Source organism: Bartonella sp. AP258QHHD (assembly GCF_042196145.1).
Lineage (GTDB): Bacteria > Pseudomonadota > Alphaproteobacteria > Rhizobiales > Rhizobiaceae > Bartonella.
In genome coordinates this window covers 1-42,050 of the sequence record NZ_JBHIPR010000018.1, presented here as the reverse complement: position 1 = coordinate 42,050, position 42,050 = coordinate 1, and the positions used below count along the sequence as shown (strand labels likewise).

General features: G+C 36.3%; 36 protein-coding genes, 3 tRNA genes and 1 pseudogene. 22 read left to right on the top strand and 18 right to left on the bottom strand.

Annotated features, from left to right (window positions below; genetic code table 11):
• The coding region (locus ACFIMM_RS02425) for an XRE family transcriptional regulator (RefSeq protein WP_375629409.1) at positions 1-298 on the top strand (298 nt) is incomplete at its 5' end.
• Positions 299-387: 89 nt separating this feature from the next.
• Here ACFIMM_RS02425 and ACFIMM_RS02420 read toward each other — a convergent pair.
• The 3 genes from ACFIMM_RS02420 to ACFIMM_RS02410 form a co-directional block, all read right to left on the bottom strand.
• A tRNA-Val gene (locus tag ACFIMM_RS02420) sits at positions 388-462 on the bottom strand.
• Between the two features lie 97 nt (positions 463-559).
• Positions 560-922: a cell cycle two-component system response regulator CpdR gene (cpdR, locus tag ACFIMM_RS02415; RefSeq protein WP_375613077.1), complete on the bottom strand. Its 363-nt coding sequence runs from the start codon at positions 920-922 to the stop codon at positions 560-562.
• 843 nt (positions 923-1,765) lie between these two features.
• Complete coding sequence (locus ACFIMM_RS02410) at positions 1,766-2,683, bottom strand: alpha/beta hydrolase (RefSeq protein WP_375629406.1); 918 nt, start codon at positions 2,681-2,683, stop codon at positions 1,766-1,768.
• A 258-nt stretch (positions 2,684-2,941) separates the two neighbouring features.
• Between ACFIMM_RS02410 and ACFIMM_RS02405 the strand changes: the two genes are divergently transcribed.
• Complete coding sequence (locus ACFIMM_RS02405) at positions 2,942-3,409, top strand: Hsp20 family protein (protein ID WP_375613075.1); 468 nt, start codon at positions 2,942-2,944, stop codon at positions 3,407-3,409.
• Positions 3,410-3,660: 251 nt separating this feature from the next.
• On the opposite strand, the gene ACFIMM_RS02400 is transcribed toward ACFIMM_RS02405, so the two are convergent.
• Positions 3,661-3,737: transfer RNA gene (locus tag ACFIMM_RS02400), tRNA-Pro, on the bottom strand.
• Positions 3,738-4,343: 606 nt separating this feature from the next.
• On the opposite strand from ACFIMM_RS02400, the gene ACFIMM_RS02395 reads away from it, so the two are divergent.
• Complete coding sequence (locus ACFIMM_RS02395) at positions 4,344-4,709, top strand: iron-sulfur cluster assembly accessory protein (protein WP_273791397.1); 366 nt, start codon at positions 4,344-4,346, stop codon at positions 4,707-4,709.
• A gap of 70 nt (positions 4,710-4,779) precedes the next feature.
• Here ACFIMM_RS02395 and mazG read toward each other — a convergent pair whose 3' ends face one another.
• From mazG to ACFIMM_RS02355, 8 genes are all read right to left on the bottom strand, one after another.
• Positions 4,780-5,595 (bottom strand): nucleoside triphosphate pyrophosphohydrolase, encoded by an 816-nt coding sequence (gene mazG, locus ACFIMM_RS02390; protein WP_375611559.1) that lies wholly within the window; start codon positions 5,593-5,595, stop codon positions 4,780-4,782.
• A 33-nt stretch (positions 5,596-5,628) separates the two neighbouring features.
• A complete protein-coding gene (locus ACFIMM_RS02385; RefSeq protein ID WP_375692594.1) occupies positions 5,629-6,450 on the bottom strand; it encodes a lipid A biosynthesis lauroyl acyltransferase in 822 nt (273 codons plus the stop codon).
• 113 nt (positions 6,451-6,563) lie between these two features.
• Positions 6,564-7,592 carry a zinc-binding dehydrogenase gene (locus ACFIMM_RS02380; protein WP_375613072.1) on the bottom strand — a complete coding sequence of 343 codons (1,029 nt, stop codon included), beginning with the start codon at positions 7,590-7,592 and terminating at the stop codon, positions 6,564-6,566.
• Positions 7,593-7,648: 56 nt separating this feature from the next.
• A complete protein-coding gene (locus ACFIMM_RS02375) occupies positions 7,649-8,923 on the bottom strand; it encodes a beta-ketoacyl-ACP synthase (protein WP_375682779.1) in 1,275 nt (424 codons plus the stop codon).
• Positions 8,924-8,938: 15 nt separating this feature from the next.
• Positions 8,939-10,114 carry a beta-ketoacyl-ACP synthase gene (locus tag ACFIMM_RS02370; RefSeq protein ID WP_375638203.1) on the bottom strand — a complete coding sequence of 392 codons (1,176 nt, stop codon included), beginning with the start codon at positions 10,112-10,114 and terminating at the stop codon, positions 8,939-8,941.
• A gap of 10 nt (positions 10,115-10,124) precedes the next feature.
• A complete protein-coding gene (locus tag ACFIMM_RS02365; RefSeq protein WP_005773457.1) occupies positions 10,125-10,409 on the bottom strand; it encodes an acyl carrier protein in 285 nt (94 codons plus the stop codon).
• Positions 10,410-10,598: 189 nt separating this feature from the next.
• Positions 10,599-12,917: an NADP-dependent malic enzyme gene (locus tag ACFIMM_RS02360; RefSeq protein ID WP_375611563.1), complete on the bottom strand. Its 2,319-nt coding sequence runs from the start codon at positions 12,915-12,917 to the stop codon at positions 10,599-10,601.
• Between the two features lie 1,003 nt (positions 12,918-13,920).
• Positions 13,921-18,480 (bottom strand): hypothetical protein, encoded by a 4,560-nt coding sequence (locus ACFIMM_RS02355; RefSeq protein ID WP_375629398.1) that lies wholly within the window; start codon positions 18,478-18,480, stop codon positions 13,921-13,923.
• A gap of 654 nt (positions 18,481-19,134) precedes the next feature.
• Between ACFIMM_RS02355 and hfq the strand changes: the two genes are divergently transcribed.
• From hfq to ACFIMM_RS02335, 4 genes are all read left to right on the top strand, one after another.
• Entirely contained in the window at positions 19,135-19,374 is a 240-nt protein-coding gene (hfq, locus tag ACFIMM_RS02350; RefSeq protein WP_005773461.1) for an RNA chaperone Hfq, read from the top strand.
• Positions 19,375-19,427: 53 nt separating this feature from the next.
• Positions 19,428-20,771 carry a GTPase HflX gene (gene hflX, locus ACFIMM_RS02345; RefSeq protein ID WP_375692593.1) on the top strand — a complete coding sequence of 448 codons (1,344 nt, stop codon included), beginning with the start codon at positions 19,428-19,430 and terminating at the stop codon, positions 20,769-20,771.
• 144 nt (positions 20,772-20,915) lie between these two features.
• Positions 20,916-22,742 (top strand): hypothetical protein, encoded by a 1,827-nt coding sequence (locus tag ACFIMM_RS02340; RefSeq protein WP_375638201.1) that lies wholly within the window; start codon positions 20,916-20,918, stop codon positions 22,740-22,742.
• A 146-nt stretch (positions 22,743-22,888) separates the two neighbouring features.
• On the top strand, positions 22,889-23,965 hold the full coding sequence (locus tag ACFIMM_RS02335) for a COX15/CtaA family protein (protein ID WP_375629412.1): 1,077 nt from the start codon (positions 22,889-22,891) through the stop codon (positions 23,963-23,965).
• Between the two features lie 20 nt (positions 23,966-23,985).
• Here ACFIMM_RS02335 and argC read toward each other — a convergent pair whose 3' ends face one another.
• Positions 23,986-24,918, bottom strand: a complete 933-nt coding sequence (gene argC, locus ACFIMM_RS02330; protein WP_375613064.1) for an N-acetyl-gamma-glutamyl-phosphate reductase — start codon at positions 24,916-24,918, stop codon at positions 23,986-23,988.
• Positions 24,919-25,240: 322 nt separating this feature from the next.
• On the opposite strand from argC, the gene glyA reads away from it, so the two are divergent.
• The 6 genes and pseudogenes from glyA (at position 25,241) to nusB (ending at position 29,781) form a co-directional block, all read left to right on the top strand.
• Complete coding sequence (gene glyA / locus ACFIMM_RS02325; protein WP_375629389.1) at positions 25,241-26,554, top strand: serine hydroxymethyltransferase; 1,314 nt, start codon at positions 25,241-25,243, stop codon at positions 26,552-26,554.
• 11 nt (positions 26,555-26,565) lie between these two features.
• Positions 26,566-27,048, top strand: a complete 483-nt coding sequence (gene nrdR, locus ACFIMM_RS02320; RefSeq protein WP_375611570.1) for a transcriptional regulator NrdR — start codon at positions 26,566-26,568, stop codon at positions 27,046-27,048.
• Positions 27,041-28,172 (top strand): annotated as a pseudogene (gene ribD / locus ACFIMM_RS02315) (bifunctional diaminohydroxyphosphoribosylaminopyrimidine deaminase/5-amino-6-(5-phosphoribosylamino)uracil reductase RibD). Before nrdR ends, ribD begins: the two are co-directional and overlap by 8 nt.
• Positions 28,154-28,771, top strand: coding sequence for a riboflavin synthase (locus tag ACFIMM_RS02310; RefSeq protein ID WP_375611571.1), 618 nt, complete (start codon positions 28,154-28,156; stop codon positions 28,769-28,771). The pseudogene ribD and the gene ACFIMM_RS02310 overlap by 19 nt, the downstream one beginning before the upstream one ends.
• 81 nt (positions 28,772-28,852) lie before the next feature.
• Positions 28,853-29,308, top strand: coding sequence for a 6,7-dimethyl-8-ribityllumazine synthase (locus ACFIMM_RS02305; protein WP_375611572.1), 456 nt, complete (start codon positions 28,853-28,855; stop codon positions 29,306-29,308).
• Between the two features lie 2 nt (positions 29,309-29,310).
• Positions 29,311-29,781 (top strand): transcription antitermination factor NusB, encoded by a 471-nt coding sequence (nusB, locus tag ACFIMM_RS02300; protein WP_015856452.1) that lies wholly within the window; start codon positions 29,311-29,313, stop codon positions 29,779-29,781.
• A gap of 73 nt (positions 29,782-29,854) precedes the next feature.
• Here the strand turns inward: nusB and ACFIMM_RS02295 are convergent, their stop codons facing one another.
• On the bottom strand, positions 29,855-30,334 hold the full coding sequence (locus tag ACFIMM_RS02295; protein ID WP_375611591.1) for an outer membrane protein assembly factor BamE: 480 nt from the start codon (positions 30,332-30,334) through the stop codon (positions 29,855-29,857).
• A gap of 221 nt (positions 30,335-30,555) precedes the next feature.
• Here ACFIMM_RS02295 and ACFIMM_RS02290 point away from each other — a divergent pair, with 221 nt between their 5' ends.
• The 5 genes from ACFIMM_RS02290 (at position 30,556) to ACFIMM_RS02270 (ending at position 34,449) form a co-directional block, all read left to right on the top strand.
• Positions 30,556-31,113, top strand: coding sequence for a DUF177 domain-containing protein (locus ACFIMM_RS02290; protein ID WP_375679305.1), 558 nt, complete (start codon positions 30,556-30,558; stop codon positions 31,111-31,113).
• Positions 31,114-31,262: 149 nt separating this feature from the next.
• Complete coding sequence (gene plsX / locus ACFIMM_RS02285) at positions 31,263-32,333, top strand: phosphate acyltransferase PlsX (RefSeq protein WP_375613059.1); 1,071 nt, start codon at positions 31,263-31,265, stop codon at positions 32,331-32,333.
• Between the two features lie 49 nt (positions 32,334-32,382).
• Positions 32,383-33,357 (top strand): beta-ketoacyl-ACP synthase III, encoded by a 975-nt coding sequence (locus tag ACFIMM_RS02280; protein ID WP_375629381.1) that lies wholly within the window; start codon positions 32,383-32,385, stop codon positions 33,355-33,357.
• Positions 33,358-33,434: 77 nt separating this feature from the next.
• Positions 33,435-33,749: an integration host factor subunit alpha gene (locus tag ACFIMM_RS02275; protein WP_273791377.1), complete on the top strand. Its 315-nt coding sequence runs from the start codon at positions 33,435-33,437 to the stop codon at positions 33,747-33,749.
• Between the two features lie 196 nt (positions 33,750-33,945).
• On the top strand, positions 33,946-34,449 hold the full coding sequence (locus ACFIMM_RS02270; RefSeq protein WP_375607116.1) for a MerR family transcriptional regulator: 504 nt from the start codon (positions 33,946-33,948) through the stop codon (positions 34,447-34,449).
• Between the two features lie 1,049 nt (positions 34,450-35,498).
• Here the strand turns inward: ACFIMM_RS02270 and thrS are convergent.
• The 3 genes from thrS to ACFIMM_RS02255 all read right to left on the bottom strand — a co-directional run bounded on the left by thrS (position 35,499) and on the right by ACFIMM_RS02255 (position 38,366).
• On the bottom strand, positions 35,499-37,475 hold the full coding sequence (thrS, locus tag ACFIMM_RS02265; protein ID WP_375611577.1) for a threonine--tRNA ligase: 1,977 nt from the start codon (positions 37,473-37,475) through the stop codon (positions 35,499-35,501).
• 111 nt (positions 37,476-37,586) lie between these two features.
• Positions 37,587-37,937, bottom strand: coding sequence for a membrane protein insertion efficiency factor YidD (gene yidD, locus ACFIMM_RS02260; protein WP_375607118.1), 351 nt, complete (start codon positions 37,935-37,937; stop codon positions 37,587-37,589).
• Positions 37,938-38,366 (bottom strand): iron-sulfur cluster assembly scaffold protein, encoded by a 429-nt coding sequence (locus tag ACFIMM_RS02255; protein ID WP_375632205.1) that lies wholly within the window; start codon positions 38,364-38,366, stop codon positions 37,938-37,940. It lies immediately after the preceding gene.
• 125 nt (positions 38,367-38,491) lie between these two features.
• Here ACFIMM_RS02255 and folE point away from each other — a divergent pair, with 125 nt between their 5' ends.
• From folE to ACFIMM_RS02235, 4 genes are all read left to right on the top strand, one after another.
• Positions 38,492-39,103, top strand: coding sequence for a GTP cyclohydrolase I FolE (gene folE / locus ACFIMM_RS02250; RefSeq protein ID WP_375613055.1), 612 nt, complete (start codon positions 38,492-38,494; stop codon positions 39,101-39,103).
• A 137-nt stretch (positions 39,104-39,240) separates the two neighbouring features.
• Positions 39,241-39,325 (top strand) — tRNA-Leu (locus tag ACFIMM_RS02245).
• 193 nt (positions 39,326-39,518) lie between these two features.
• On the top strand, positions 39,519-40,691 hold the full coding sequence (locus tag ACFIMM_RS02240) for an alpha/beta hydrolase (protein WP_375611580.1): 1,173 nt from the start codon (positions 39,519-39,521) through the stop codon (positions 40,689-40,691).
• A 137-nt stretch (positions 40,692-40,828) separates the two neighbouring features.
• A complete protein-coding gene (locus ACFIMM_RS02235; protein WP_015856440.1) occupies positions 40,829-41,335 on the top strand; it encodes a hypothetical protein in 507 nt (168 codons plus the stop codon).
• 353 nt (positions 41,336-41,688) lie between these two features.
• Here the strand turns inward: ACFIMM_RS02235 and ACFIMM_RS02230 are convergent.
• Positions 41,689-42,050: tyrosine-type recombinase/integrase (locus tag ACFIMM_RS02230; RefSeq protein WP_375692592.1), on the bottom strand; the 362-nt coding region annotated here is incomplete at its 5' end.

Sequence of the window (42,050 nt, the reverse complement as noted above, 5' to 3'; positions counted from 1 at the left end):
ATTAGACATATCTGTAGCATTTTTATCTTCTGTCGAGATTGGCAAAAAATCTGTTCCTGTAGGACTGGAGGAAAAGATAATAGAGCTTTATGGTTTAGATAAAGAGAAGGCTTCTCTCTTAAAAAAAGAAGCCTATTCTTGTCGAAAAAGCATCATCATAAAGCCTTCTACTCCGTTGCAACGTGAAACTGTTGTTGCGTTTATGAGACTTTTAGATGGCTTACATCAAGAAGCGTTAGCAGACTTCAAAGAAACATTAGAAACATTGTGCGAAGCGTGCTTTATAGAGAAATGTTAGAAAATCCTATTCCCTTAACTTTATTAAGGTATCCCTCACTTAAAAAAACATATGTAAAATCAATAAATTATTGTTGATATAAAATGCAATGGTGGGCGTGACAGGGATTGAACCTGTGACCCCTACGATGTCAACGTAGTGCTCTCCCGCTGAGCTACACGCCCATTCATTGATGTTGCATACACCATATAGAATGCCAAACGTCAATGCCTAATTTCATTTTCTCTTTCAACAGATGCAAATAACTTTAAAAAATACTTTTTAAGCAGCAATAAGGATTTTTTCAACCTCATTGACGAGTTCACGTAAGTGAAATGGCTTAGAGAGAACCTTTGCATCAGGAGGGGTATCACTATTTGAATTGAGTGCTACTGCTGCAAAACCCGTAATGAACATTACTCGTAAATCAGGGTCAATCTCAGTAGCACGTCGTGCGAGTTCGATTCCGTCCATCTCTGGCATCACAATATCAGTCAGGAGAAGGGAAAATGGCTCTTCTTGTAAACGTTCATATGCGCTAATACCATTATCGAAATCGGCGACTTCGTAGCCTGCACGTTCTAGGGCTTTTACGAGAAAGCGACGCATATCGTTATCATCTTCTGCGAGCAGGATTCGTTTCATGATTATGTTCCAATGGCTCCATTTGTCAGAGTTTTGCCGCATCAATTATACAATATAGAGTATTTAGAAAAAAGATGGTAAAATGCTCATAATTGAAATGAATGGCAAAATGGTTAATTCTTACATTCTTATTCAGAATACAGCATATTCGTTGTGAGTTGGTTAAATTCGAAATATATGTGATTTTGAAAAAAGAAGGGGGGCTCTAAAACTTCTAAGATGATTCATTGCTATCTTTTCTTTTAAATTTGCTGATTATTATCAGAATTCCATTAAAAAACTTATGAAAACCATTATTGTAGGGACTTCCTATATCGAGAAATTAAAAGAATATTATGTTAATTTATTGTTTTTAAAAAGTTCTCCTAAGAAATAGAAATTTTATAGTTATTTGTTTTTATAGAGATTTGTAATAAATATTATAAATGCGCTTTATTTCCAGTTTTTTTCCTTAAATAGATGAAAAATATTGTTTTCCTAGATATAATATTAAATTATCACTTAATAACAGATCAAAAATAGTATTTTGATGCTTTATTTATAAATATGTATCATGTTATATTAAGATAGATTTATTATTTTTATTTATATAAATAGTTTTTTATTAAGTTATTTTTTATGATATAAAATAATATTGTTTAATGTAATGATATACTTTGTATATTAGTTTTTTTATTAGAATGCGTGGTGAATATTTAGGTCATGGCTTGTCTGTAGAGGCTAGAAAACGAATCATATGAGTGGTTGGAAAGTAAAATCCATTATATTAAAAAGTGTTTGTAGATCCAATGCTCGTAGAAAATTTCTTTTTTGATAGGGCGGAGCGGAAATTAAGGTTTAGTGTTATTTTACAGATACATTATCGGGAATAAATGCATCAAATGCAGCCCAAAATTGCTTTTTATAATCTTCGTTAACCATAATTGTATCCAGTTCAGCGCCTGTAATAGTAATACTTTCTGTCAGACGTGTGTGTTGGCATAATTGCTGCACTTCAATGTTGTTTGCAATATTATTTTGATTGGCAAGAATAAAGAGTGTTGGGATTCGTAAATCTCCATGAAGTACATTTCTCTTCACAGAATCAATCGCATTAAATACTGATGCTATCCATTGGGATGTTGGGGGCTTAATGGAAGAGAGCGGCACTTTATGTATGTGTCCCAATTGTATATTTTTTTGTTTTGTTTTGTTTAATTTTTTACCATCTTTCGCTGGTATAAAGCCAAGACCTATATCAGAAAGAAATTGTGTTAATTTATGTTGAAAACCATTTGTTTTATTGCCGAATGGAGCAAAAAGGGGAGAAACACAGAGCAATCTATTAAACTGATGATTAATGAGATCTAATCCGCTAAGTGCTATCAATCCACCTATGCCGTAGGCAAGCATAGAGTAAGGTGGCGGACAATTAGGATAAACAATATTTTTAAGAAATTTATATAAGTCATTAATATCGTTATTTATATCAAAATAATGATGTCTGTTTTGTTTTCTTATCTTGAGGGATGTTTTTTCTTGATCAAACCAGTCAAATATTGCTGTATGAAAACCGCGTTTAGAAATTTCATTTATTAATAAAAAATATTTTTCTAAAGCATTTGCGTAGCTTTTGAGAATAACAATTGTTCCCTTAGATTTTTCCACCTCAGGATATGTTATAGCAAAACGAATTTCATGATCTATTGCTATTTTAAGAGTACCATGATGGACATTAAGAGGAGTGGCCCCCCAGTCTATGGGATAAAGAGGTGTTTCCAATTGAAATCCTTTACAGTGTATTTGCTGCTTAGTGCTTTGACATTTATGTAATGAAGAAAAAGGATTTAAAAAGGGGTATATTGCTTTTTAGATAGTTTTTATCAATTTAGGTCCCAAAGAGTTGAAATAAAGAAAAACGATTACTAGATAATATAGTGCGGTTGCCATGATGGGGCCGCAGGTTCACAAGTAAGTTTGCCATGTGGGAACTTTGTGAATTAGTTATAAATTATAGTCGCTCTAGAGGAGGGCAATATTATGCGTCAAGTAGATTTTTCACCATTTTATCGTTCCACAGTAGGTTTTGATCATCTTTTTAACTGGTTTGATTCTAGAACACAACCAGACGAAGTTTCTTCTTATCCCCCTTATAATATCGAGCGTTTAACTGAAGATTCTTATAGAATTTCTATGGCTGTTGCTGGTTTTTCTCAAGATGAAATTGATATTGAAACGCATTGTAACCAGCTGATCGTTAAGGGAGACAGAAAGTCTAAAAATGATGATGAAGAGCGAGAATTCCTTTATCGAGGTATTGCTTCGCGTGCTTTTGAACGGCGTTTTCATTTGGCTGATCATGTTAAGGTTATTGGGGCAGAACTTGGAGATGGGCTTCTTCATATTCAGCTTAAAAGGGAAATGCCAGCTGAATTAAAACCCAAAAAGATAACCGTACAGATGTCACCATCCATTACAAAAAATGATAACAGCGACGTTATCGTGTAAAGAAAATTTAGAAAATATGAGATCGGATAATTATAAATTTTTCTGAAAAATAAAAAACGCGAGGCAAAAGGTCTCGCGTTTCGTATGTGTTTTCCTAAGAACGAAGCGCATTTTAATAAAAAAGCTTATCTCGAATTTATGATAAAATATCATTGCACATTATTCTACGTTGAAGAAAAAGTTCATGTGTGTGCAATTGAAATGCATAATGATTCACTTTTTAAGTAAGCTTATTTATAGCATTTTAAAAATGGTCGGAGCGGCGGGATTTGAACCCACGACCCCTTGACCCCCAGTCAAGTGCGCTACCAAGCTGCGCTACGCTCCGAGTTCGTGTAAAACGATTAAATGACTGTTTCTTTAAAGGCAAGAGAAAAAATAAACAGAATAAAATCTAAAATGCTCTTGCACTTAGAGCTTTTGAAAGTAAAAATTTTGGACATCAATATTTTGTTGTTAATTCAAGATAAATAACGAATTTGTAAAATTCTTTGTGATCATTAAATTTTTAGCTCTATAGTTAATAGATGTATGCATTTAATTACTTTTGAGATTGTGAGGAGGGGGGTAAGATTGGTGTAGAAGGTATGAATTGGAGCAAATGAGTGCTGAAGGTATATTTTTTTCTTACCTAATCGTTACTTTTCTAAAAAGATAAAGATTTTCAAAAGAAGAGGAGTGAATATATGGTTTTGAAAAGTTTTCGTTTTTTAGAGTTTTATAGACGAGGTATTTTCATTTTATATGGATAAAAAATTGTAAGTTCTGGATTGTATAATCACAAATCTCATTTTACGGGTATGTATTTTTATCCAAATAAACAAGATCAGAATGCTTTAATTTATGTTTTGTTGTTTTTTTTCTAAAATATCAGATAAAATATTATAGAGGAAAAACTTTCAAAGTGTCTATTGAACTAAGAAAAGAGTAAACTATGAGCCGTTTTTCGGTAATAAATTTGACGCAAGCAGCAGTGGATCGTGTTAAAGCGATTATGGATGCAAAAGATGCACAGGGTATTCTTGTTGGTATCAAAAAAGGTGGTTGTGCAGGGATGGAGTATACAATTACTCTTGTCAAAGAAAAGGGGATAGATGCGGATGTTGTTGAAGTGAATGGTGCCCGTGTTTTTGTAGCACATGATGCGGTATTATTTTTATTAGGGACGCAGATGGATTATGAAGTGACAACGCTGCGGTCTGGTTTTATCTTTAAAAATCCTAATCAAGTTTCAGCATGCGGGTGTGGAGAATCGGTGGAACTTCGTCCTGCTACGCAGGATCAATATAAAACAAATTGAGCTGAGCTAAATTATAATTTAGTAATTTTAGAGGGGCTTATTCTTTTAGGTAGAAGAAATCTACTATTTTTTATTGTTCATTTTTAGCTTGCTTCCAAAGTGCTTCCATTTCATTCAAGGATGCGTCAGTGAGTGTTTTAGATTGAGTGGATAGCTTTTCTTCAATATAGGCGAAACGATTTCGAAATTTTATATTCGTTTTTTTTAATGCTTTTTGTGAATCAATCGCTAAGTGGCGCGCGAGGTTAAGGAGTATAAAGTAGAGATCTCCAAACTCTGCTTCTATCTCTGAGTTTTGTTTATTTTTGATGGCTTCTTTGAGCTCTTCGAGTTCTTCTTCTATTTTTTCAAAAACTTTATCACTTTTTTGCCAATCAAAACCTACTTTAGCTGCTGCTTCTTGTAAAGCAAGTGCCTCTTGGTTTGCTGGCTGGATTTGTTTTACTTTTGCGAGTATGCTTGTGGAGGAATTGTTGTTTTTTTCTTCGCACATTCTTTTTTGTTCAACCTGTTCTCTTTTTTTTATATATTCCCACTCCTCTTTTATAAATCCTCGTTTTTTTTGCTCGGTATTTCCAAAAACATGAGGATGGCGTCGAATCATTTTTTCTGTGATTGCATAAACAACATCTTCAAAAGTAAAGCTGCCTTCTTCTTGTGCTATGGTAGCATGATAGACAACTTGTAAAAGAAGATCCCCAAGTTCTTCACAGAGATCCTTTCGATTCTTTCGTTCAATGGCATCGATGACTTCGTAAACTTCTTCGAGCATATAGGGTATGAGGGATTCAAAAGTTTGTTTTTTATGCCAGATACAACCATTATCAGAGTTTCGTAATGCAGTGATAATTGCAGTGAGATCTTTGATATCTTTTGAGGCTAACATTTTGCACTTCCTTTGTAAGCAATAGAGCTTATGTTAGATGTCCCAACGTCTATGTAACCACATCCATTGTCCAGGATATTCACGGACCCAAGATTCAACAATATCATTTAATTTTTGCGTAGAAGCAGCTATATCGATATCATTTTTTTCATCACGTGGAAGTTCTACATGTTCATATAACTCTAAACGATGACGTCCACTAGGCAAACGAATACAACGTGCTGGATAAATATCACAGTCATATTGTCGAGCAAGTTTTATAATTAAGGGGTTTGTTTTAAGAGGTCTGTTAAAAAATGTTCCCATGATACCGCGGCGAAATTTTTGATCAACGAGCATACCAACATTTTCACCTTCTTCTAATTTGGCTGCTAATGCCCATGCTGCTCCGGCCTTGGAGGGAACAAGGTGTCCCATAGAAGTTTGTCGTGCTTTAAGGATTCGTTTGGCAACATAGGGATTATTGGGTGGTCTAAATAATACTGTAACATTAAGATCAAAACTTTGTGCACAAATAGGCAGAAGTTCAAAATTTCCAGTATGTGCGGTGAAAAAAATATGTGGTTTTTTTTCATTTTTTAATCGCTCAAATATTTCAGTGCCTTTAACCTCAATGAAACCTGGCTCGTCTGCATGAGGATCAAAATCAAAAATTTTATCAAGAAAAATATATTCGGCTAGGAAACGTCCTATATTTTCCCACATTTCTATTGCAATCGCACGGAGTTCTTGCTCTGTTTTTTCTGGATATGCACTCCTAAGGTTTGCGAGTGTGATTTGATGACGATGTACAAGGGGACCAATTTTTTTGCTAACCAAGCAAAAAAAGAAATTCCCATTTTGGCTGGAAAACATTTTAGAATAAATAAAGAACCAAAGAGTAGATATGCCCATAACAAGTAGGATATTTTTTTAGCTATAATTTTAATACGATATATGAGATTTTTAAGAGAAAGCTTCATCATGATTTAATCGATTTTAAGGATAATTTTACCAAAAACATCACGACTCTCCATTCGTTTTAAAGCTGTATCAATTTCATCCAGCCCAACAATTGTATCAATGACAGGGTGTACGGCTTTTTGTGCCATTTTTTGCATGGCATTTTTCATATTTTCCATACGGCAGCCAAATGAACCGAATATTTTAAGCTGTTGCTGGAATAATTGCATGAGATTTATTGGTGCTGAAACACCAGAGGTAGAACCGCAAGTCACTAAGCGTGCTCCTTTTTTCATACATAACAGAGAACCGTTCCATGTATCGACACCAACATGCTCAAAAACAACGTCAACACCTTTTTTTTGGGTTAATTTACGCACTACACCTTCAAAACGATCTTTACGATAATTAATCACATGATCTGCCCCAAGAGAGTGCGCTTTTGCAATTTTTTCATCTGAACCTACAGTTGTGATAACTGTACAGCCCATGTGTTTTGCAAGTTGAATGGCTGCAGAACCAATACCTGAGCCACCAGCCTGTACCAGGATTGTTTCTCCTGCTTGTAGTTTTGCGTTATCGAAAAGCATATGTTCTACGGTACCAAAAGTAATTGGAGCAACTGCTGCTTGCAATTCATCACATTGGGGAGGTGATGGAACTAATAAACGTGCTGGCAAATTGACAAGCTCACACGCAAATCCATCAAGGTGAAAACCATAGACTCCCTTTACATTACTGCAAAGATTATCCCGTCCTTCATGACAAGCTTGGCATACTCCGCAGGTTTGTGCACCATAAATTGAGACAATCTGTCCAAGTTGGAGATGTTCAACGCCATCTCCTATTTGTATAACCTCACCAGAGGCTTCTGCACCAATGATGAGTGGCATTTTTCTTTTCGCAAAAGCCATGCCACGCCATCCCCATACATCAATATGATTAAGAGCAACGGCTTTTATCCGCACAGTTACTTCACCTATACTAGGTGAAGATGGCGGGGAAATATTGGTGATTTCAAGCCGACGATCATCGAAGAGTTGCAGTGCACGCATTATCATCCCCCTTAAATAATTATTGGTTAGCGTTATAAAATTTTATTATTACAGGATTATCCTTTATATGCAGTGATAACAAGACTCATATTTTGACCACCAAATCCAAATGAGTTTGACAAAACCGCATTGACACAGGACTTACGGCTATGATGAGGAACAACATCTAAGGGGATAGTAGGGTCAGGGTTATCATAATTTATTGTTGGTGGAAGTATTCCCGATTGAATGGTTAAAAGCGAAAAAACCGCTTCTATTGCACCAGCAGCAGTTAATGTATGCCCAATCATTGATTTATTAGAAGAGACAGGAATATGCTCTAAAAGATCACCGAATACTGTTGATAATGCAAGATATTCCATTTTTTCATTTTCAGGTGTTGAAGTTCCGTGGGCATTAATATAGTCAATTTCATTGATGGTTATTTTTGCATCGTCTAAAGCTTTGCGAACGGATTCAATTGCTGGTGATGCATCGGGTTTTGAACGTGTACGGTGAAAGTCATCGGCGGTTTCTCCACAGCCAGCTAAAATTCCTAAAACTGTAGCATTACGGTTTAATGCGCTTTGAAGAGATTCAAGAACAAGAGCGCCTGAGCCTTCTGCCATAACAAAACCATCTCGATCACGGCTAAAGGGTTTTGCTGCTTTTTCTGGAGGCTCATTCTGAGTTGAAAGAGCAGATAGTAGCGAAAAACGAATAAGAGATTCTGCTGAAACTGATCCATCTGTCGCAATTATGAGAGCTCTATTTGTCTCTCTCCGTCTAATAGACTCAACACCTAATTGAATTGCTGTTGCACCAGATGCACAGGCAGTGGAAAGTGTAACAGGAAGTCCTTTTGTGCCAAATGTTTTTTGAAGTTTTTCTGCAATTGCACCAAATTGTGTGGATTCAAAAAGCGTCTCATGGAGTTTATCCTTACAGACTTTAAGAAGATGTGCATAAGAAGGCTCATTATTGAATTCTTCCTCTTGATCAAGACTAAAACGTGCTTTCCATTCAAGTTCAACAGGAGGAGCAGCTAGAAAGAGTGGTCCATTAAAGTTTTTTTTATCAATAGCAGCTTGTTCTAAAGCTTCTTCAGCAGAAAGATGTGCAAGCTTCTCAGAGAGAGCTGAAGCACCAAGTGTACTTTCTTTAAGAAAATCAATTGTTCCAGCAATATGTGTATTTAATCCCTCAACGGGAAAACGTGTTATTTTGTGGATACCACTTACACCGCTTGTTAATTTTTGCCAATTTTCATGTTTCCCTTGTCCCAGTGATGTGACAATGCCTGCACCAGTTATTGCTACAAGTGGACGCCCAAAATGATCATGATATTTCACTATAGAAATTCCCCTTCAAACAGCAGTAAGACGCACAATACCTTCAGCTCTTTTTATACCAATCGTTGTAACAAATATTTCACGTACTTCTTTAGAAAAAGGTTTTTCATGAGGACTTAACGCTGGAAAACCGCGTTTTTTTTCAATTGAAAGTGCTGCAAGAGCTAGAGCTAGAGGAAATTGTGCTTCCCGCATATAACCAAATAATGTTGTAATGCCACGGTAAGATAGATCAGCATTATCAAGAGCATTTTGTTCTGCTTTTGTTGCTTCGTGAGCTCCTGAGGCTGCTGAAATGGCTAAGGCAGATTTAGCGCCCGCAGTTTTTAACATTGTTGCAATTGAATCTCTAAGTGAAGTTTTGGTTCTATCTATTTGGTCTGTAACAATTTGACTAATTTCAGCATAAGCACGTGCGTTACGTTTTTTCGCATGTTCTCCACTTTCAAGAACGAAGAAAATACCACCAGAACCGGTTATAATACCGCCGCCAGGGTAAACTTTACGACCCCACACTGGGCTCCATCCATTATGGGTTAAAAGACCACCAAGCTCATGCGCCAACAACATATCATAACTTTGTGCATTATAGGAACTTCCTACAAGAGCATGGGTACTTTGACCTGATTTAATACGAGCTACAGCAATTTGAAGTGCAGAAAGACCACTGCCTTCTTCTCCCATAAATGTACGAGATGATCCAGTGACTTTATGAACAATTGAAATGTTTCCTGCCAAAAGGTTTGAAAGTTGTGCCAAAAATAATGTTGGACGAAGTTCAGTTGAAAGAGCAACATTTAACATAGAAGCATGATCGGCAACAGCGCGCGCTTTAGAAAGAATCTGTGTATCAACAGTAATATCACGTTCTCCCCCACTTGCCGCTACGATCATATCCATTGTTGAAGTGAGTTGTTCATTATTTTTCATGCCAGCATCATCAAGAGCAAGACCAGCCGCATAGGTACCAAGACGCTGCCATGTTCCCATTTGCCGTTGATCACTTTTTTTAGGAATTTGTAAACTCCAATCAATTTCGGGCAATTTATGAACCGTGTAAGGTGAAAAAGTTGTATAATCTAGGTTTGGTGTACGGATTGGATCATTTAAGAGATTCCAATGTTGATCAGTTCCTTCCCCCAGAGAGCTTATGAGACCTATACCAGTGATGAATACAGATTGATCATGCATGGCGAAAAAACTACTCCGCCTGTTTTAAGGCAACGAGATCATCAATTTTTGCACAAAGGTTTTTAAGAACAAAGTATTCTTCTGTTGCAACGGTACCTTCGTTGACTTCTTGTGTCCATTGTTCTAGAGGGACTTTTATTCCAAAAGCTTTATCAATAGCGAAAACAATATCAAGAAAATCAAGACTGTCGATTCCTAAATCGTCAATTGTATGACTCTCAGGTGTAATTGTATTGCGATCAATTTCACTGATTTCTGCAATGATATCAGCAACTTTATCAAACGTGGAAGGCAATGTACGGATTCCTTATTATAGAGTTAGTAAATTCAAAATACATTTAATATTGTTCTTCTAGCCTTTTTTCTCTTTAAAAAAAAGACTTAATCCAGAATATAGCTGTCTTTATCTATAGAGAAAAGAGGTTTACAGTACATGAAATACTATATCTCAATATTTAAAAAACTTTGAAATTTTATTACGCATTTATTTTACGAGACTATTTTTTCTATTGGCAGCAAGGACAGCAAGGGCTGTTATATTAACAACTCCCCGGGAAGTTACTGAAGGTGTTAAGATATGGGCGGGACGTGCTGCCCCGATTAGAATAGGACCAACATGGAGTGCATTTGTGAGGCTTTTAACAGTGTTGAGCGTGATATTGGCTGAATCAAGTGTTGGAAAGACAAGCAAATTAGCTTCACTTTTAAGACGAGAATTAGGAAAAACACGATCACGAAAAACTTTGGAAAGGGCAGCATCAGCATGCATTTCACCATCTGCTTCTAAATCAGGGTGTAATTTGGCAAGAATTTCTGTTGCACGTCGCATTTTACGCGCACTTTCTGTGTTTTTAGAACCAAAGTTTGAGTGTGATAATAAGGCTGCTTTTGGTGTTATTCCAAATGCTTCAACTTCTTGAGCTGCCAACACAGTCATTTCAGCGATTTCTTCTGCAGAAGGATTTTCATTGACGTAAGTATCTGTAAGGAAAAGAGTACGTTGTTGAGAGATAAGCAAACTCATAGCAGAAAAACGGTGAACATGAGGATCAAGACCGATAATTTGTTCAATCAATTCAAGTTGACGTTCAAAGCGTCCTTCTAAGCCGCAAATCATTGCATCTGCTTCTTCACGCATAACGGCAAGGGCAGCAATAGCCGTTGTTGATGTTCTCACTACTGTTTTTGCCATTTCAGGCGTAACACCACGCCTTCCTGTATAATGAAAAAATAAATTAACATAATCACGAAAACGTGGATCATCTTCAGGGTTTGTTAATTCAAAATCTATACCGGGACGAATTCTTAAACCAAAGCGTTTTAATCTTGCTTCTACGACATGTGGACGGCCGATAAGGAGGGGCGTTGCTGTTTGTTCTTCAATGACAACTTGTGCCGCACGAAGGACGCGTTCATCTTCACCATTGGCATAGATGACGCGTTTACGTTTTGCTGTTTTTGCTGCAGCAAAAACAGGTTTCATTGTTAAACCAGAAAGAAAGACAAATCGATTGAGGATATCATAGTAGGCCTCCATATCTTCAATGGGACGAATGGCAACACCAGTTGTCATTGCTGCTTTAGCAACAGCGGGGGCAATACGCAGTATTAAACGCGGATCAAAAGGAGAGGGGATTAGATAGTCTGGTCCAAAATTGGGTGGTTCTTTTGAGTATGCACGTGCTACAACATCTGAAGTTTCTTCACGTGCAAGGGCAGCAATCGCATGAACAGCGGCCATTTTCATTTCTTCATTAATTGCACTAGCACCTACGTCTAATGCACCACGGAAGATATAGGGAAAACAAAGGACATTATTAACTTGATTGGGATAATCAGAGCGTCCTGTGCAGATCATTGCATCTGGTCGTATAGAGCGTGCTTCTTCAGGCATAATTTCTGGTACTGGATTAGCCAGTGCTAAAATGAGTGGATTTTGAGCCATTCTTTTAAGATATTCAGGCTTTAAAACACCACCTGCAGATAGGCCTAGAAAAATATCCGCATCATCAATAATATCAGATAAAGTTCGTGCGTCCGTTTTTTGTGCGTAATTGATTTTCCAACGATCCATAAGGGTCTTGCGACCTTCATAAACAACTCCCTCTAAGTCACTAAGCCAAATATTTTCAACTTTTGCCCCAAGACGAACCAAAAGATTAAGGCAAGCGAGGGCAGCAGCACCTGCACCTGAGGTAACTATTTTTGCATTTTCAATTTTTTTTCCTGAAAGATTTAAGGCATTTAATACAGCCGCAGAAACAATAATGGCAGTTCCATGTTGGTCATCATGAAAAACTGGAATTTTCATTTTAGCACGAAGCTTTTCTTCGATGTCAAAACATTCAGGAGCCTTAATGTCTTCAAGATTAATACCACCAAATGTAGGTTCTAAAGTCGATACCGTTTGTACCATTTGTTCTATATCGGATGCATCAATTTCAATATCAAAGACATCAATATTCGCAAATTTTTTGAATAAAACGGCTTTACCTTCCATAACTGGCTTTGAAGCAAGAGGGCCAATATTTCCTAAACCAAGAACAGCAGTTCCATTGGATATAACAGCGACTAAATTAGAACGGGAGGTATATTGAGCAGCAAGATTAGGATCTTCATGAATTGCAAGACATGGTGCAGCAACACCTGGAGAATAAGCAAGAGCTAAATCACGTTGGTTATCAAGAGGTTTTGTTGCTTGTATTTCCAATTTTCCAGGTTTAGGGTACTGGTGATAAAAAAGTGCGGCACTGTCAAGTTCAGCTTTTGGTGAACTGAAATCACTATTTCGTTCTCTAGACATTTTTATGATATCCAAGTTAGCGTATGTGTATATGAGATGTTCCATCTACGATAAGGTTTTGTCCACTAATAGATCCTCATTTCTCTGAATATCAAAATGCATGAGTATGAGAAAACTCTTCTGGATCGTAAAACCAGTTTGATGATTCTTTTTGTTTGTGTGCATGAATAATTTCATTGATAGAAGCACGATTAGTTTTTTCTTTCCTTAATAAAACGCGTAAAAATTGATTAGTCTACAAACGAATAAAATATTACTAATAATTACATTACCAAGCCATTATTTTTTTTGCAATGCTTACAACTTAAGGAAAGAAAAGAAGAGTGTTTTCTATTAACTTCATCTTCTTTATTTAAATTTCTATAGGGAGGTAGAAGAAATTTTAAATAACAATTTGCAATTTATAAATTATTTTTGCAGCTATTTAAAAGGAAATTGGAACTTTAAAAATGGGAGTTGTTTTGTTTATTATTCAATTGAACTCTTAATAATGCAAACTTTATAATTTATAATGAATCATCTCGTATGTTGAATGAGAAATTTGAATACAATAAGATTCTTTTAGCTCAAACTCATCTAATATAATAAAAAATATTTACTTACATAATTCAAACGAGAGTAATATGTGGATAAAAAACATTAAAAAAAATAAATAGAAGTGTTTCTATGAGCTATTTTAATACAAAAGCATGAATTTTTTTCACAATTAATAAAAATAATTATTACCGATTTTGTACCTTTATGAAACTATGAAAAATAAAGGAGTTAAGAAAAAGATAAGGAAATAGAAAACATGCTTTATCATTCTTAGAATGATACGTTGTTTGATAAGCCATTACGCTTCTTTAGGGTTATTGCTTAGGATATCAAAGAAAACCGCATGCCAATTATCCCAACCTTTGAAGTACAAAGCTACAGTTGAAAAAAAAGCATTCTATGATGAGCCATTAAAACAACTGGAGAGAGAAAGTGGAAAAAATATCTTTTTCCACTTTCTTATTTGTTATTGGATTCGACCACTTGCATGAGCAAGCATAGTATAAACTTTTCCGGTATCTGATATCAAGTACTTGCGAACTGAGTTGGAAGAGCCAGAACTGCGCGATATATCACGTAAGAGCTTTTCGAAATCTGTAACATATTGATTCACTGAACGTTTAAACCCAAAATCGCTCATATATTTTTTCTTAATCATTTCAAATATTTTTTGTCCATTTAAGGTATAAAGGCGTTCTGTTACGATGTTTTTTTGTCCACGTTGATAATGATCCCATAGCTCAACAATGGCATTGTGATTAATAGCTTGCACTATACCAGAAGCTAATGAATTAAGAGAGCAGTTTGCAGGAGATGGTTTTGTTTGCACTGATGTTAAAACATCATCACTAGGGGGAGCATCATAAAATGTTTCTTCACGTGAAGCTCTTTCTAAGAGATTTGATACCCATTTATTTGGTCTTTTTTTGCTTTGATCTTGTTGCAAAATAGGCTTAGGTGGCACAATCTTTTTAACAGACTCAGTGGAACTGTCACTTTTTTGATTAAACATTGATGATGTAGGAAATGCTGACATTAGCTGTTTTTGTGCGCTCTTTTGATCATTTTGTATAACACTGACTAAATCTTGTAACGCTGTAATCTGTTCATTCAAAGCTGTGCGAATTGTTTGCGTTGTTTCTTTTGTTTTTTCTGGAAGTTTTTTTACATTTTCATTGATATCATTATTAATCTTTGAAAGCTCTAAACGAACTTCATCAGCGGAGCGACGTATATCTTCTGCTGCTTCTGAAAAACGCGTTGATGCTTCACTAACAAGCTTATTAAGTGATTGTTGGAATGAATTTGTGGAGTTACGCGCATTCTTATCAGAGCGTTCAAGTGCTAAGTTGAAGATTTTTTCATAATGCCCAATCATTTGATTAATTTCATGAGACTTTGAAACAAGAGCATCGCTTAATACAGAAAGCGTATTATGTTTTTCTTCAAGTGTTGCACTAAGTGAATTTTCAGACTGTTCAAGAACATGAATAGTTTGGGAAAGTGTCTTTGCATGTTCACCAAAACTGCTCGTTATATGATTAATTTGTTCAAAGGTACTCTTTGAAAGTCCTTGCAGAATTTCAACATTAGTATTGAGCGCTTGATTTGAAGCTGACAAACGCTCTGCTACTTGGTCCGTGTTGCGGAAAAAATTATTCGTACTCTCATTAAACTGCCCATCAATATTTTGAACAGCCGATAATAAAACATTACTATTTTCGTGAAAATTGTAAATTGATTGATTCAACTGTGTTAAGATGGATGAGACATTATTAACAAGCTCTTCCTTCATAATCGTTATTGTTTGAAGTGTTTCAGAGTTAGCTTTGGTTAAGCTATTCACTAAAGATTCATTATGTGCATAAATTCTTTGTTCAGCATCTTGTGTGGAAAGAGAGAGTTGTTCACCGATATGCTGTGTTAAAGAATCAATTGATTCTGTCGTATTTTGCGCTGCTTGATTTAAGTGATTTGTAAGCTCTGTTATTTTTCCAACATGTTGTGAAATTTGTGTTGTTGTTTGATTTCCAGCATCTTCCAGACGGCTCGTTACATCAGAGAGCTGATATCCTAAATTATTTTTAAGATTTTGCATAGAGTGATGAAGAACATCACAGCGTTCATTAAGAACTTGTTCTATTGCTGTTGTTGATGTGTGAATAGTTTCATTCAATAATGCTTGTGCATTATGGCTGGCTGTTGCGAAAGCTTCGACAGTATGCGCTGTTTGTTCAGACAGAACTGACAGAACTTTTTCACTGGTATCATAAACAGTTTTTTTGACATTTGATACAATGCGATTGCCTGATTCTGAGAGAATATTTTCTGCTTGTGCAGTAACATTTGTAACAGATGAAAGAATTTGTTCACTCGTAGAAGAAAGAATATCAGAAGCTTTTATAATCTTATTATGCAGGTTATCTGTCACTGTATTAACAGAGTCTTCTAAGGTTACACGCATATTGTCAACACTGCTTTCCAGCGCTTGTTGAATTATCTGACTTTGCTCATTACTAATCATGAGAGACGTTTTTAATGTGTCAGAACGTTCCTCAATAACAGATGTTTGCATATCAATGGCTTCACAGATTTGGCTAAATTTTTCAGATAATGTTTCCTCTAGCGTTGTTGTCCGTTCAAAAATTTTGTGTGCACGATCTTCTAGATCTGTATCGAATGATTCCATACGTGTTTCAAGGGTTTCAAAGAAAACACCACTCGATTGAGAGAGAGTATTCTTTAAAATTTCGGCATGGCTTTCAAGGTTTTTGATATGATCTTGAACCGTTTCAGTAATGTTTTTATTATTGGCGACAATTGCACTCTCAACTAAATCTATTTGTTGTTTCAATGCAACATCGACACGTATATCACTTTTTGCAATGAGATTATGGATTGTTTCCATGCGTTGTTCAAGTGTGCGTGCTTGATCGGCAAGAACTTCATTGAGAGAAAAACTATTAATCGCTAAAGAATCGCGCAGAGCATCGGCACGGATATCAATATTTCTCGCTTGTGCTTCTAAAGCATCTTGGGTTGTATTACAACTTTGTACAATGACATCTTGTAACTTTTCAGTGCATTGAATGATGTTTGTAATATGATTTTCAGCTTGTTTATCAACGACTTGAACATTATCAGCCAAAACTTTTTCAATATGAGAAGTATTTTGGGACAAAACATCAATTTGATTTCTTAATGTATCCGCAATTTTATTTTTCTCGTTATCGAGCATGTCTGCCATAAGAGCTCGTTGATCAGAAAGTTGTACTTTAAAATCTTGTGAACGTTCTTGTATGATATCAACAATGGCATTGTCGACATATTGAATTTCTTCTCTCAGACTTTCCTTACTTTTATCAATTGCAGAAAGAATAGCTTCACGTCCATTTGTAAATGCATGGGTAATGTCTGCTGTTTTTTCTTGGAGGTTCTCATTTATTTTCAAGACATGAGCTTCCAAGAAGTTACCAAGTTTTTCAGCATTATCCTCTAAAGCCTGACTGCGTTCTATAAAGGAATCAATGATGGAATCACTATGTTCTTTAAGAGAAAGATCAACAGTTGCTAAACGTTGTTCAAAGGCTCCAATTGCTTGCGAGGTTACGTTATCAAATTTAGAAGAGAGTTTATGTGCTTGGTCGTCGAGCTTTAAGATCTTCTCATCAAAATTCTGTAGAGATTGATTATTACGATCAATAAGAGCTTTATCCAAGGCTTTAAACTTTTCATCAACAGCGTGCAAAGTTTGATCTGTTACTGCTTGTATATGTGTTGCAATTTTAGCAACATGTACTTCTGCTTTTTCAGCTGTTTCATTAAAAGTTTTTTCTATTTGTTTTTCATTATAATCAAATCGTTTTGCAAAACCATCAAAGTTTTTTCCTAATTCATGAAAAAATTCCGTGTTTTTCTGCTGAATTTGTGTTGTTGTTTTGTTAAATTTTTCAACAAGTTGATTTGTTACGCCATCACCGGCATAGGAAAGTTTTTCAACAAGGTCTTCACCTTGTTTTTGTAAAGTTTGAGAAAGGGTTTGTGCAAGCTTTTCAACATTGGTCACAATGTTAGAGGTAACCAAACCAAATTCATCACTCAGTTGTTCTTGGGTTCCTTTAATTGTTGATTGTACGCGATCTGCGTGATTCAAAATGGCTATGCGTTCATTACTCAATTCTTTGATTAATGTGTGAATGCGTGATTCATTCTCAGCATAGGCTTGTTCTAGATTGTGAACTTCACCTTGTATGATTGCTTCAAGTTCAACAGCACGTCCGAGGGTACGTTCAATACCTTCGTTCATTGCCGCTACTTCTTCACGAATGGTTTGCCCTATAGCAATAGCTTGTTTTTCAGATAGATGTTGTGGTTCACTAAGGCGCTGTGCAGCATTGGTCATAAGAAGCGCAATATTATGCAAGTCGTTTGAACGTTTTGTTAATTGAGCAACGCCCCAAGATATAAGGATAGGAATTGCTGTTCCGGCTGCTACAGCAAGTCCTGTTGGGGATGTAACAAAAGTGCTGATATTGGATAAGGAGCTGAGTCCGGTAGGTGCGAGTTTATGCGCAATAAAAGCTCCTCCCGTTGCCCATAAAGCACTAAGCGCTGTTGTATACCAGTAGACTCGAGAGGAAGAACGCTGCTTGAATGGTCCAAAATTTACAGGGGTTGTTATATCATCATTTGCAGGAAGAAGTTTTGTAGGCAATAATGTATTATGAACAGTTCCACCTGAAATATCAGGTGAAGGTTTTGGAGCAAAAAGCTGTTCAACAACGGATTTATCAACAACAGCTTCATCATGAATATTAGAAACAAAAGTTGACGTACCGTTTTCAGCAAAAAATTCTTCTTCTGCCATTGCAATTTTTTGAATCAGATCATCGACATTAACAACATTTTCAGAATTATTGGATGATATCGTTTCAAATCCTGTGTCATCGAAATCAAAGTTCATAGCTTTTGTGAGGGCTTCTTCAACTTCAACTTCAAATGTTTGCAATTTTGTTCTGCGTGCCATACTCGCCTCGTACTCTTACAGCCGGAAAAGGGATACGTTCTCTTCCACATAATTTCTACATACTAGCTGTTAATTATTTAGAAAGGAATATGCTTAGGGAAAAATTTTAAAAACTTATCAAGATAAAGTTAACGCGGTTTCTTGTACCCTGTTTAAAAATGTTATAAAATATAGTAAAAACAATTTATTATTTAAATCTAACTAAAACAAAAATACTGTTTACAACTTGTGTTTATAGAAAGCTTTATAAGCCGGCAGTCTTTGAAATAAGGACAATTTAATAGCGGTTATATATACAGTAAGGTGCGAATGTCTCTCTTTAATATCGACAATCGTTAATAAATGTTGTTGTCCGCTTACTTTTATTGATTCTAAACGAAGCAGATTTATCATCACATATAGTCTGTAATAGCTTAGGATGTATAAAAGTATGCCTTTGAATTGTAAGCTCATAAAAAAGTAAACGTGGAAAAATTTTTAATTTAATATAGCTTTTCGTAAGTTGTACTTTATTATTGTCTTAAAGAGCTGTTTTTTCTCTAATTTCAGTTGTTTGTTGCTGAATTTTTAAGCTTCTACGTTGACAATTGGATATTTTTCAGTCGATATGCATGCACGAATATTTTATGCAATCTAGATAAAGGTGTAAGAATAATGGCAGAGCGATCACAACACCTGCAAGATGTGTTTTTAAATACGGTGCGTAAGCAAAAAATTTCCCTTACAATTTTTCTTGTCAATGGCGTTAAACTCACGGGTATTGTAACTTCATTTGATAATTTTTGTGTTCTTTTGCGCCGAGATGGACACGCGCAATTGGTTTATAAGCATGCTATTTCTACGATTATGCCTGGACAGCCTGTACAGATGTTTGAGGGTGAAAGTCCTGAGTAAACATATCATTTTAAGATAGACCTCTTATCCCATTTAAAAGTACTTAGATTGCTATGATAAATGAAAATGAGAGATTAGGAGGGGTATTTTCGCAGAATACAGGACAGGTGCGCGCACTTGTTTTGATACCGATTTTTCAAGAAAATAGAAGTGAAAGCTCTTTGAGAGAGTGTTCTATATCTTCTCGTGTTAAAGAATCATTGGGGTTAGCACGTGCTATAAGGTTAGAAGTTGTTAATTATGAAACGATTAATATTGCAACGCCTCGCTCTGCGACTCTCTTTGGAAAAGGTAAAGTAGATGCGTTAACCTGTTATATAGATGAATATTCTATTGAGCTTGCGATTGTAGATCACTTTTTAACGCCAGTACAGCAGCGTAATTTAGAAAAATTGTGGAATTGCAAAGTTATCGATAGAACGGCTTTGATTCTTGAAATTTTTGGGGACCGTGCACGAACAAAAGAAGGAGTTTTGCAAGTAGAGTTAGCGCACTTGTCCTATCAAAAAGGGAGGCTTGTGCGGAGTTGGACGCACTTGGAAAGGCAACGGGTGGGGCGTGGCTTCCTAGGTGGACCTGGTGAGACGCAAATTGAAGCAGATAGGCGTCTTTTACAAGAAAAAATTATTCGTATTCGCCGCGAATTGCAAACGGTTATTAAAACACGTGCACTTCATAGAGCAAAAAGGAAAAAAACATCTTATCCTGTTGTGGCACTGGTAGGATATACGAATACAGGAAAGTCAACTCTCTTTAACCGTTTAAGCGGTGCAGATGTTTTAGCAAAGAATATGTTATTTGCAACGCTTGACCCGACTTTGCGCAAAGTTGTGCTTCCCCATGGAAAAACTGTTCTTTTGTCTGATACTGTAGGGTTTATTTCTAACTTGCCAACGAATTTGATTGCAGCTTTTAGAGCAACCCTTGAAGAAGTGGTTGAAGCGGATCTCATTCTTCATATAAGAGATATGTCAGATCTTGATCATCGAGCACATGCCCAAGATGTTTTAGAAGTGCTTTCAAGTCTTGATATCGATATTGATGATATGGAGCATATCATAGAAGTTTGGAATAAGATTGATATGTTAGATGAGCAAGCATTGAATGTTTTACAAACAAGCGCAAAGACGCGATTAAATCCTGCTCTCATGGTATCAGCACTTAAGGGGGATGGACTCGATCAATTATTAAGAGCCATTGAAAAGCGAATTTTTGGAGAGGTGCAAAGCATTGAATATCTTTTACAACCTCATGAAATGTCGCTTATTGATTGGTTTTATGAAAACTCTGCGGAAATAGTGCAAGAAGGGCATGATGATGGGTCTATTACCATTAGAGCGGTTGTTACTTCTGAAGCAAAAAAACAACTAGAGAGCCTCAAAAAAAATATGAATTAAGTTCTTTAAAGCTATTTTTGAACATTTGTTCTTAAATTTTATATTTTTATTATCTCAAAATAATATGACAGCAAGTTAAGAGGATAGTTACTACTTTCTCTTAATAAAACAATATGAAGAAGTATTTTGCTGGTTAAAATAAAGATGAGTCTTACATGTAATAAAAGACTATTCGTACGTACCGTATGGCGAAGCATTTTGATTGTTTTGCTATTACAAATGCTATGTGTATCTTTGATTTGGTTGTATTATTTTGTCCAGCCTCGTGGTTACCAAGCAACTTTAACATTTTCATTATCTGATTCTGTAGGAAAGCCATTACCAATTAAAAAGAAAGACAATGTTATCGCCTTTTTGTTTTCACAGCCTATGTTCTTCAATGATTCGAATTTTTCTTTAAGTGCTTCTTATAAGAAAAAAAATCATGAAAATATCCGTTTATCGCGTCATGGTGATTTTATCGATCTTACTTTTGAAGCCGAGACACTTGAAGCAGCTCAACGTGGGTTGGAAACTTGGTTTTCCGCATTTTCACAAGCAATCATAAAACAGAAACAATTCTTGTTAAATGATAAATTAGAAGACAAACAATATGATAATATTGCAATCCTTAATATCGTGCAGGAATTTCGTAAATCTATTGATTCTTTTATTCAGCGTGGTGTAAAACAAACAGAGCTTCATGATCTTTCGATGCAATTAACGCAAGCAACTTTAAAGCGTATTCATTTAACAAGTTTGAATTCAACGATTAACATGATGCGTGAAAATGGGCAGTCTTTACTGTCTTTATCGTTTATTGCAGGCAATTCAGCAATTGCTGCTCTGGAATCTAAACGTGATCTCTTGGAAACACAAAGAGCACATATGGCTGTGCAATTAGGGTGGACACATCCTCAAATTAAAGCGATGACTGCAGAATTAGAGACAGTTTCTCATCAATTAAAAAATAAAATTTTACAAATCGTTTATCAAGTTCATTCAGATGAGGTTATTGCAACGGAATTAGAAAAACAGCTCAAAAAAAGAATGAACTTTTTTGTAAAAGATCAATCCCAATCTTTGAATGAAATATTTAACGAGTTTGAAAATAAAATAAAAGTAGCAGTCGATGCCCAAAATGAAGCGATGAGCAAGTCTGCTCAACGAAGAGAAAAAATTATTGATTCATATCGGAGATTGAGTGATGATCCTCTTCTCTTACAAAATACAAATATCCACGTGGTCACGCCAACAACGTTAGCACCAATTTCTTTTATGGCTCTTTATGGAAAAAATATTCTTGTGAGTGCATTGGTCAGTTTCCTTACTCTTTTGCTAGGAATATTGTTATTCTATCCGTGCTTTAAAAGGAAAAAAGACCAAATCTCAGAAGAGGATTTGAGATCAAAAGAAAATGATCTTAAGAAAAATGAGAGTATTTTAGTCTCTCAAGAAATGAAAAATTTTGAAGCTTTTATTACGATAGAGGGATTATCTGATGTTTTGAAATGGCGTGCTTCAACCATTATTTCAATCATTGGACCAGAAGCTGCACGGACAGCGGCAAAGCTTTCACTTCATCTCACAAAAGAGAACAAAACAATTTTGTTGGTCGATATTTCTGGTCAACAAATAGAGAAAGTCATAGGCCCACATCGCGGACTGAGTGATATTTTAACGGGCAATGCCAAGTTGCATGATGTTATTTACCGTGATTATGATACGGGGGTTGATATTCTTCCTCAGGGGTTAACAAGTGCTATTTCAGCACAAGATTTTTCAAATGATATTTTTCATATATTACAAGAATTTAAAAAAGAATATGATTTTATCATCCTAGAGATGGCAAGCGAACCCAAATATGGGTTTGAGCAATTTGCAGAGCTAACAGACTATTATATTTGTAATACTGTTCTTAATAAACAAGAATGGATGATGCGTATGGTAGACAGCTTTCCAAAGACTGTTTATCGCGTTGTAGCATCATAAGCTTCGTAAAAAAGAAATATGTATCGCATGTTATAGTGGTACGCTTGTTTTTTGCTAAAGTTGTAGTACATACTAAAATAGACAAAGAGTTAATGTTTAAATTTTAAAATGCATTTTAGTTGGAGAGAAGCGTGGGGCAATCAGAGATGGCAGTAAAGAGATTAAACAATAGCATTTTAACGCCTGTGCAAAAGGAAAATAGAAAACATATACAGGTGTGGCTTTACTCTATTTTATTGCTTTGTTTGGCAATTGTCTTAGTAGGTGGCGCTACTCGTTTGACGGGATCAGGATTATCTATAACGGAATGGAAGCCAATACACGGCGTTATTCCACCGATTGGTGAGGATCAATGGCAAGAGGAATTTTTAAAATATCAACAAATAGCACAATATAAGCTGCTTAATCCTGATATGACCTTAAGTGCTTTTAAGGTCATTTTTTGGTGGGAATGGGCGCATCGTGTTCTTGGGCGTCTTGTTGGTCTTGTCGCTTTATTGGGGCTCATTTGGTTTTGGGCGACTAAGCGTGTTGAAAAAAATATCTTACTCCCGCTTATTGTTGTACCTATTCTTATCGCCTTTCAAGGCTTTATTGGTTGGTGGATGGTTGCTTCAGGGATTGGGCAAAGTAATTTAACAAGTGTGAGCCAATATCGTTTGGCATTTCATCTTATAACAGCATGTTTTGTTATTGTTTTTGTTACTTATTTATCTCGAGGGCTTGCAGAATATTCAGAAAAACCAGCAAATAAAAAGGTGCAATATTTTGCGGCATGGCTTGTTATTCTCGTCTTGATAGAGATTTATTTCGGAGCTTTGGTTGCAGGGCTTCATGCTGGAAAAGTCTATAATACATGGCCCCTTATGGATGGGCAGATTATTCCTGATGGATTGTTGCAGCATCGTCCTGTTTGGCTCAATTTATTCGAAAATTCCTTAATGGTTCAATTTATTCATCGGTTTTTTGCTTATTTTTTATTGATTGCCTCGGCTATTCATGCTTTCTATGTACAAAAAAATGCTCCACATTCAACTCATTCTCGTCGTGCATTTCTTATCTGTGTTATGATTATTATCCAAGCAGTCTTGGGTATCTTAACACTGTTACATGAGGTTCCGATAAGTTTGGGGCTCATTCATCAAAGTATGGCATTAGTCGTGTTGTGTTTTGTTGTTGCACATTGGCGAGCAACAAAAGGGGCTTATCGCGTTGTTGAATAAAAGTTTGTGGGTAGGGAGGTTTAGTCGCTTGAAAGCATTAAATCGAGGTTTTGGATAGCTGCAGCTGATGCGCCTTTTCCTAAATTATCGAATATGGCGCTGAGATTAAAAATACCTTCACGATCATTTCCAAATACGAACAGTTTCATACCATCTTTATTGGCTAAACACTCTGGATTAAGTCTTTGAAGTGAAGCAGTTTCTTCTTGTGATGCAACTAAAATGGTATTTTGTCCATCGTAATGGTTTGCGAGAATTTCGCGCAAATCAGAACAGTTTGCTGATTTTGTGAATAAATGGCGATGCAGAGGAAGATTCACAATCATTCCTTGGGGAAAACGACCCACACTTGGTATAAAAACTGGGGGTTGATTGATTTGTCCATAGATTTTAATTTCTGGCACATGTTTGTGTTCAAGATTAAGACCATAGATAAAATAATTGTCCTGAATATTTTGTTGAGATTGATTTTCCATTTGTAAAATCAACTGTTTTCCACCACCGGTATAGCCGGAGATTGCATTAATCGAGATGGGATAATCGGCGTCTAGCAGTCCTGCTTCACGGAGTGGGCGAATCAAACTAATGGCACCGGTAGGATAGCATCCGGGATTGGTTATATAATGTGCTGCTTGGATGCGCTTTCTTTGTCCTGCTGTCATTTCAGGAAAACCGTAAACCCAGTCTGGTGCAACACGGTGGGCTGTCGAGCTATCAATAATCCTAATGTTTTTATTTTTTTGAAGCCAATGAACCGTTTCGCGTGCAGCATCATCTGGAAGACACAAAATAGCAATATCGGCTTGATTAAGATAGTCTTGTCGCAGATGAACATTATGGCGATCTTTATGAGCAAGAGAGAGTAGTTTTAAATCTGTACGCCTTTCTAAGCGTTTTTGTATTTGTAGTCCGGTTGTGCCATGTTCACCATCAATAAAAACTTTGGTTAGCATTTTTATTTGCCTTCGTATTAACTTTGCCTATTATATTCAGCTTTTCACATTATAAATTATTTTTAATCATTAAATTATTGAATTTCTTTAGATTATAGATATTTTTTGTAAAAGGTGTAAACAAATAAGAGTGTAAAAAAAGAAATGTAATCTCATTTTTTACTATTCTCGAGAGGAAAGTTTTTCGCTGTTTTTATAACAAAGAATAAGATAAATATTTGCCTCATTATTTTTGAGTGTAAGTAGTTTAAAATGTTTGGTTTGCATGGTTTGCTGTGTTATCGTTCCTTGACTTTATTTTTTTATGTTAGGAATGTGTTTTATGACTCAGCAAGAAAATGACGCACAAAAGCGCTTTTTTAATGATAATTTACAAACTGTTGATGGTGCAATTTTTGACGCAATTAGAGGGGAGTTTGAGCGTCAACAACATGAAATTGAGCTTATTGCTTCAGAGAATATTGTTTCAAGAGCGGTCCTTGAAGCGCAGGGGTCTGTTTTAACCAATAAGTATGCAGAAGGTTATCCAAGAAAGCGCTACTATGGTGGGTGTCAATTTGTTGATGTCGTTGAAGATTTAGCTATTGAAAGGGCAAAACTGCTTTTCGGTGCTGCGTTTGCGAATGTACAGCCTAATTCTGGTAGCCAAATGAATCAAGCTGTCTTTTTAGCTTTACTTCAGCCTGGTGACACATTTATGGGGTTGGATTTAAATGCTGGAGGTCACCTTACGCATGGTTCACCTGTTAATATGTCAGGAAAATGGTTTGATGTTGTTTCCTATGGTGTGCGTCAAGAAGATCAGATTATTGATATGGATGAGGTTGAGCAGCTTGCAAAAGAACGTAAGCCAAAACTTATTATAGCAGGGGGCTCATCTTATCCACGGCTATGGGATTGGGAAAGATTCCGTGAAATTGCAGATGAAATCGGTGCTCATTTACTCGTTGATATGTCTCATATTGCTGGTCTTGTTGCTGGTGGCGTGCATCCTTCACCTGTTCCACATGCGCATATTGTAACAACAACAACACATAAATCGCTTCGAGGTCCTCGGGGTGGTTTAATATTGACAAATGATGAGGCTTTATCCAGAAAAATTAATTCTGCAATTTTTCCTGGTCTTCAAGGTGGTCCTTTAATGCATGTGATTGCCGCAAAGGCTGTTGCGTTTGAGGAGGCTTTGCGTCCCTCTTTCAAGAGTTACAGTGCCAATGTTGTCGCTAATGCGAAAACTTTAGCAAAAACATTACAGGGTAATGGTTTTAATATTGTTTCTGGTGGTACAGATAATCATTTGTTGTTGGTTGATTTACGTTCTAAAAATCTAACAGGTAAACGTGCTGAATTGGCTTTGGGACGCGCTCATATTACCTGCAATAAAAATGGCATTCCTTTTGATTCTGAAACGCCATCTATAACATCGGGAATTCGTTTGGGATCACCTGCTGCCACGACGCGTGGTTTTTTAGAAAAAGAGTTTATTCAAGTTGGTCATCTGATTTCAGAAGTTCTTGATGGTCTTCGGAGTGCAAAAAGTGATGAAGATAATCATGCCGTTGAAATGGCTGTTGAGAAAAAGGTAAAAGATATAACGAATCAATTTCCTCTTTACTCTTATCTTAGCACTCGTTAAGGATACAAAGGATGCGCTGTCCTTACTGCCAATATGAGGATACACAGGTCAAAGACTCTCGTCCAGCAGAAGAGGGGGCAGTGATTCGCCGCCGCCGTGTGTGTTCCGTTTGTGGTGGTCGTTTTACAACTTTTGAACGTGTTCAGTTGCGTGAGCTCTTGGTTGCTAAAAAAAGTGGACGATGTGAACCCTTCGATCGTGATAAGTTAATGCGATCAGTTGATGTGGCTGTACGTAAGCGCAATATTGATCCTGATCATATTGAACGAGCAATTTCTGGCATTGTACGCCAGCTTGAAAGTTTGGGAGAACCAGAGATTTCTTCAGAAAAAATTGGGCATCTTGTGATGGAAGCATTGAAAAGAATTGATGATATTGCTTATATTCGTTTTGCTTCTGTGTATCGAGATTTTCGTAATGCAAGCGATTTTCACGATGTTATAGATGAATTGTCAAAGGGTATCGCGGATACAGAATCTCGTTTTGATGAATAAAAAAGTGCAAGATGAACGGTTTATGGCTGCAGCTATTCGTTTAGCAGAACGTCATGTCGGTCTTACAGGTGAGAATCCTTCCGTTGGTACGTTAATTGTGCGAAACGATAATGGTGCTGTGGGGGCTTTTATTGTTGGCTATGGCGTAACAGCTATTCATGGGAGTCCTCATGCGGAAGTGCAAGCTTTACACATGGCAGGTTCTTTGGCTCAAGGAGCGACTGCTTATGTTACTTTAGAACCTTGTGCGCATTATGGAAAAACTTCGCCGTGTGTGAATGCGCTTATTGATTCAGGTGTTTCTCGAGTTGTTATTGCGCTGACTGATTGTGACAAGCGTGTTGATGGTCATGGTATTGCTCTTTTGCGAGCGGCGGGTATTGAAGTGGTTGAGGGCATTTTAGCTGAAGAGGCTTTTGAATCCTTATGGACGCATTGGTGCATAAGGAAGATACAACGCTGTGCGGTCACTTTTAAAATGGCAATTTCTGCCGATAATGGTGTTGGAAAAAGAGAGAAGGGCAGCGTAAAAATTAGTGGAACACTTTCTCATGCCCATACGCATATTCTACGTGCTCAAAATAATGCTATCCTCGTTGGTATTGGTACTATATTAGCAGATGATCCACAACTCAATTGCCGCTTGCCAGGGATGGAAATGCGCTCACCAATTCGTATTATTTTGGATGCAGATTTATCTATCCCCCTTGATGCAAAAGTTGTCCAAACAGCCATAAAAATTCCTACATGGGTTATTTGTGATGTGGATATTTCAAAGAAAAGCAAAAAAAAATGCATTGGAGCAATATGGTGTGTCTGTTTATTCGGTCGAGATGAACAATGGTTGTGTAGAACCCTTTGCTCTTTTACAGATGCTTTATAAACATGGGATTAATAGTGTTTTATTGGAAGGGGGTGTCAAGACAGGGGAAAAATTTTTGAATGCTGGTTGTGTTGATCATTTGATATGTTTTCATACCCCCATTGTTTTAGGCAAAAATCGTATTGAAGCCCCTCATTTTGGAAATTATCTCTCGCAGTTTCATGAGATTGAGACAAGAATGTTTGGAAATGACCGTTTTTATAAGTGGAGACGTAAGACATTATGTTCACAGGAATTATAACGGATATTGGTTGTGTTGAAGATGTTCAACCTTTAAAGCAGGGGATGCGTTTAAAGATTTCTACCCGCTATGCTATAGAAAGCTTAGCAATTGGGGCGTCAATTGCTTGTTCAGGAATTTGTCTGACAATTGTAGAGCGAGGATTAAAGCAAGAAGATTCCAATTGGTTTGTTGTCGAGGCGTGGGAAGAAACATTACGTTTAACGAATCTTGCACAATGGATAAAAGGAACTTTTGTTAATTTGGAACGTTCGCTTCGATTGGGTGATGAAATGGGAGGACATTTAGTTTCTGGTCATATTGATGGTTTGGCTGAAATCATTGATCAAAAAAATGAAGGGGATGCAATTCGCTTTTATTTAAAAGTTTCAAGACAATTTATGCCTTTCATTGTTAATAAGGGATCTATTGCACTTAATGGGACATCTTTGACTGTTAATGGTGTTGAGGATTGTGTTTTTGATGTTCTTATTATTCGCCATACACTTGAAATGACAACGTGGGGACAAGCTAAAATTGGAGATCGGGTCAATTTGGAAATTGATCAACTTGCTCGTTATGCTGCAAAACTTTTTACTTTAAAAAGAGAAGATGAATAAGCCAACACTCTATTGATCGTTTTCAGAATTTTATGCTTTATAACTTTGATTTTTTTGATTCGTTTTTTGTGGAATTCCATTATGATGAAAGAGATAGGTAAAAAGCCTCACGTATTGATTGTTGAGGCACGTTTTTATGAGGGGATTTCTGATGCACTTTTGAGAGGTGCAGTGAATACTTTGCAAAAAGCTGAAGCAAGTTATGATGTTGTAACGGTTCCTGGAGCATTAGAAATACCAAGTGCAATAGCTTTTGCTGAACAAAACAAGATATCGTATGATGGTTATGTTGCTCTTGGTTGTGTTATTCGGGGTGAAACATATCACTTTGAAATTGTTGCTAATGATTCTTGTCGTGCATTGATGGATTTAACTGTTCATCAGCACTTGGCTATTGGAAATGGTATTTTGACTGTTGAAAATGAAGAACAAGCATGGGTGCGTGCAAAACTAGATGATAAAAATAAAGGTGGTTTTGCGGCTGAAGCTGCTTTATGTATGATCGCTCTAAAAAAGAGATTTGGAGATAATCGTTAAATATGGCTGATATAAAAAGCAGACATTTTCCGCGTTCAGCCAATAAACGTGGAGCAGCAAGACTCGCTGCAGTTCAAGCACTCTATCAAATGGATATCGTGGGTTCGGGGGTGATGGAAACGGCAGCTGAGTATGAGGCTTATCGTTTGGGAAAAGATATTGATGGAGATCAATATCTTGAAGCTGATTTTCAGTGGTTTTTGGCTATTATAACGGGTGTTGTAAAAGATCAAAAGCAGCTTGATCCGCTGCTTCATCAACAGCTTTCTGCAGAGTGGTCTCTTTCACGTCTTGATTCTATATTGCGAGCAATTTTACGAGCAGGTTTATGGGAGTTGATCAACCGTAAAGATGTTCCCGTTGCAGTTGTCATGAATGAATATGTTGACATAGCAAAGGCGTTTTTTGAAGGTGATGAGCCAAAACTTGTTAATGCAGTTCTCGACAGTATGGCAAAAAAAGTCCGCCTCTAAGAGCTACAAATCCCTATTATAGATCTGATATTATCAGACCTATAATATTGAAACGGTATGCAGACTATATAATTTAGTTATGGGGTGGCAAATTCACAGGGCCTTTTATAATTTGAATTAAGAAAGGATGTTCTTTCGTTACAGTTGGTGTTGTTTGTGTAATAAAATCAAACACTTGACCGTCTTGTAATCCGTAATTTGCAACTTTTGCAACCTGATTATTTTTATTGAAGTAAATGGCTAAAACTTTGCGATCAATAATCTTTGTTTTCATAAACTGCATCCCACGATAACGTGTCTGTGAGATGTAATAAAAAACTTCATTATCATATTTTGTTTTTAATGAAGGGGTCCCTAAAGTTAAAAGAACTTGCTCTTGACTTGAGCCAATAGAGATAGAACTTAGAGCATTTTTATCAAGAACATAGCCCTCTCTATAAATTTGGCTCGAACCTGAAGAATCAAGAAGGCTACACCCAGCAAGCATTCCTATGCTTGCTATTGATAGACCAATCAATAATTTACGTTTGATTAAGGCTATTATGTGAGGCATTTGAAACAATGGTATCTCCTTTTTATACTGAGATGTAGGACAAGAAGGCAACCTCAAGTTTTTTCTAATTTTAACTTAATCTACCGTAGCTTACACTGAGTTTCCCTGTTATAAAGCAAATTATGCCATATAGAATTTCTTTAGAAAAGAAAAAAATGCATAAATACTTGAGATAAATAAAAACATAGTGCTTTACGCGTTTTTATGTTTGGGAGTTGTCAATGAATGTTCAAAATGTTCCTCAAATGACATTTGCTTTGGCTTATCCAATATCTGTACGTTCTCTACCTGCTAAAGGTATAAGGGTTCATTTTTGTGCAAACAAAAAAGAATGTACACATTTAGCCCAGAACCATGATTTAATTGAAGTAAAATCTTGTGAGGGAAAATTCCATATTTTCCCGTGGAAAAAACGCGGAGTGCGTATAAAAGGTCTGTTGCAAGCGCGTATACTACAGTTATGTGTTGTTACATTAGAACCATTAGAAAATATCCTTTGTGAAAATATTGAGGTTGTTTTTGTTCCTGAAGATTCAAATTTGATGAAGCCCCAAATATCAGAGGATACAGGGGAATTGTTTTTAGATGTGGAGGGGCTTGATACTCCTGAAGTGTTTTATGATGATAAAATTGATATTGGCGCAATCATGGAAGAGTTTTTTGAGTTGTCTATTAATCATTATCCACGTAAAGAAGGGATAAAGATGAATATGGGTGAAAATTTAGAAGAAGCAGAGCGAAAATTCTCTCCATTTTCTGTTTTGAAAAATTGGAAGTGATTGTAGAAACATACAAAAAATATCTATTGTATGCTAAACGGTATTTTCTGCGGAGCGATTTTCGCAAGATGTGCTGTGTGAGTATTCAGGAGCCAAAAATCATAATATGTATTTAAAGATGTAAATGAAAAGATGTGGGATATGCAAGCGTGATTAGAATTTCTGTGGATGTCATGGGCGGTGATTACGGTCCAGAAGCAGCTATTGCAGGAGCAGCAATTGTACAAAAATATTTATCAAATATTTATTTTCTATTTTATGGAGTAGAGGAGGCTGTTCGTCCGGTTTTAAAAAAATATCCCTGTTTGGATTCTGTATCGCGCTTTTGCCCTACAGAAAGTTATACACGCATGGATGAAAAGCCAAGCCAAGCACTTCGTAATGGACGTGGTAAATCATCAATGTGGTACGCCATTGAAGCGGTAAAAAATGGTGAAGCTGATGCTTGCATTTCTGCTGGTAATACGGGTGCACTCATGGCCATGTCTTATTTTTGTTTGAAAATGCTTGCAGAGGCTGAACGTCCTGGTATTGCGGGTATCTGGCCAACACTGCGCAGTGAGAGTATTGTTTTAGATATTGGAGCAACAATTGGTGCCTCTGCTAGTCAGTTGGTTGATTTGGCGGTTATGGGAGCAGGTATGTTTCGCGCTTTATATCACACTGAAAGACCAAGTGTTGGGCTTTTAAATGTGGGGGTGGAAGAGGTTAAAGGACTTTATGAAATAAAAAAAGCAGGAATGATATTGCGTGAAGTGCAATTAGAAGGATTGGAATATAAAGGATTTGTTGAGGGCAATGACATTGGAAAAGGAACAGTCGATGTTGTTGTGACAGAGGGGTTTTCTGGTAATATTGCTTTAAAAACCGCAGAAGGAACCGCGCGACAGATAGGAGAGATTTTAAACTCTGCAATGCGCAGTTCTTTTTTAACATCTCTTGGTTATTTTTTATCACGGGGTGCTTTTCGTATACTGAAACATAAAATGGATCCTGATAGGGTGAATGGAGGAGTTCTTTTAGGTTTGAATGGTGTTGTTATAAAAAGTCATGGCAGTGCTAATGCTAATGGCTTTGCTTCTGCTATCCGCGTTGGTTATAAAATGGTTAATAATGGACTTTTACAAAAAATAACGGCTGATTTACGGCGATTTCATGAAAATAAAGCAACACTTTTTGACCAAGAAGATGAAGCGGTGATGAATGGAGAGTCCTTATGATAAGCTCTTATAATAGAAATAAAAAATTTGAAGAAAAGGTAAGAGCTGAATGATTCGGTCAATTATACGTGGTGTAGGAAGTGCTTTGCCGAAAAGAAGTTTATCAAATGATGAGATTGCAAAGTTTGTTGAAACGTCAGATTCATGGATTGTTCAGCGTACAGGAATACGCCAACGTTATATTGCCAGTGAAAATGAAACAACTGTTTCTTTAGGAGTTGAGGCTGCGCAAGCAGCACTTACAAATGCTGGTTTAACAATAAAAGACATCGATTGTATTATTTTAGCAACGTCCACCCCGAATCGTACTTTTCCTGCTTCTGCTGTTGAAATTCAGCATGCTTTGGGAATGAGCCATGGATTTGCTTTTGATATTCAAGCTGTTTGCTCTGGTTTTATTTTTGCTTTAACAACAGGAGATTCTTATTTACGGTGTGGAGGGGCTAAAAGAATTTTAGTTATTGGATCCGATACATTTTCTCGAATTTTAGATTGGGAAGATCGTACGACATGTGTTTTGTTTGGTGATGGTGCTGGTGCTGTTATTTTGGAAGCACTAGAAACTGAGGGTGATATTGCTTTTGAGCGTGGTATATTGTCTGCGAAATTGCGCTCTAATGGTGCTTATATAGATAAGCTATATGTTGATGGTGGACCTTCAACAACACAAACGACAGGCTATTTGCGTATGGAAGGACGAGAAGTTTTTAAATATGCTGTTGGTATGATAACGGATGTGGTTGATGATTGTTTTGCAGCTGCAGGTATGGATTCTTCACAACTAGATTGGTTTGTACCTCATCAGGCTAATAAGCGCATTATTGAAGCATCTGCTAAAAAGCTGGGAATTTCACTAGATAAAGTTGTGATTACCGTTGATCAACATGGTAATACGTCTGCTGCATCAGTTCCGTTGGCTTTAACAACAGCTGTTTGCGATGGAAAAATAAAAGAAGGAGATCTTATCATGTTAGAAGCCATGGGAGGTGGATTTACATGGGGAGCAATTCTTATTCGTTGGTAAATTATGGCTACTTGACCATATTTCAAGAAAACGTATAAGTCATTTTGTAATTTTTAATATTTTAATAGGTGGTTATAATGACAAGTAAGACAGTAACGCGTGCAGATTTAGCGAGCGTAGTTTGTAAAAGAGTGGGCTTGTCACATACTGAATCAGCAGCTTTAGTCGAATTGGTTTTGGATGAGATTTGCAACTCACTTGTAAGAGGTGAAGCGGTTAAATTATCTTCTTTTGCAACTTTTCAGGTTCGCAGTAAAAATGAACGTGTTGGACGCAATCCAAAAACAGGTGTTGAAGCACCGATTCCGCCGCGACGTGTTGTGACGTTTAAGGCTGCCAATGTCCTTAAACAGAGAATTTTAGATTCGCATCGTGCAAAACAGAAAAAATGATATCTCATAAATAAATGCCATGGTATGTTTGGTATTTGTTAAAGAAATGTATAAAATAAGGGTCTTTATTTTTTAGAAAAAGACTGGTGAGTAAGGTATCAATGATGGTCTTATTTTTGACTAATCTTGTTGAGAAATTGAGACAGAATGAGTCATTGTGAAGTAATTTATTTTGTTTTAAATAAGGTGTTACAAAATGGATAAAAGCTCTGATGCTTTTCGCACAATTAGCGAAGTAGCGGAGTTATTGGAGCTTCCGCAGCATGTCTTAAGATTTTGGGAAACACGTTTTAGGCAGATTAAACCAATGAAACGTGGGGGAGGAAGGCGCTATTATCGTCCGGTCGATGTTGATTTGCTCAATGGTATCAAGCAGTTACTATATGATCAGGGTTATACAATAAAAGGTGTGCAACGCCTTTTGAAAGAAAATGGTGTTGCTTTTGTGACTGCATTGGGTAATGGTGATCTTGATGCTATGAATGTGGTCATAGAGAAGAAACATGCAGGACAAACTTCTGAAAATGCTAGCAATAAGCCTAAGAAATCTTCTTTTGGGCTTTTGAGTTTCATGAGGAATGAGGGAGAAACATCTGTCGGTTCTGTGAATCTTTACAAAGATAAAACTGATAAAGCATTGTTACAAGAAATTCTGTTTGAACTCATTGAATGTAAGCGTGTTCTTGATAGAGCACGATAATAATATTTTTTTATTTTATATGTGTTTCGTAGATATTTAGATGTTTTATGGATGTGCACAGAATTTTATACGTTCAACGAGTAGTCATATATCGTATGTGTATATTTAACGAGTTTTTTATAAGAGTTTTTCATTTGGTAAAACATGAAGAAGAGAAAGAATAAACGCTGAGTTTTGCCATTTTTTTTGATTTGGCTTTATAAAAATTAAGGCAATATCTCATCAGTGTAGATTGCGGGATGTAGAATGCCATTAGCTTACCAATTCATGTGCTTGTTTTAAAGAGATGTTTCTTAAGGCTTCTTAATCTTATTTTACCATAATGCCTCGTGAATGATTAATGGTAAACTCGTTGAGTACCGCTATTTTTATACTTATGAAGGTTCAAGTCGGCATCATCATTATAATTATAGCCTGTTCTCAATAACTGCAACAATTCTTAGCACTTTAGGCGGTTCATTGTAGGCATTTTAAAAGTCCTTTCTCAATAATTTTTATCCACACACTCATTCCGCTTGTTTCGTGCAAGCAAATGATTTTGATAGATTCAACATAAACATATTAAAAATAAGAGAAGCCTATGATATTCGAAACCTTATTTAATATGAATAACGATATATTATCATTATAAATCAATATCTTGTCCTTTTTATAAGGGCTTATCTTACGAATAAGAAATATCATTGTTCAGCTAATTTTACATATTTTTTATTAATAAATATAATCTTGTTTTCAGTTTTCTTGCTTGATGTTGCTATAATTATTGTAATGATCTATCCATGATAATAGCAGCATCTTTTCATTATAAAGGTAAAAGATTAATGTTATTATTAATATTCAATTGTCTATGATTTTTGCAATTTAAACAGCTCATAGCTTACATTCAACTTTTTCACCAATCTACCTTGTAGAGGAAGAGCACGTTATTCTTTCTGGTGATAGGTCATTGTGCATGAAACAAAAACACACTACAATATCAAATTATTTTATTTTGTACAAAAACTGAAGATTTATAGTAAAAAATTAACGTATTACCATCTTCTGTGGTATTATGCATTTATTACACGTTGCAAATCTGGAGGTGTTGCTTCATTTGAGAGTTGTTTAATCACATCTTCTACAGATAAAAGGGTTTGATTTGTACTTCCTAAGCGGCGCATATTTACGCTGTTTGTTTCAGCTTCACGTTTGCCACATACCAAAATTACGGGGACTTTTTGTAAAGAATGTTCTCGTATTTTATAGTTAATTTTTTCATTGCGGAGATCTATTGTTGCGGAAAGCCCAACAGCTTTAAGTTTTGCTGTTATTTTTTGGGCATATTCATTTGCTTCGGAGGTAATTGTTGCAACAACAATTTGTTCAGGAGCAAGCCAAAGTGGCATATGTCCAGCAAAATTTTCAATTAATATACCAAGAAAACGCTCCATTGATCCAAAAATAGCACGGTGGATCATAACAGGCTGACGTTTTTCTGAATCTTTATCAATATAGAATGCACCAAAACGTTCAGGGAGATTAAAGTCTATTTGTGTTGTTCCACATTGCCATTCACGACCGATAGCATCCTTTAATGTATATTCAAATTTTGGACCATAAAATGCTCCTTCACCTGGAAGGATGCTTGTTTTGATTTGTCCTGCAAATTTTGTTTCAATCGTTTTAAGGACAGATTCCATGATACTTTCTGCATGATCCCATAATGCATCAGATCCAACTCGTTTTTCTGGACGGGTTGAAAGCTTAAGACTAATTTCTTTAAAACCAAAATCGGCATAAGTTGATAAAATAAGATCATTAATACTGAGACATTCATCGGCTAATTGTTCATCAGTACAAAAAATATGCGCATCATCTTGTGTAAAACCACGCACACGCATAAGACCATGTAAAGAGCCTGAAGGCTCATAACGATGAACAAGTCCAAATTCAGCAAGTCTAATAGGCAAATCACGATAAGATTTTAAACCATGTTTAAAAATTTGCACATGACCAGGGCAGTTCATTGGTTTAAGGGCATAAACATTCCCATGATCTGAATCTTCTTCTGCTGAAATTACTTTGAACATATTCTCCTTATACCAACCCCAATGGCCAGATATTTCCCAGAGTGACCTATCGAGAACTTGTGGTGCATTAACTTCAGCATATTGATGATCATCAAGGCGTCTACGCATATAGCTGATCAAATTTTGGAACATTTTCCAACCTTTTTTGTGCCAAAAAATCATTCCTGGCCCTTCTTCTTGAAAGTGAAATAAGTCCATTTCACGTCCCAAGCGGCGATGATCACGTTTTTCAGCTTCTTCTAGCATATGGAGGTAGGCTTTTAAGTCATTTTCATTTGCAAATGCTGTTCCATAAATTCTCGTGAGCATTGGATTATTGGCATCGCCACGCCAATAAGCTCCTGCAACTTTCATTAATTTGAAAGCATTCCCAATTTGCCCTGTAGATTGCATGTGCGGTCCGCGACAAAGATCAAACCACTCCCCTTGATAATAGATTTTTAAATCTTGATTTTCAGGAATGCTATCAATAAGTTCAACTTTATAAAATTCCTTTTTCTCAGAAAAAACTTTTCTTGCTTTTTCACGAGACCAAATTTCTTTTCTAAAAGGTTTATTGCGTTGGATAATTTCACGCATTTTCTTTTCAATGACGGTGAGATCATCTAATGTGAAAGGTTGTTGGCGTGCAAAATCATAATAGAATCCGTTCTCAATGACAGGACCTATTGTTACTTGCGTTTCAGGAAAGAGCTCTTGCACTGCTTCAGCAAGGACATGGGCGCAATCATGCCTTATGAGCTCAAGAGCGCGTGAATCTTCTCGGGTAATAATTTCTACTTGACCAGATTGTCCCAATGGATCCGATAAGTCTCGCGTGATACCATCAAGACTATAGGCGACTGCTTTTTTTGCAAGTGATTTAGAAATAGATTCTGCTAATTCCAAGCCTGTCATTTCGGCGGGGTAATTACGTTTTGAACCATCGGGAAAAAAAAGAGAAATAGAGCAAGACATAAAAACACCCTTTTAATCCAATTCCGCTAACGATTGCGGATGGTTTCGTGAAAATTGAGTAAAAAGCTTATAGACTAATTTTTTATCAATACATGTGAAAAAAGAAAAGGATTATTTGTTGTGTTTGTCAGAAATTTTCCAGTAACGCCAAGGTTTATAAAAACAGCAAGAATTTCCAAGCGATGGAGGGACTGGATCAAAGCCATCTGTTCCAAAGGGCCCACAACGCATGATACGAAAGAGTCCCATCCATGCACCAGCCCAAAGCCCATGGCGTGCAATCGCTTCATATGTATATTCTGAACAAGTCGGAGCATGGCGGCACTGATTACCTATAAGGCTCGAAAGTGTTATTTGATAGAACCGTATTAAGAAAATACCCAATAATCGTCCGGGTGTTTTTTGCCAAGTACCTGTGTAATTCCGAGTCAACTTTTTTTGTCTAGATTGTGATTTGAACATTTATTTTTCTTCAATTTTTTGAATGCAGTCTATCATTGCATCAAAGGGTAGTAGTGTTGCTGCATGGCGCACTTTATAGTCTTTAATGGGCTGTAAGCAAGAAAAATCCTCAAATGGAGCTTGAGGAGAAGGACCATTTTGCGTTAGCATTTGGTAGATAACTTCACGCAATATTTTAAGATCTTGAGTTGTTTGTCCGATGATATGAGATGCTAAAAGTGAAGCTGAAGCTTGCCCTAGCACACATGCATGTATTTCGTGAGCAAAATCGGTAATAATACTATTTTCCACTTTTAAATCTACAGTGATTGTCGAACCACAAAGGTGTGCATGTTTTCTTGATGTTGCATCAGGATTATTAAGACGCCCAATTTTGCCTATATGTGCAGCATATTTAAGTATTTTATCATTATAGATAGTATCAATCATGCGCTATTGCCTGAAATTTTGAAAGTCGTGATTGTTTAAACTTTTAATTCGCTTATATAGAGATTATACAAAATGAGATAGGTATGGAGCAAATGCTTTGTATAGAGTAAGCTTGGAGTTTTTGAATGCGTAATGTTGTTAAAGAAGACGCAAATTTATCTGAAAAAAAGCGTCCGAGTATTGAAAAGGTGGAAGAAGCGATTCGTACATTACTCTTATGGATAGGGGAAAATCCAAATAGAGAAGGGCTTTTAGATACTCCAAAACGTATAGCCAAGGCATATCGCGAGCTTTTTAATGGTTATAGTCAATCGGTTAAAGAAACCTTAGGTACAGTTTTTGAAGAGGTTTCAGGATACAATGAAGCCGTAATCGTAAAGAATATACCTTTTTATTCACACTGTGAGCATCACATGATCCCAATTATTGGGAAAGCACATATAGCATATCTTCCTAATGCAAAAATTGTTGGTCTTTCAAAAATTGTACGTGTTGTAGATATTTTTTCTCGTCGTTTACAAACTCAAGAAGCTATGACAGCGCAAGTGGCTCACGCGTTAAAAACGTATCTGAAGCCTCATGGTGTAGCAGTATTGATTGAGGCTGAGCACATGTGTATGGCTATGAGAGGAATCCAAAAACAGGGCTCTACAACAATTACAAAAAACTTTCATGGTTATTATGAAAAAGATCAAGCGGCACAAGCACATTTTATGATGATGGTTCAAAGGTCATAGTAAAGCCCATATTTCTCGTAATCTTTATTAAGTTATAAAGCATCCGGATAAAATAAATTATGAGAAAAAGAAAATTGGCTTGTACCTTTCTTTATGATTTGTTAAAGGCTAAAAACCAAGATTTTTTCTTTCCACGTGCGGTCGTGGCGGAATTGGTAGACGCGCAGCGTTGAGGTCGCTGTGGGGCAACCCGTGGAAGTTCGAGTCTTCTCGACCGCACCAGTTAGCAGTGAGTCTCTCCATAATGAGATGAAGTTATGTTAGAGAGAGGGGATTTATAGGCATTATAGAAAAATCTTTTTTGTATGTTATTTGTTGGTGTGTTGCCAATAATGTTTCGTTTTTTATTACTTTATCTATGCATTTGAAATGTTATATTTTTATAAGGTGGGGTGAAGTTGCAGTGAGAAGTATAATGATTCTGAGATATTTAACACTTCTTATTTGTATTTCTTTATTATCAGCGTGTAGTGATTCACGTGCTGTACTTTGGCATGGGGTGCATGCAACACCTTCTATGACTGCCGTAGAAAGGGAAGTTGAAGGGAAACCAGTTTCTCCAAAAGCCGTCGTTCCAGTGTATGTTGCAACAAGTCGTATGATGCAAAATAATTACGCTCAACCTTATGGTGCAGAGCGATCAAATAAAGTTCATTATAATCGCGTTGACGTAGGAATTCCTCAGCAACATGTAAAGGGAGTTGTTGAAATAAATGCCTATAAACCTACGCATGATAAGTATTTTGCAGCAGTAGCATTGCAAAAATACGATAATAAAGAACAGTTTAAACAGCAATTAAATGCTGCTTTAGCAAAAAAGCCAAAAGGAAAAAGAGAAATTTTTCTTTTTATCCATGGGTATAATAATAATTTTGCAGATGGTACATTTCGTACAGCACAATTTACACACGATTATTCTTTAAATGTTGTCGCTGTGCATTATTCTTGGCCTTCGGCCGGATCAGTTCCTCTTTATATTTATGATCGTGACAGTGCTAATTTTGCCCGTGACGGATTGATAGAGCTTTTAACACTTATTAGTGAAACCAATGCTGATCAAATTTCGGTTATTGCACATTCTATGGGCAATTTTGTTATAATGGAAGCATTTAGAACGTTAGCGTTACAGGGAAAATATAAGCCTATTCGTCGTATTACAAGTTTATTAATGGCTGCACCAGATATTGATGTTGATGTATTTGAGCGCCAACTTAATGATATAAAAAAACTTCCGCAGCCAACCGCTATTTTAGTATCCAGAGCGGATAAAGCTCTTGCGGTTTCAGGACGTCTTACGGGTGGACATCATCGTGTGGGCGATGGCTCAGATATTGAAATGTTGCGTAAAAATGGAATAGCTGTTCTTGATTTTTCTCATGTGGATGGGGGAGCACACAATGTCTTTGCATCTTCGCCAACGTTGATGGCTCTTTCTCGAGAAGGTTCTTTGGCTTCCACAATTATGCAAGGTACAGAATTGTCACCTAGTCAAGCCCTTCTTGCTGATGGTAGTAGTGTGTTGGAAAAAACAACACATCTTATCCTTTATACACCTGTACGTTTTCTCTCTCCACGGATTCCACGTTGATCGTGAAAAGAGAGAAGGGGCTCCATCGAATAATGTATTGGAGGTAATATTTTTTAGCACTTTCTTTAGAATGGTCTTGTAAAATGAAAAATAAATAGCGGGATGAATGTAAAAAACAGTCATTAGGTGAGTTTGTGATGATTGCACGGAAACGCTATGTTAATACGCCTACAGTTGTTGATTATTTATCTCATTCCGCAATTAAGTTATTAGACATTCATGCTATGCTTGTGAAGGTGAGAAAAGGTGATATGGGGGAAAAACCAAATTTATTGCGTCAAATTGATTCTACAAAAAAACAGTTAGATGAGATAAGCCATGCTCTTATTTTAGAATATCGTAAACGCCAAGAAAATGAGCGTTTTTTAAAACAAATTCTGCTATCCATTTCTGATCAACTTTTTGCACTTAATAATGGTTTTAAGGAAACAGGACGTCTTTTTTTTCAAGAAGTTAGAATTCTTCAATCTCAGATGCAATGTTTATATGAGGGAAAGGAGAGGCTGCATTTGTTGAATAGCCAAGAATCTTTTTGTTCTCCGTCAAAGATTGATGAAGTCATTAAACAGTTACAAAAAGCACGAGAGAAGCTTATTCTTGAAAGCCCACATCTCTTTGAAAAAAGCACAAAAGCTAAACAATAAAAGTTCTTTAGTTGAGCAGATAGATAATTTGAATTTTACAGCAAAAACGCTGTTAGATAGAAGGCTATAACCTTTTTAAAGCAAATTCTTTTCTTTAATAAATGAAACACATGCCTTATATCTTTGCTAAAGTTAAGGCTGATGAATTAGGTGGCTTTATTGAAAAAAATGTTTGTGGAAAGAATTTTACAAAAAACTTTCTGATTCTTTTAATAATAGCCCGCCGGATAATTTTACCAATGTCATAAAGTTGTTAGTATATTCATTAGGCAAATAAAAAGCAAGTAAAATAAAATAGTTATGTCTAATATAAGGGAATAGGTGAATCTTGATTCTATTGAGTTTTTTTGCCTCTATCCCTCATCTTTTTGAAGCTTTTTTATCGCCTCTATAGCTAACCTTTTACGGTCTGCACTCTTTGTGTAAAGAGATGCCATAGCATCATTTGTCCAGCCAAAAATTGCTTTGAGTTGTGATACTGTTGCACCAGAATTAGCTGCGCGTGTTGCTGCTAATTTTTTTAAGCCATGTGCTGATTTTTTGATTTCTGCTACGTTACAAGCCTCACGAAAAAGGTTGCCAAAACTTTCTTTAACTAGTTTTTTACCTTCTTTACCACAAATGAATGTTTCTTCTCCAATAGGACCAGCTTCAAGCGTTTTGGCTAATTCCGGTAAAATAGGTAGAAAGACATCTGTTTGGAATTTACTTTTCT

Excerpts from the sequence above, each read along its gene's own strand:
- cpdR (WP_375613077.1), bottom strand. The coding sequence starts at position 922 with ATGAAACGAATCCTGCTCGCAGAAGATGATAACGATATGCGTCGCTTT.
- ACFIMM_RS02405 (WP_375613075.1), top strand. The coding sequence starts at position 2,942 with ATGCGTCAAGTAGATTTTTCACCATTTTATCGTTCCACAGTAGGTTTT.
- ACFIMM_RS02395 (WP_273791397.1), top strand. The coding sequence starts at position 4,344 with ATGAGCCGTTTTTCGGTAATAAATTTGACGCAAGCAGCAGTGGATCGT.
- mazG (WP_375611559.1), bottom strand. The coding sequence starts at position 5,595 with ATGTTAGCCTCAAAAGATATCAAAGATCTCACTGCAATTATCACTGCA.
- ACFIMM_RS02385 (WP_375692594.1), bottom strand. The coding sequence starts at position 6,450 with ATGTTTTCCAGCCAAAATGGGAATTTCTTTTTTTGCTTGGTTAGCAAA.
- ACFIMM_RS02380 (WP_375613072.1), bottom strand. The coding sequence starts at position 7,592 with ATGCGTGCACTGCAACTCTTCGATGATCGTCGGCTTGAAATCACCAAT.
- ACFIMM_RS02370 (WP_375638203.1), bottom strand. The coding sequence starts at position 10,114 with ATGCATGATCAATCTGTATTCATCACTGGTATAGGTCTCATAAGCTCT.
- ACFIMM_RS02360 (WP_375611563.1), bottom strand. The coding sequence starts at position 12,917 with ATGTCTAGAGAACGAAATAGTGATTTCAGTTCACCAAAAGCTGAACTT.
- ACFIMM_RS02355 (WP_375629398.1), bottom strand. The coding sequence starts at position 18,480 with ATGGCACGCAGAACAAAATTGCAAACATTTGAAGTTGAAGTTGAAGAA.
- hfq (WP_005773461.1), top strand. The coding sequence starts at position 19,135 with ATGGCAGAGCGATCACAACACCTGCAAGATGTGTTTTTAAATACGGTG.
- hflX (WP_375692593.1), top strand. The coding sequence starts at position 19,428 with ATGATAAATGAAAATGAGAGATTAGGAGGGGTATTTTCGCAGAATACA.
- ACFIMM_RS02340 (WP_375638201.1), top strand. The coding sequence starts at position 20,916 with ATGAGTCTTACATGTAATAAAAGACTATTCGTACGTACCGTATGGCGA.
- ACFIMM_RS02335 (WP_375629412.1), top strand. The coding sequence starts at position 22,889 with ATGGCAGTAAAGAGATTAAACAATAGCATTTTAACGCCTGTGCAAAAG.
- argC (WP_375613064.1), bottom strand. The coding sequence starts at position 24,918 with ATGCTAACCAAAGTTTTTATTGATGGTGAACATGGCACAACCGGACTA.
- glyA (WP_375629389.1), top strand. The coding sequence starts at position 25,241 with ATGACTCAGCAAGAAAATGACGCACAAAAGCGCTTTTTTAATGATAAT.
- nrdR (WP_375611570.1), top strand. The coding sequence starts at position 26,566 with ATGCGCTGTCCTTACTGCCAATATGAGGATACACAGGTCAAAGACTCT.
- ACFIMM_RS02310 (WP_375611571.1), top strand. The coding sequence starts at position 28,154 with ATGTTCACAGGAATTATAACGGATATTGGTTGTGTTGAAGATGTTCAA.
- ACFIMM_RS02305 (WP_375611572.1), top strand. The coding sequence starts at position 28,853 with ATGATGAAAGAGATAGGTAAAAAGCCTCACGTATTGATTGTTGAGGCA.
- nusB (WP_015856452.1), top strand. The coding sequence starts at position 29,311 with ATGGCTGATATAAAAAGCAGACATTTTCCGCGTTCAGCCAATAAACGT.
- ACFIMM_RS02295 (WP_375611591.1), bottom strand. The coding sequence starts at position 30,334 with ATGCCTCACATAATAGCCTTAATCAAACGTAAATTATTGATTGGTCTA.
- ACFIMM_RS02290 (WP_375679305.1), top strand. The coding sequence starts at position 30,556 with ATGAATGTTCAAAATGTTCCTCAAATGACATTTGCTTTGGCTTATCCA.
- ACFIMM_RS02280 (WP_375629381.1), top strand. The coding sequence starts at position 32,383 with ATGATTCGGTCAATTATACGTGGTGTAGGAAGTGCTTTGCCGAAAAGA.
- ACFIMM_RS02275 (WP_273791377.1), top strand. The coding sequence starts at position 33,435 with ATGACAAGTAAGACAGTAACGCGTGCAGATTTAGCGAGCGTAGTTTGT.
- ACFIMM_RS02270 (WP_375607116.1), top strand. The coding sequence starts at position 33,946 with ATGGATAAAAGCTCTGATGCTTTTCGCACAATTAGCGAAGTAGCGGAG.
- thrS (WP_375611577.1), bottom strand. The coding sequence starts at position 37,475 with ATGTCTTGCTCTATTTCTCTTTTTTTTCCCGATGGTTCAAAACGTAAT.
- yidD (WP_375607118.1), bottom strand. The coding sequence starts at position 37,937 with ATGTTCAAATCACAATCTAGACAAAAAAAGTTGACTCGGAATTACACA.
- ACFIMM_RS02255 (WP_375632205.1), bottom strand. The coding sequence starts at position 38,366 with ATGATTGATACTATCTATAATGATAAAATACTTAAATATGCTGCACAT.
- folE (WP_375613055.1), top strand. The coding sequence starts at position 38,492 with ATGCGTAATGTTGTTAAAGAAGACGCAAATTTATCTGAAAAAAAGCGT.
- ACFIMM_RS02240 (WP_375611580.1), top strand. The coding sequence starts at position 39,519 with ATGATTCTGAGATATTTAACACTTCTTATTTGTATTTCTTTATTATCA.
- ACFIMM_RS02235 (WP_015856440.1), top strand. The coding sequence starts at position 40,829 with ATGATTGCACGGAAACGCTATGTTAATACGCCTACAGTTGTTGATTAT.